The sequence below is a fragment of the Bisbaumannia pacifica genome (assembly GCF_007989625.1).
In the GTDB taxonomy this organism is placed as follows: Bacteria; Pseudomonadota; Gammaproteobacteria; order Pseudomonadales; family Halomonadaceae; genus Bisbaumannia; species Bisbaumannia pacifica.
Window position 1 is genome coordinate 115344 of sequence record NZ_BJUK01000002.1, and the last position, 44735, is coordinate 160078.

Here is a 44735-nt window from a genome sequence, read left to right on the forward strand (position 1 = left end):
GACCTTCCCGGTGGCGGTCAGCGACCCCGAGCGCTGCCCCCGTTACCTGGGTCGGCTGATCCAGGGCGTCGACGTCAGCGCGCCGACTCCGCTATGGATGGTCGAGCGGCTACGGCGTAGCGGCGTGCGCAGTATCGATGCGGTGGTGGATATCACCAACTACGTGATGCTCGAGCTGGGCCAGCCCCTGCACGCCTTCGATCGCGCCAACCTTCACGAGGGCATCCAGGTGCGTCTGGCCCGTGAGGGCGAGCGCCTGATGCTGCTGGATGGTCAGGAGATCACCCTGCGCGGCGAGACCCTGGTGATTGCCGACGGTCGCGGCCCCCTGGCCATCGCCGGCGTGATGGGCGGCGAGCACTCCGGCGTGAATGCCGAGACCCGGGATATCTTCCTGGAGTCGGCTTTCTTCACCCAACTGGCGGTGGCCGGTCAGGCGCGCTCCTATGGGCTGCACACCGATGCCTCCCACCGCTTCGAGCGGGGCGTCGATCCGACCTTGGCGCGGCGTGCCATGGAGCGGGCGACCCAGCTGTTGCTGGAGATCGTCGGCGGCGAGCCGGGGCCGGTGGTGGAGGCGGTCAGCGAGATCCATCTGCCCGCCGAGCGCCGCGTGACCCTGCGCCGGTCACGCCTGACCCAGGCCCTGGGCCTCGAGCTCGACGATGCCGAGGTGGCGGAGATCCTGACCCGGCTGGGCCTGGCGGTGACTGCCGTCGAATCGGGCTGGGAAGCCGAGGTGCCGGCCTGGCGCTTCGATATCTCCATCGAGGAGGACCTGATCGAGGAGGTGGCGCGGATCTACGGCTACAACCGCCTGCCGGTACGCCGTCCGGCGGCACGCCTGGGACTGCGTCCCGATGGCGAGAGCCGTCAGCCGCTGGCGCGCCTGCGGCGGCAACTGGTGGCCCGCGGCTACCAGGAAGCCATCACCTACAGCTTCGTGGCACCGGAGCTACAGGCGGCCCTGCTGCCCGAGGCGGTCTCGCCGCGCCTGGCCAACCCCATCTCCAGCGATATGGCGGTGATGCGGGCGAGCCTCTTCCCGGGGCTGATCAAGGCCTTCGAGCATAACCTCAACCGTCAGCAGGGCCGGGTGCGGCTGTTCGAGAGCGGCCTGGTGTTCCGTGGCGAGCTGGACGACCTGCACCAGATCCCCATGCTGGGCGGCCTGGTCAGCGGCAGTCGCGAGCCGGAGGGCTGGTGCGGGGCCAAGGAGAAGGTCGATTTCTTCGACCTCAAGGGTGACCTGGAGAGCCTGCTGGCCCTGGGCGGCGAGCCCGAGGCCTGGCGCTTCGAGCCGGCTACTCACAGCGCCCTGCACCCGGGCCAGAGCGCACGGATCCTGCATCGTGGCGAGGAGGCCGGCTGGATCGGCACCCTGCACCCCGCGGTCAAGGCGAGCCTGGGGCTCAAGGCGGATGCGGTGCTTTTCGAGGTGCGTCTCGATGCCCTGACCCACGGCAAGCTGCCGGCCTTCGCGCCGCTCTCCCGCTATCCGGAGGTGCGCCGCGACCTGGCCTTCCTGGTGGCCGACGACCTGCCGATTCAGGCGCTGCTCGACTGCCTGCGCGAGCAGGCCGGCGACTGGCTCCAGGAGCTGCGCCTGTTCGATGTCTATCAGGGCAAGGGCGTCGAGCCGGGGCACAAGAGTGTCGCCCTGGGCTTGACCTGGCAGCATCCTTCGCGCACGCTGAATGATGATGAAATCAATCAGTTAGTCGATGCGATCGTGGCCGAGTCCGGGTCGCGCTTCGGCGCCAGGCTGCGAGGCTGACGCCGGTGGACACGGAACGCGGGTGCGACGTCCAGCACGAGGGAGTGACCATGGGGGCATTGACCAAGGCGGAGCTTGCCGAACACCTGCATGTGGAGCTGGGGCTTTCCAAGCGGGAGGCCAAGGCGATGGTGGAGACCTTCTTCGAGGAGATCCGAGGCTGCCTGCGCGAGAATGAGCAGGTCAAGCTGTCCGGCTTCGGTAACTTCGATCTGCGCGATAAGCGGGAGCGCCCCGGTCGCAATCCCAAGACCGGGGAAGAGATTCCCATCTCGGCGCGGCGGGTGGTGACCTTCCGCCCGGGGCAGAAGCTCAAGAGTCGCGTCGGCGGCTTCGAGGGTACCCCGGACGTCTGAGGTTCCTGTCACGACGCAGAAGGCCCTGGCAAGCGATTGCCGGGGCCTTCTGCTGTGGGGGCTCGTGGTGGCGGGGTTAGACGAGGCCGCCACCCTCCATCAGATAGGTGATGATCACCTTGAACAGGTAGCCCATGATGCCGGCGCCGAGTACCACGAAGAGCATCAGGGTGCCGAACTTGCCGGCCTTGGAGCGGCGCGACAGGTCCCAGATGATAAAGGTCATGAAGAGGATCAGGCTGCCGATCATGATCGGCGTGATCCAGGCCTCGAAGGTCTCCAGCATAGTGCCTCCCGGCGAGAAATAAGTCGTATTCTATCGCGCCCTCGATCCGCCTTCAGCGCCACACCCGCGACGCAATGCCGCAGGCCGACAGTGGCTTTCCTTGATCTACTCACTGGACACTGACTCACGCCCTTCGGTGGATTCGGTCGGGGCGGCGGCTATGGTAATATCCGAGCAAATTCCTCAAGCAAACCAAGCCCATGCCCACGCTCAAGATCTACGTTGGAACCATGTATGGCGGCGCCCTGGACGTCGCCGAGCAAGTCAAGCCGCTATTCGAAGAGGCCGGCTATCGGGTCACTATCCTGGAACAGGCGACCCTGGACGATCTGGTCGATGACCGGCCCGACCTGGCGCTGTTCTGTCTGTCCACCACCGGCAGTGGCGACTTCCCCGGCAATATCGTGCCCCTGGTGCGGGAGCTGGAGGAGCGCAGCCCCGGGCTGGTCGACCTGCGCTATGGATTGATCGCCCTCGGTGACAGCTCCTATGGGGATACCTTCTGCGGCGCGGGACGTCACCTGGATGCGCTCCTCGAGGGCCTCGGTGCCCAGCGCCTCGGCGAGCGCCTGGAGGTGGATGCCATGGAGACCTTTATGGCCGATGACGCGGCCCTGCCCTGGGCCGAGGCGTGGATCGCCGAGCAGCAGTTGCAGGTGGCCTGATGACGGCCAATCCCGAGCGGCTGAGTATCCTGGTGGGGCTGCTGGCGGTGATGCTGGGAACCCTGCCCCGTTACCTCTACGGGGGGCACCGCTCCCAGTTGCTGTTACTCTCCCTGGCGGCGGTGGCGGTGGCCCTGGTGGCGGCGAGCCATTGGCGTCTGCTCGCAGCCGAGGCGCGTGGCGAGGTGCCCGCCCTGCTGCGTCGCCTGGGCATTGGTCTGGGCGTTGGGCTGGCGCTGATGGGCGCCTGGTACGTCCTGAGCCAGGGCTGGGTCGCCTGGCCGCGGCTGCTCTCCCATGGCCTGACCCTGGGGCTGCTACTGCATGTGATGGGGCTCTGGTGGAAGCGCGAGAGCGCCTGACCCAAAAAAGCGCCAGGAGCCCTGTCTGGCTCCTGGCGCTTTTTTATATCCGGCTTTCTTCCTTCTAGCCCAGTGTATAGCAGGGCACATAGTCCCCGCTGAGCTTCATCCGACCCTGGCCGACGAAGGAGGTCAGCAATTCGTCGAGGCGGCGCATCAGTTCCGGCTCAGCGCTGAGGCGGAAGGGCCCCTTGGCCTCGATGGCCCTTACTCCCTTGTCCTTGACGTTACCGGCGACGATGCCGGAGAAGGCGCGGCGCAGATTGGCGGCCAGTTCATGCACCGGCAGCTCGCGGTTGAGTGCCAGGGCCGCCATGGCGTCGTGGCTCGGCTCGAAGGGGGCCTGGAAATCGCGATCGATGGTCAGGCGCCAGTTGTAGTAGAAGGCGTCCTGCTGCTGACGACGGAATTCGGTGACCTCGTCGATGCCGCGGCGCATGGCCCGGGCCACGCCGACCGGATCGTCGATCAGGATCTGGTAGCGACTGCGGGCCTCCTCGCCCAGGGTGTAGGCGAGGAACTCATCGATGCGGGCAAAGTAGTCGGCGCTGTTCGCCGGGCCGGTGAAGACCACCGGGAAGGGAATGTCGCGGTTGTCGGGGTGGAGGAGGATGCCCAGCAGATAGAGGATCTCCTCCGCGGTGCCGACCCCGCCGGGAAATACCAGGATGCCGTGACCCACCCGCACGAAGGCCTCGAGGCGCTTCTCGATATCGGGCATGATCACCAGTTCGTTGACGATGGGGTTGGGCGATTCGGCGGCGATAATGCCCGGCTCCGAGATCCCCAGGTAGCGGCCCTGGGTGCGGCGCTGCTTGGCGTGGGCCACGTTGGCGCCCTTCATGGGGCCCTTCATGGCGCCGGGGCCGCAGCCGGTGCAGATGTCCATGTCGCGCAGGCCCAGGTGATAGCCCACGTCCTTGGTGTATTCGTACTCCTCGCGGGAGATGGAGTGGCCGCCCCAGCAGACCACCAGGCTGGGGTCGCGACCCGGCTTGAGGGCGCCGGCCTTGCGCAGGATATGAAAGACCGCGTTGGTGGTGCCCTCGCCGGTGGAGAGGTCGAAGCGTTGCTGGGTTTGGATCTCGTTGTAGACGTAGACCACGTCGCGCAGCACCGCGGAGAGCAGCTCGCGGATGCCGCGAATCATCTTGCCGTCGACGAAGGCCTCGGCCGGGGCATTGCTGAGCCGCAGGCGGATGCCGCGATCCTCCTGGAGCACCTCGATATCGAAATCGTGGTAGGTCTCCATCACGGCGCGGCCGTCGTCGGTGGGGTTGCCGCAGTTGAGTACCGCCAGGGCGCAGCAGCGCAGCAGGTCGTGGAGGCCGGCGGCGGAGGTGTCGCGCAGCCGATTGACCTCGGCCTGGGAGAGTACCTCCAGGCTGCCCTCGGGGGAGATGGTGGCGGAAATTTTATCGGGCATGGCGGCTTCCTTGTCGAAGGGCGGTACTTGGGTGATGCCGCCCCAGGGAATAAAGGCAGTGAGACCGAATCAGGATACCATGAGCCTCGTCGCCTGCGCAGCGCTGTGCCGGGCCATGACTTCTGGTAGAATCGGCGGCTGCTGTCGTGCTTTTTTCCTCGGTTAAGCGGCCTTGCCTCATGTTCAATGCGCTCTATTTTCGTACCTTCATGACCCTGGTTGAGACCGGCAGTTTCACCCAGACCGCGCGTCGCCTGGAGATGACTCAGCCCGGGGTCAGTCAGCATATTCGCAAGCTGGAACAGTACCTGCAGAAACCCCTGCTCAATCGGCATGGGCGACGCTTTACCCTGACCGAGGCGGGCCGGCGCACCTACGACTATGCGGTCAGGCTGTTCGCCGAGCACGAGTATTTCTGTCACTCCCTGGATGACGAATCCCTGGATTCCGGAGAGTGTCGCCTGGCCTCGCCGGGCAGCGTGGGCCTGATGTTCTACCCCTTTATCCTCGGCTATCAGCAGATGCATACCGGGCTGACGGTCAACTACAGCTTCGCCTTCAACAGCGAGATCGTCGCCGATGTGCTGGCCGGGCGCCACGACCTGGGGATCATTACCGAGCCGGTCCGCCATCCGGAACTCAACTGTGATCTCTGGCACCAGGAGCCCCTGTGCCTGGTCGTGCCGGCGGACTTTACCGGGACCGGCTGGACCGACCTGCTGGCCCTGGGCTTCGTCAACTATTCGGACGGCCTGCAGCACGCCACCCAGCTGTTGCGCGCCAATTTCCCGGATGAATTCCGCTCCATGAGTCGCTGCCCTCGCCAGGGCTATACCAATGAGGTCTCCATGGTGATGGACGCGGTGGCCCGGGGGCTGGGCTTCAGCGTGGTCTCCCGATTGGTGCTGGAGACCTCGCCCTGGCAGCGTCAGGTCAAGGAGTTGAGCCTGCCCCAGGTGGTCCACGAGACCCTCTACCTGGTGACTCACTCCAGCACCGAATTGCCGCGTCGCTATCGGCGCCTATTGGATGAGTTCAGGGACCAGCGCCGTCACGACCTCTACGGCTATTCCGAGACGGCCGAGTAAGCGACCCGCTTTCTCCCCATCCTCGATGGCCGCTAACAAACAAAAAGGGCCTCGCCGATTGGCGAGGCCCTTTGCGTAGGCCGATAACCCTCAGTCGCGATAGTTATCGATGCTCGGGCAGGAGCAGATCAGGTGGCGGTCGCCATGGACATTGTCGACCCGATTGGCCGCCGGCCAGTACTTGCCCGCCTTTACCGCCTCGGAGGGGAAGGCGCCCAGCTCGCGGGAGTAGGGGCGATCCCAGCCGGCATCCATCAGGTCCGCCTGGGTGTGCGGGGCATGCACCAGGGGGTTGTTGTCAGCCGGCCACTCGCCGGACTCGACCCGGGCGATCTCCTCGCGGATGCCGATCATGGCATCGCAGAAGCGGTCGATCTCGTAGAGGGATTCCGACTCGGTGGGCTCCACCATCAGGGTCCCCGGCACCGGGAACGACATGGTGGGAGCGTGGAAGCCATAGTCCATCAGGCGCTTGGCGATATCTTCCTCGCTGATCCCGGAGGCCTCCTTGAGGGGGCGGATATCGATGATGCACTCGTGGGCCACGGTACCATTGCGGCCGCGATAGAGGACCGGGTAATGCTCGCCCAGGCGCGCCGCGATGTAGTTGGCATTGAGGATCGCCAGCTCGGTGGCCTGACGCAGGCCGCGGGCGCCCATCATCTTGATATAGGCCCAGGAGATCGGCAGGATCGAGGCGCTGCCGAAGGCCGCCGCCGAGACCGCGCCGCAGTCTGCCTCGACGCCGGGCAGCGGGGTCACCACATGGTTGGAGACATAGGGTGCCAGGTGCGCCTTGACGCCGATGGGACCCATACCGGGGCCGCCGCCACCGTGGGGGATGCAGAAGGTCTTGTGCAGGTTGAGGTGGGAAACGTCGCCACCGAAGTCGCCGGGGCGGGCCAGGCCCACCTGGGCATTCATGTTGGCGCCGTCGATATAGACCTGGCCGCCATGGCGGTGAACGATCTCGCAGGCCTCACGCACGCCCTCCTCGAAGACCCCATGGGTGGAGGGGTAGGTGAGCATGATCGCCGAGAGGGCCTCACTATGCTGCTCGGCCTTGGCGCGCAGGTCGTCCAGGTCGATATTGCCGTCGGCGTCGCACTCCACCACCACCACCTTCATATGCGCCATGGCCGCGGAGGCGGGGTTGGTGCCGTGGGCGGAGCTGGGGATCAGACAGACGTCGCGATGCCCCTGGCCCTGGGCCGCCTGGTAGCGGCGAATGGCCACCAGGCCGGCGTATTCGCCCTGGGCACCGGAGTTGGGCTGCATGGAGATATGCTCGTAGCCGGTGATCTCCACCAGGAAGGCGGCCAGCTCGTCGATCATCTGCAGGTAGCCGGCGGTCTGATCCTTGGGCGCGAAGGGGTGGATATTGGCGAATTCCGGCCAGGTGATCGGCGCCATCTCGCTGGTGGCGTTGAGCTTCATGGTGCAGGAGCCCAGCGGAATCATCGCGTGAGTCAGCGACAGGTCCTTGTTTTCCAGGCGCTTGAGGTAGCGCAGCATCTCGGTCTCGCTGCGATAGCGGCGGAAGTTGGGATGGCTCAGGAAGTCACTGTCGCGACGGCAGGCGGCGGGGATGCCGCTGATGCCGCCGTCGGCGATGGCCTCGTCCAGGGCGCTCACCGAGAAGCCGTGCTCCTCACCCATCAGCACGTCGAAGAGCACGTCCAGGTCGTGGGCGGTGGTGGTCTCGTCGAGGCTGACGCCCACGTCGCCGTCGGCGAAGTAGCGCAGGTTGACCTCGTGGGTCATGGCGCGGCCGTGGATCTTGCCGGCGTCGACGCCGGTTAGGCGCAGGGTGTCGAACCAGCTGTCATGGGCCAGGGCGATGCCCTTGCGGGTCAGCGCCTCGGCGAGGATGGTGGTCAGGCGGTGGATGCGGGTGGCGATGGTACGCAGCCCCTCGGCGCCATGGTAGACCGCATAGAAGCCGGCGATATTGGCCAGCAGCGCCTGGGCGGTACAGATGTTGGAGGTGGCCTTCTCGCGGCGGATATGCTGCTCGCGGGTCTGCATGGCCATGCGCAGCGCCTGGTTGCCGCGGGCGTCCTTGGAGACGCCGATGATGCGGCCGGGAATCGAGCGTTTGAGCTTGTCGGTGGTGGCGAAGTAGGCGGCGTGGGGGCCGCCGAAGCCCATGGGCACGCCGAAGCGCTGGGTGTTGCCGACGACGATATCCGCGCCCAGGGCGCCGGGCTCGGCCAGCAGCACCAGGCTCATCAGGTCGGCGGCCACGCAGGTCATGATGTTCTTGGCGCGGGCGGCGGCCAGCAGCGGCGTCAGGTCGTGAATCTCGCCGCTCTGTCCCGGGTACTGCAGCAGGGCACCGAAGACGTCGTGGTCGGCGACTTCCGCCGCCGGGGCGACGATCAGCTCGAAGTCGAAGTAGTAGGCGCGGGTGCGCACCACGTCCAGAGTCTGGGGCAGGACGTCGTCGGCGACGAAGAAGGCGTTGGACTTGACCTTCTTGTTGGCCCGCTTGCACAGCGCCATGGCCTCGGCGGCAGCGGTGGCCTCGTCGAGCAGGGAGGCGTTGGCCAGCTCCATGCCGGTCAGGTCCATCACCATCTGCTGGAAGTTGAGCAGGCCCTCCAGGCGCCCCTGGGCGATCTCCGGCTGATAGGGGGTGTAGGCGGTGTACCAGCCCGGGTTCTCCAGCACGTTGCGCTGGATGACCGCCGGCAGGTGGGTGTTGTAATAGCCCTGGCCGATGTAGGTCTTGTGGACCTTGTTCTGACGCGCCAGGCGCTTGAGGTAGTCGAGGGCCTCGGCTTCGCTGCGGGGCGGGTCGAGATCGAGTTCGCGATCCAGGCGGATCGCCGCCGGTACGGTCTTCTCGATCAGGCTATCGATGCCGTCGACCCCCAGGGTCTCGAGCATCCGGGCGGTATCCGCGGCCCGCGGGCCATTGTGACGTTGGATAAAGGCATCGTGGCCGGCCAGTTCGGCCAGGCGGCGAGTGTCATGAGCCATGGAACACCTGTAGGCAAGTGGGGCGCGGCCCCGGGTCAGCGAAGGAGGGCAGGCCGGGTGAGGGGACACCCGGCGCTGGCGGATATCACTCGGCGTCGGCGAGCTTGGCGTAGGCCTCGGCGTCCAGCAGGCCTTCCAGGGCGGCGGCGTCGGCCAGCTTGAGTTTGGCGATCCAGCCGCCCTCGTAGGGTGCCTCGTTGACGGTCTCCGGGGCGTCTTCCAGGGCCTCGTTGGCCTCGATCACTTCGCCGGCCAGGGGCGCATAGAGGTCGGACGCGGCCTTCACCGATTCGATGACGCCGAACTCTTCGCCGGCGTCCAGGCTGCGGCCCACCTCGGGCAGCTCGACGAAGACCACGTCGCCCAGGGCTTCCTGGGCATGGTCGGTGATGCCGAGGGTGACGGTGCCGTCGCCATTGTCCAGCACCCATTCATGACTTTCGGTGTAGCGCAGGTTGGCGGGGATATTGCTCATCGCAGATTTTCCTATACGAAAAGGTTTTCAGGTGGGGCGAATCCTAACCCCTGGCGGCCGATTTGGCCACGCCGACGACGGGTCGGGACGCGGTGGATCCCATTCAGGGTGGTCGCCGCGCCCCGGGCTGTCCAGTGGACGACACCTGAGCCCCGCTTGCTAGGCTTGTGATCTCGCCCATGGCTGGGTAATGTAGCCCATGTTTCCTATTGGAAACAAATTTCCCGTTAACGGCCCGTCGACACGACCCTGACCGGGCGCGGGGCGGCGGCGAGACCTTCTGCTATTCTACCTTAGACGCAGCGTGACAAAAATTTCCTATAGTGGACTGGAGGAAAGGCGGACGAATCCGCTATGTTACGCACACTCGACCGACTCCCTGCCTGATCCGGGGACGGTGAGTCGCCAGGACGCACGCGTTACCTCGCGTGCCCAACAAGAATAGCCAAAGGGGAAAGGTTCCATGGAAGCCTTAACGAATCTGTTTTCTGCGATCAACGGCGTGGTCTGGGGGCCACTGATGCTGATCCTGCTGCTGGGGGTGGGGATCTACCTGCAGGCGGGACTCAAGCTGATGCCGATCCGCAAGCTGGGCACCGGCTTCAAGCTGATGTTCCAGGGTCGCGCCGCCAAGGGTGAGGAGAAGGAGGGGGAAATCTCGCCCTTCGACGCCCTGATGACCGCGCTCTCCGCCACCATCGGTACCGGCAACATCGCCGGCGTGGCCACCGCCATCGCCCTCGGTGGCCCGGGGGCGGTGTTCTGGATGTGGATCACCGCCCTGGTGGGGATGGCCACCAAGTTCTCCGAGGCGGTCCTCGCCGTGCGCTACCGGGAGGTGGACAGCGAAGGCAACCATATCGGCGGGCCGATGTTCTACATCAAGAATGGCCTGGGCAAGAAGTGGGCCTGGCTGGGCGGTGCCTTCGCCTTCTTCGGCGCCGTGGCGGCCTTCGGCATCGGCAACACCGTGCAGTCCAACTCCGTGGCGGATGCCCTCGACTCCACCTTCGGGCTGCCCCACTGGATCACCGGCGTGGTGATCATGGTGCTGGCCGGAGCGGTGATCCTCGGCGGCATCAAGCGGATCGCCAAGGTCGCCGGCAAGCTGGTCCCCATCATGGGGATTCTCTATATCCTCGCGGGCCTGGTGGTCCTGGCGATCAACGCCGGCCAACTCGGCGATGCCTTCTCGATGATCTTCTACTATGCCTTCAACCCCCATGCCGCCATGGGTGGCTTCGCCGGCGCCGCGGTGATGGCGGCGATCCGCTTCGGTGTGGCCCGCGGGATCTTCTCCAACGAGGCGGGCCTGGGCAGCGCGCCCATCGCCCACGCCGCCGCCCAGACCAAGAATCCGGTGCGCCAGGGGCTGATCGCCATGCTGGGTACCTTTATCGACACCATCATGGTCTGCACCATCACCGCCCTGGTGATTCTCACCTCCACGGTGTGGGTCGAGGGCGAGGCGGGCGCCTCCTTGACCGCGCTCTCCTTCGACGCGGCGCTGCCCGGCATGGGTAACCAGATCGTCTCCCTGGCGCTGGCGGTGTTCGCCTTCACCACCATCCTCGGCTGGTCCTTCTATGGCGAGAAGTGCTTCCAGTTCCTGTTCGGCACTCGCTCCATCATGCTCTACCGGGTGCTGTTCGTGCTGGCCATTCCGCTCGGTGCCATGGCCCAGCTGGGCTTTATCTGGCTGATGGCGGATACCTTCAACGCCATGATGGCCATTCCCAACCTGATCGCCCTGGCGCTGCTGTCGCCGATGGTCTTCAAGCTGACCAAGGACTATTTCGACGGCAAGGAGGTCCTGCCCGGGGAGGATCTGACCAAGTAAGCGGTCGGCGGGCGGCGTCGCGCCGCCCGTCCCGGCCTGATCCCAACCTCAGACGGAAATTCCCATGAGCCAACTCGAGAAAACCCCGCTGTACGACCTGCACGTGGAACTGGGTGCTAAGCTGGTGCCCTTCGCCGGCTACGAGATGCCGGTGCAGTACCCCCTGGGGGTCAAGAAGGAACACGAGCATACCCGCACCGCCTGCGGGCTGTTCGATGTCTCCCATATGGGGCAGCTGATCCTGCGTGGGCCGGATCCGGCGGCGGCGCTCGAGGCTCTGGTGCCCGCCGATATCGTCGGCCTGCCGAAAGGGATGCAGCGCTATGCGCTCTTCACCAATCCCGAAGGCGGCATCCTCGATGATCTGATGGTGGTCAATGGCGGCGATCATCTCTATCTGGTGGTCAATGCCGCCTGCAAGGCGCAGGATATCGCCCACCTGGAGGCCCATCTGACGGCGGGACATCGCCTCGAGCTGCTCGACCGCGGCCTGCTGGCCCTGCAGGGCCCCCAGGCCGCCGAGGTGATGCGTCGCCTCTGCCCCGAGGCCTGCGAGCTGGTCTTTATGCAGCACGCGCGCGTCACCATCGATGGCGTCGAGGCCTGGGTGAGTCGCAGCGGCTATACCGGCGAGGATGGCTTCGAGATCTCGGTGGCCGCCGCCGACAGCGAGACCCTGGCGCGCCGCCTGCTGGCCGAGGCCGAGGTGGAAGCGATCGGCCTGGGGGCGCGGGATTCCCTGCGCCTGGAGGCGGGCCTGTGCCTCTATGGGCATGATATCGATACCGCGACCACGCCGGTGGAGGCGGGACTGATCTGGGCCATCGGCAAGCCGCGCCGCCTGGGTGGCGAGCGCGCCGGCGGCTTCCCCGGGGCCGAGCTGATCCTGCAGCAGGTGCAGGACAAGGACCATCGCCGCAAGCGGGTGGGCCTGCTCGGCGAGGGGCGTGCCCCGGTCCGCGAGGGGGCCGAGCTGTATAACGCCGAGGGCGAGCGCATCGGCGTGGTCACCTCCGGCGGTTTCGGCCCCAGCGTTGGCAAGCCGGTGGCCATGGGCTATGTCAGCATCGAGGCGAGTGCCCCGGAGACCCAGGTCTTCGCCGAGGTGCGTGGCAAGCGCCTGCCGATGACGGTAAGCAAGATGCCCTTCGTGACGCCGGGGTACTATCGCGGCTGATCGTAGTTATACCGTTATCTTGCCGTCCCCAAGGTGGATGGCAACGCCGAAGGCCGGACGCGATGCGTCCGGCCTTCGGCGTTGATGGGGTTAGCGTTGACGCGGTTGGATACGACGAAAGGTCAGATTGAGCCGCAGCCCGGGAGGGTGATTTCGCCCCTTGCGGGGCAGCAGGGCGTGCTGAAGCATGTCCTGGCAGCCGGGCCCCATCACCAGCAGGCTGTCGTGGGGCAGCCAAGCATTGAAGGCCGCGGTGCGTCGATCCTTCCAGCGAAAGCGCAGTGGCCGCTCCGCCCCCAGGCTCAGGGCGGCGATCAGCGGCGCCTCGCCCAGTTCCGGTTCATCGTCGCTGTGCCAGCCCATGCGCGCCTCGCCGTCATCATAACGATTGAGCAGGACGCTATTGAACGAAGCGGCCTGGCCACGCCCTGCCAGGCAGGCTTCGATTTCGGCCTTGACCTCCAGCAGGGCCGGATGCCAGGGCAGGGGCGAGAAGTCACGCCCGGAATAGCGGTAGCGGGCCTGTGGGTCGCCCATCCAGGCCTGGTGGCGGGGAATCGGGTGTTCACGACCATAGAGTCTCAGGGTGGGGCGTTCCCAGGGGATCTCGGCGGCCAGGCGGTGCAACAAGCGGGTCGCCGCGGGGTCTCCCAGGAGGCCATCGAGGCGCCATAACGGGGGCGAGTCGAGCAGGGTGTGCCAGGCGGTCGAGGGCATCGGCATCGGTCATCGTCGGCCAGGGATGCCCCTAGTGTGCCAGAAGGCGTGGATCAGGGCAGCGCGGGCAGCCAGTGCAGGCTGAGCAGGCCGATACCCAGTCCCAGCAGGGCGCCGCCGAGTACATCGGAGAGGTAGTGCAGCCCCAGGCCCACCCGGGAGGCGGCGATCAGCAGCGCCAGGGGGGCCACCACCAGCAGCAGCCAGGGCTGGGTCGCCGCGCTGAGCAGCGTGAAGAGCACCGCATGCAGGGTGTGGCCGCTGGGGAAGCTGTAGCGATCCCGCGGTGGCTCCCGGCAGGGGATGACGCGGAAGCTGATGGAGGGCCGCTCGCGACACAGCCGCGTCTTGATCAGTCGATAGAGGGCGACCGCCACCAGGGCGGTGAGCGAGAAGTGTAGCGTGAGTCGCCAGCCCAGGGGGCCATGCAGCAAGGGTTGCAGGGCGATCAGCGCCGCCCAGGCGGGCCAGTCGCCCAGGCGGCTGGCCAGGCGCAGCAGGCTGAGCGGCAGCGGTGCGGCAGCGACCGCCACCGCCAGGCGGTGGCAGAGGGTCCACTCCAGCAGGTCCAGGCGGCGAAACAGGGCGGGGGTGCGGGGCGTGAGCATCCAGGGACCTCCTAGCGGACCGATGTCGGTAAGCGATGTGCGGGGGCCGGGCGGGCGCGTCGTACCCCCTCGAGAACGGCCAGGAAGTCCTCGGCGACCCGTGACCAGCTCTGCTCGGCCACCGTCAAGCGCGCCGCGCGGCCCAGTTGCCCCCAGCGGGCCGGGCTCTGGCATAGACGACAGGCGGCGGCGATAAAGGCCTCATCATTCGCCGCCGGCACGCCGACGCCGTTATGTCCCTCCTCGATCAGCAGCGCCGCCGCGGCGGTGTCGAAGGCCACCACCGGCAGGCCGCTGGCCATGGCCTCCGGCACCACATTGCCGTAGGTCTCCGAGAGCGAGGGAAAGAGCAGCAGATCGGCACTGGCATAGTGACGGGGCAGGTCATCCGGGGCCACGAAGCCGCAGAAGTGGGCCTCGGGCAGCTGCTCGGCGAGGGCTCGACGCTGGGGGCCATCGCCGACGATGACCTGCACCAGGTCCGGACGCAGGGCCTGCATGGCGCGCACGCTGCGCACCAACAGGCTCAGGTTCTTCTCCTTGGCCAGTCGGCCCACATGCAGGACCACCGGCTGATGGGGCTGGGCGCCCCAGGCCAGGCGCAGGGCCGGATCGCGCCGATCCGGCGAGAAACGTCGCGTATCGACGCCGCGCCCCATGACCGCGAGCCTGGCGAATCCCTGCGCCTCCAGTCGTCCGGCCTGATCCGGCGTCGGCACCAGGGTGGCGCCGGTCCGGTTATGGAAACGGCGCAGCCCGGCGCGTACCAGGGGCTTGAGCAGGCCCAGTCCGTAGGCGCCGGCGTAGTGATCGAAGTCGGTGTGGAAGCCGCTGGCGGTGGGGATGTCCAGGCGGCTGGCCGCCGAGAGGGCGGCCCAGCCCAGGGGCCCCTCGGTGGCCAGGTAGACCACCTCGGGACGTTGCTGGCGCCAGAACCTCAGCACGGCACGCCGTGCCGGCCAGCCCAGGCGCACCTGGCGATAGCCGGGCAGGGCCAGGCCCGCCACCTGTAGTTCCGCCTGCATGCCCGGAAAGCGGCCTGGGGTCTCGGGTCGCGGGCGAATCAGCTGCAGCTCATGGCCCTGAGCGAGCAGCTCATCGCTCAGCCGGCCCAGGGTATGGGCCACGCCATTGATCTCCGGGGCCCAGGTCTCGCTGACCAGACAGATACGCATCGCCTCTCCCGTGATTGTCATTCGTTAGGCGTAGCCTGAGCCTTCGCGGTGACAGGAGCGGGACGGTGCCGTGACAGCGGGATGACAAGGCTCCTAGCGCAGCACCCGGCGTGGGTCCATGGGGCGGCCCCCCTGGCGCATATCGAACAGCAGGTCGTAGCGCCCGGTCTCGCCGTGACGCCCCACCCGGCACAGGGGGGTGCCACGACTGATCCGGCGACCCGCCTCGACCTCCAGGCGGTCGCACTGGGCGTAGACGCTCTGCAGGTTATCGGCATGGTGGACGATCACTACCTGGCCGAGCTGGCGCATGCTGCCGGCGAAGCGTACCTCGCCATCGGCCACGGCCGTGGCGCGGGCGCCGCTGCCGGTGGCCAGCAGCATGGGTTGCAGGGTACCGCGACTATCGGTGCCATAGTGGCGAATCACCCGGTACTCCGCCAGCGGCCAGGGCCAGTCGCGTGCCGAGGCGGGAGGCGCGCTAGTGGCGGGACGATTGGGCGCCGCGGGGCGTGGGGTGGGACGACTCGCGGTGGTGCTGGTACGCGGCGTCCCGGCCCCGCTGAGCGGTACCCGTATCACCTGGCCGACCCGCAGGCGATCGGGCCGCTGGCCGGGGTTGCCGGCCTGGATACGGCCGCTGGTGGTGCCGAAATGCCGCGCCACCGAGGAGTAGGTGTCGCCGGGGCGAATCTGATAGCGGTAAGGGCCGCCGGAGGGGGCGCGCTCGTTGGCGGTGGGGACCAGGATCCGCTGACCCACCGCCAGGCGCCGGGCATCCACGCCGGGGTTGAAGCGTTGCAGGCGGGCCAGGGGAATATCGGCGCGCCGGGCGATGGCGCCCAGGGTATCGCCGCGCTGGATGGTGACCCAGTTGCCGGCAATGGGCGCCTGACTCAGGCGTCGGCCATCGCTTACCTGGCCGGCACAGCCGGCGAGCAGCAGGGTCAACAGGGTCAGCAGCAGCGCCAGGCGTCGAGGCGTCGATCCTTGTCTTGCCATAGGGCATTGAGCCATGACTGGAAGCGTTCCTTGTAGTCCGGGTCCTCGTGATAATCGCCCCCCGGCATCCATTCGGGGACCTCGAGGCGTCGCGCGTGAAGACGAATCGTCCCCTCGCGGCCGCAGAGGAAGTCCCAGAAGGTCGGGTTCGGCCTGGCATAGTCCAGGGTCACGTCGAGAATACCACTGAGCTGCTCGCCGAGCAGGCCCAGCACCTGGGCGGTGCCGCCGGCCCGCGGGCGCAGCAGATGGCGATAGGGGCTCTGTTGGGCGTCATGCTTGGCCGGGGTGAAACGGGTGCCCTCGACGAAGTTGTAGATGGCGATCGGCAGCTCGCGAACTCGCTCGCACATGCGCTCGGTGGCCTCGCGATCGCGACGTGCCAGGTGCGGATGGCGCTCGCGCTGCTCGCGGCTCAGGCGACGCATAAAGGGGAACTCCAGGGCCCACCAGGCGAGGCCGACGATGGGCACCCAGATCAGCTGGCGCTTGAGGAAGAAGCGCGGCATGGGGATACGCCGATGCAGGGCCAGCTGCAGCATAAAGATATCGGTCCAGCTGCGGTGGTTGGAGAGCACCAACCAGCGCTGATCCTGGCGCAGTCCCTCGGGGACCTCGGCCTGGAGCCGGGGCCTGAGCCAGAGACGCATCCACCAGAGGTTGAGGCCGATCCAGTTCAGGGCGATGGCATTCAGGCCCTGAAGCACCTTCAGGCGCAGGCGGTGGCCGGGGGTGATTACCTTGAGCAGGGTCAGCAGCAGTAGGGGAAGCCCCCAGAGCAGGGTGGTCAGGGTCAGCAGGAGCAGGCTGACGCTCCCCTTGAGTATTGGCATGCGCGCTCCTCGATGCGCTGAAACAACCGTGCCAATGCTACTGTAAGCCGCCCCGGCTGCCCAGCCTGGAAACGCGGGGCGAAGGGGTAGCCCCGAGCCTCTAGCGATCGCTTTATCGCCTAGGGCTGGCGTAGTTCGGGAAGGTCCTCGAACAGCGCCAGCGCCTCGGGATTGGCCAGGGCCTCGCGATTGGTCACCTCGCGCCCCTCGATGACATCCCGCACCGCCAGCTCCACTAGCTTGCCGGAGCGAGTGCGCGGCAGGTCCGTCACCTGGAGGATCTTGGCCGGCACATGGCGTGGCGTGGCGTGGGTGCGGATGGTCTCGCGGATGCGCCGGCACAGGGCCTCGTCCAGGACCAGGCCATCGCGCAGCCGCACGAAGAGCACCACCCTGACGTCGTCCTGCCACTGCTGGCCGATACACAGCGACTCCAGCACCTCCTCGACCTTCTCCACCTGGCGGTAAATCTCGGCGGTACCGATGCGCACGCCCCCGGGATTGAGCACCGTGTCCGCCCGGCCGTGGATGATCACGCCGTCCTCGGCGGTCAGCTCGGCGTAGTCGCCATGGGCCCAGACGCCGGGGAAGCGCTCGAAGTAGGCGGCCCGGTAACGGCGGCCGTCCGGGTCATTCCAGAAGCCGAGAGGCATGGCGGGGAAGGGGCGAGTGCAGACCAGCTCGCCCTTCTCGCCGCTGACCGGCTGGCCGGCATCGTCGTAGACCGCCACCGCCATGCCCAGGCCGCGGCATTGTAGCTGGCCGCGGTAGACCGGCCGGATGGGACAGCCCAGGGCGAAGCAGGAGACGATATCGGTGCCCCCGGAGATGGAGGCCAGCAGCAGGTCGGTCTTGATCTCCCGGTAGACGTAGTCGAAGGCCTCGTGGGGCAGCGCCGAGCCGGTGGAGAGCAGGCTCTTCAGGGTCGAGAGGTCATGGTCGCGGCCCGGCCTGAGCCCGGCCTTGTCACAGGCGGTGAGATAGCGGGCGCTGGTGCCGAAGCAGGTCACCCCCTCCCGCTCGGCCAGGCGCCAGAGGCTGGACCGGTCCGGCGCGAAGGGCGAGCCGTCGTAGAGCACCAGGCGGGCGCCCGTGGCGAGCCCAGAGACCAGCCAGTTCCACATCATCCAGCCGCAGGTGGTGTAGTAGAAGAGGACGTCTTCCTCGCCCAGGTCGCAGTGCAGGCGGTGTTCCTTGAGGTGCTGCAGCAGGGTGCCGCCGGCGCCATGCAGGATGCACTTGGGCTGGCCGGTGGTGCCGGAGGAGTAGAGCACATAGAGGGGGTGATCGAAGGGCAGGAGGGTAAAGGGCGGATCGCTGGCCTGGTTATCCAGGGCTTTGGACCAGGCCATGGCGCCGGGGATGGCACCGAGCTCGGGGGCCGCCTGGGGATCGAGAAACGGGAAGACGATCAGCCGCTCCAGCCCGGGTAACTGCCCGGCCAGCTCTGTCAGTTTGTCGTGCAGGGGGATCGCCTTGCCGTTCCAGTAATAGCCGTCGGCGGCGATCAGCACCCGGGGGGCGATCTGGCCGAAACGGTCGAGCACCCCCTGAACGCCGAAGTCCGGCGAGCAGGAGGACCAGATGGCGCCCAGGCTGGCGCTGGCCAGCATGGCGATCAGGGCATGCTCGCTGTTGGGCACCAGGCCGGCGACCCGGTCACCGGCGGTGACGCCGAGTTCGCCGAGGGTCCGGGTCAGCCGGGCGACCCGGCGATAGAGCTCGGCATGGCTCAGCGGCTCGCGGCGGCCGCGCTCGTCGCAGGCCACCAGGGCGATGGTATCGTCCTGGCGGCGCAGCAGGTTGGCGGCCATATTGAGCCGGGCCTCGGGGAACCAGCGGGCGCCGGGCATCGCCTCGGGGCGCTCCAGGACCCGCTCGCTGGGCTCGCCGATCACCCCCAGCGCCCATACCCTGCGCCAGAAGGCCTCAGGGTTGACCAGGCTCCAGGCGTGCAGGTCGGCGTACTCGTCCATGGCGATGCCGCTCTCCTGCGCCACCTCGTTCATCAGGCGGGCGAGCCGAGTGGCCTGGCGACGCCGTGGGCTGGGTTGCCAGAGGGGCGTGGTCATGGCGGCCTCCCTTGTGGGTGTCACGTTATAGAGGGCTTTGCCTATAACCCTAGCAGGGCGGCCCGGTCTCTCATCCTGCTATCACGTCCTGCCGCCATTGTTATGCCATGCCCCGTAGCGGCTCGGCGAGGATCTCGCGTAGCGCCTGGGCCGCCACCGAGAGCTCCTGGCCGGCGGGGCAGAGCACCCCCACCGGACGCGAGATAACCGGCGCCTCCAGGGGCAGGCAGCGGGCACCCAGCTCGTGCATCTGCTGGCGACACAGGGCCGGCACCGCGCTGACCCCCAGGCCGCTGGCCACCATGCGCCCCACCGTCACCAGCTGATGGCTCTCGAAGGTCACGGCCAGCTCGATGCCCTGGGCGGCCAGCTCCGACTCCAGCAGCAAACGCACCATGGAGGGGCGCTGCAGGGTGATCAGGTCATAGGCCAGCAGGTCGGCCCAGCGCAGGGTGCCGGCCTCGGCCAGCGGCGAGTCCGCGGGGACCACCGCGACGAAGCGATCCTCGAACAGCGGGGTAAAGGTCAGGCCGCGCTCGGCCTCGGGGGCGAAGGCGATGCCCAGCTCCACCTGGCCGCGGCGCACCATCTCGATCACTTGCTCGTTGATGACGTCATGCACCGTCACGGTGATACGCGGGTGGTGGCGGCGGAAGGCCATCAGCGCCGCCGGCAGCAGATTGCAGGCGAAGGCGGGCATGGCGGCCACCGCCACCCGACCGAGTTGCAGGGTAAAGCGCTGGCGCAACAGCTCCTCGGTGTTGTCCCACTCCGCCAGCAACCGCTTGGCCAGGGGCACCAGGGACTCCCCCTCAGGGGTCAGGCGCACGCTGCGGGTGCTGCGGATCAGCAGCGGCCCGCCGAGGCTCTCCTCCAGCCCCTTGATGGCCAGGCTCAACGCCGGCTGGGAGAGGTGCAGGCGCTCGCAGGCCTGGGTAAAGCTCAGGGTCTGGGCCACCGCCAGGAAGGCCCGCAGCTGCTTGACGGTCATCGCCTTCGGCTCCGTGATTTATATGGCTAGTAAATCAATTCATAAAAAAAACAAACTTAACAAATATATTGTCCGGGGCAACACTGGGGCACATCTCCGACACCAAGACGAGGCAGAGCAATGGCCGGATTCGATAAGCGGGTCTACTCCTATGAAGACGCCATGGCGGGCATCGAGAGCGGCATGACCGTGATCGCCGGCGGCTTCGGGCTGTGTGGCATCCCCGAGAACCTGATCGATGAGATCAAGCGTCGCGGCGTGCGCGATCTTACCGTGGTCTCCAACAACTGTGGCGTCGATGGTTTCGGCCTCGGCGTGTTGCTGGAAGACCGCCAGATCAAGAAGATCCTCGCCTCCTACGTGGGCGAGAACGCGCTGTTCGAGCGCCAGATGCTCGACGGCGAGATCGAGGTGGTGCTGACGCCTCAGGGCACCCTGGCCGAGAAGATGCGCGCCGGCGGCGCCGGCATCCCCGCCTTCTATACCGCCACCGGCTACGGTACCCCGGTGGGCGAGGGCAAGGAGGTGCGCGAGTTCAATGGGCGCCCGCATATCCTTGAAGAGGCCATCACCGGCGACTTCGCCATCGTCAAGGGCTGGAAGGCCGACCGCTACGGCAACGTGGTCTATCGCCATACCGCCCAGAACTTCAATCCGGTGGCCGCCACCGCCGGACGCATCACCGTGGTCGAGGTGGAGGAGATCGTCGAGCCCGGCGAGCTGGATCCCAGCCAGATCCATACGCCCGGCATCTACGTGGATCGCATTATCCAGGGCAGCTTCGAGAAGCGCATCGAGAAGCGCACCGTCCGCGACTGAGACTGCGATCCGGCGTCGACAGCGACTCCGAGTGTCCGGCATCGCCGGGCTTCTCCCCCAGACAAGAGGCAACACAGCATGGCACTGACCCGCGAACAGATGGCGCAGCGCGTGGCGCGCGAACTCCAGGACGGCTTCTACGTCAACCTCGGTATCGGCATTCCCACCCTGGTGGCCAACTATGTGCCCGAGGGCATGGACGTGATGCTGCAGTCCGAGAACGGCCTGCTGGGCATGGGCCGCTTTCCCACCGAGGAGGAAGTGGACCCGGACATGATCAACGCCGGCAAGCAGACGGTGACCGCCCGTCCCGGGGCGGCGATCTTCTCCTCGGCGGAATCCTTCGCCATGATCCGTGGCGGTCACGTGGACCTCACCGTGCTGGGGGCCTTCGAGGTGGATCAGCAGGGCAATATCGCCTCCTGGATGGTGCCCGGCAAGCTGATCAAGGGCATGGGCGGCGCCATGGACCTGGTGGCCGGGGCGGATAACATCATCGTCACCATGACCCACGCCTCCAAGCATGGCGAATCCAAGCTGCTCTCCGAGTGCACCCTGCCGCTGACCGGCGCCGGCTGCATCAAGCGCGTGCTCACCGACCTGGCCTACCTGGAGATCGAGGACGGCGCCTTTATCCTCAAGGAACGCGCCCCAGGGGTCAGCGTCGAGGAGATCGCCGAGAAGACCGCCGGTCGCCTGATCGTCCCGGACGAGGTGCCGGAGATGACCTTCGACTAGGCGCGCCTCTCGCATCGGCCTCAGCGTCGAGGAGATCGCCGAGAAGACCGCCGGCGCATCATCGTCCAGGAGGAAGTACCGGAGATGACCTTCGAGTCAGGCGGTCTTCGAGCCAGACGACGCCTCCTAACAAGCAACGCCCGGGCCTGCCCGGGCGTTTATCGTTGGCCCAGGGGTTATTGAACGTCTGATGACGAAAAACTGACCAAGTCGTGACGGTGTCCCTGCGGCTCCCGCCGGGCGCTCCCTGTGCAGGCGCTTTGCACAGCGTTATCCACAGAAACTGTGCATAACCGCGGCCTCGCCGTTGAACTAGGCCAGCTCGCGACGGCTGGCGTGGGTATCGCCAGGCTTAAGCCAGCTCGCAACGAGTGGCGTGGGTATCGCGGGCAGCCGGTCGGGCCCCTCCCGCATATTGATTCTACCGCCAGGCTTAGGCCAGCTCGCAACGGGTGGCGTGGGTATCGCGGGCAGCCGGTCGGGCCCCTCCCGCACATTGATTCTACCGCCAGGCTTAGGCCAGCTCGCAACGGGTATGACTGGGCAGCAGCAATTCGGCGGCGCGTTCCTGGCCCCCGACCAGGCAGCGCTGGACCAGGGCCAGGCCGCCCAGGGGAATGCGGTGCTCGTCACCGTCGGCGAAGGCCAGGCGGCGGGAGCCGGTGGCGTAGAAGCGATACTGGAGCAGCGCCGAGACCGGGAAGATGCCGTGGTGGCGGTCGGCATCGCCGTCGAGGCCGGCCTGCTGAAGCTCGTCGTCCAGCCGTTCGATGGGGCTACCCAGGCGATCGCAATCGAAGCCCACATGGTGTAGGCGTGGCCCCATCACCGCCAGCCAGGCGGCGATGGGATGGGCGGCCAGCAGACGCCGGTAGCCGTCCCAACTGGGCATCGGCCAGGGGCGCCCGCGACACAGCAGGTTCTGGCCGCGGCAGTCCTCTCGGTGCGCCTGGTCGATCAGGGCCTGGAGCTCGGCGCGCGGCTCGCGGGTCAGGGTGCCCAGCTGCAGTTCGCCCAGGGCCAGCCAGGGGCCGTCATCGGGCGGCGCCAGCAGGGTGACCAGCAGGCCCCGGTCGGCCATGGCATAGTGTTCGCAGCGGCGATAGCCGAAATGACTCAGGGTGGGCAACAGGGCGGCCGCCGAGAAGTTGCCGTGGTTAAGGGTCAGCAGGGCCAGGTACTCCGGCGACTGTTCCAGGGGCCACAGGCGAAGCGCGCCGATCTCGGGATGCTGGTGCACATAGTCGAGCCACAGCTGTTGTAGGAATTCGTCCCGTTGCATTGCCTGGTCGCTCCTCACCCTGGATATGGCTCGAGTATAGGTGGGCGGCGATCTTAAGCTTTCAACGAGGGGAGAACGCGGGCCCCGGCGCTTGGCGCGGTCCTTCGGCGGTGGGACAGGGCCTCTCGGCTCGCGGGCTAGCGGTCGGTCGCTCGCATCAGCGTCATGGCCTCCTGGCGCATCTCGGCCTCCTCGTCGGTGGCCAGGACCCAGAGCCTCGGCCCGTGACCGCGGTCCAGGCGTGGCCCATGCGCGGCATTGCGCTCGGGATCCAGCGCCACGCCCAGCCAGGCCAGCGCCTCGCAGACCCGCTGGCGAATCGGCGCGGCATGCTCGCCGATGCCGGCGGTAAACACCAGGGTGTCGAGGCCGCCGAGGACCGCCACCAGGGCGCCGATCTCGCGGACCAGGCGATGCACGAAGAGATCCACCGCTTCCTGGCAGGCCGCATCCTGGCGGCTCAGCAGGTCGCGCATATCGTCGGAGTGGCCGGAGACCCCCAGCAGGCCGCTGTCGTGGTAGAGCAACCGCTCGATTCGCCCGATATCCCAGCCGCGCTGCTGCTGGAGGTAGAGCACGACCCCCGGGTCCAGGGCGCCGCAGCGCCGGCCCATCATCAGTCCGTCCAGGGCGGTAAAGCCCATGGTGGTGGCCAGGCTACGGCCTCGGTGCATGGCACACAGGCTGGCGCCCTGGCCCAGGTGGGCGACGATGGCACGGCCGCCGGCCTTATCGCCGTCGAGCTCGGCCAGGCGCCGAGCGATATAGGCATAGGAGAGGCCGTGGAAGCCGTAGCGCAGGATGCCCTCCTCGCTGAGCGCCCGGGGCAGGGCGAACAGCTGATGGAGCCTCGGCTGGTCGTGATGGAAGGCGGTATCGAAGCAGCCGATCTGAAGTGGCCCGGGCAGGCGCTCGCGGCAGGCGCGCACCACCGCCAGGGCCTGGGGCTGATGCAGCGGCGCCAGGGGCGAGAGGGCGTCGAGGCGGGCCAGGGTCGCCTCGTCCAGGATCACCGGAGCGGCGAAGTCGCGCCCCCCATGGACGATCCGGTGGACGATGGCGTCGAGGCCCGTGAGTTCCTCACTCGCCGCCAGCCAGTCGAGCAGTGCCGCGGCCGCGGCGGGGGTGTCCGGCGCCGCGAGGGCCGCGGGGGGCGAGAGGCCGGCGGGGGCCTGGGAGAGGCGCAGCCGCGGCGTCGCACCGATGCGCTCGATCAGCCCGCGCAGGCGGCGCGCCTCGCCCTCATAGAGCGCGAACTTGAGGGTCGAGGAGCCGCCGTTGAGGATCAGGTGCCGTGGTGCCGTCATCGCCAGTCTCCCGGGTAGGCCATGGATCGCTCACTCATCGTCCGCCGCGTCCTGGCGCTGATAATAGCGGGCCAGCAGCAGGGCCAGGGCCGCCGAGGCCAGGCGTGATTGGCAGTCGTCGGAGCGGCTGGTCAGCATGATCGGCACCCGGGCCCCGATCACCAGTCCCGCCGCCTGAGCGCCGGCCAGATGAATCAACAACTTGGCGATCATATTGGCGGCCTCCAGGTCTGGCGCCACCAGCACATGGGCCTGCCCCGCCACCTCGGAGTGCAGGTGCTTGCTGTGGGCGGCGGCCAGCGACACGGCATTGTCGATGGCCAGGGGACCGTCGAGCAGGCCGCCCTCGACCTGGCCGCGCTCGGCCATCTTGCACAGGGCGGCGGCCTCCAGGGTCGAGGGGATGGTGGGACGCACCGTCTCCACCGCGGAGAGCAGGGCCACCCGGGGGCGATCGATGCCCATGGCGCGGGCCAGGTCGATGGCGTTCTGGACGATATCGCGCTTGGCGGTCAGATCCGGGGCGATATGCAGGGCGCCGTCGGTGATCAGCAGCGGCAGGCCATAGCTGGGCACGTCGAGCGCGTAGACATGACTCATCTGGCGTTCGGTGCGCAGTCCGGCCCGGCGGGCAAGGGTCGCCGACATCAACTCGTCGGTATGCAGGGCGCCCTTCATCAGCGCCTCCACCGTGCCCTCGGCGGCCAGGCTCACGGCGCGCTCGGCGGAGGCGTGGCTGTGGGGGGTGTCGATCAGCTCGATGCCCTCCAGGTCCCAGTCGATGGCCTCGGCGGCGGCGACGATGCGTCGCCGCGGACCCACCAGCACCGGCTGGATCAGCCCCTCGCGCCAGGCGGCCAGTGCGCCACCGAGGGAGGCCTCGTCGCAGGGATGGACCACGGCGGTGCGCAGGGCCGGCAGGCCATGGGCATTGACGATCAGGCGGCGGTGACGCTCACCGGGACGGGGCTGGGCTTCCATGGCACTGACTCCCTAGAGTGACAATCGAGAGTCTCACTCTAGGCCATGGCGGGCGAGGGAGTAAGGGGAGTGACTTGATCCAGGTCATCGGAGTGGGTGGCGTCGCAATAAAAAACGGCCCCGAGGGGCCGTTGGCGAGAGGCGCCGGCGCTTACTGGGCGGAGGTTTCCGGCAGCAGGGCCTGGTCGCGCACGTACTGGTCGAATTCGGTGAAGCCGCCGATATGGGTCTGGCCGACGAAGATCTGCGGCACGGTTTCCACCGGCTTGCCGATGGTCTTCTCCATGTCGGCCTTGGTGATGCCCTCTTCGTGGATATCGATGTAGCGGAAGCCCTCGATGGCCTTGGCCTCGCTGAGGCGCTCGGCGAGCTCCTTGGCACGCACGCAGAAGGGGCAACCGGGACGACCGAAGATGGCAACGAACATGATTCTCTCCTCTAGAAAAACCGGGGGTATCGAAAAATCTGGCGCCATTGTCTCCGATCGCCCCCCGCTTGGCCAATAGGGCCTGGCTACATCGGCCATTGGGCCGGCTTATCGGCGCTTAGGCTCCCGGCTGGATCAATCGCCCTGGCCCGGCTCATAGCGATCCTCGTCGGCCAGGCGTAGCAGCTCGCCCAGGGCGTCATGGATGGCCGGGGCGGTCACCAGCAGATTCTCCCCATAGAGCTCTTCGTGCAGGCCGCTGGGGCAGGGGTAGAGGTGGCCGGCGCTGGCGCCGGCCTCGCGGGCGATCAGCAGGCCGGCGGCGAAGTCCCAGGGCGAGACGCTCTCGTAGTAGGCGTCCAGGCGGCCGCAGGCCACGTCACACAGATCCAGGGCCGCCGAGCCGTTGCGCCGCACATCGCGGCAGCGGTCGAGCACCGCCGCCAGACGCCGCAACAGGGGCGCGCGGCTGTCGCGACGATAGGGGAAGCCGGTGGCGACCAGGCTGCTAGCGAGCCGGTCCGCGCGGCTGGCGCGGATCCGCTGCCCGTTGAGGAAGGCCCCCTGGCCGCGCATGGCGGTAAAGGTCTGGCCCAGGAAGGGGGCATGCACCACCCCCAATTGCGCCTTGCCGTGTTCCATCCAGGCGATGGAGACCGCCACATGGGCCAGGCCGTGGGCGAAGTTGACGGTGCCGTCGATGGGATCCACCACCCACAGTGGCCCCGACTGCTGCATGGCCTCGCGATCCGGGGCGAGCTCCTCGGTGAGTCGTGCCTCGTCGGGGAAGTCCCGATCCAGGCCATCGCGAATCGCTTCGTCCACGGCGAGGTCCACATCGGTGACCAGTTCCTGGCCCGCCTTCATGCGGGTGGAGAAGCCGTGATCGCGGCGCGCGGCGACGATCATCTCGCCGGCGGCTTCGGCCAGGGCCTGGGCGCGGGCGAGGCGTTGGGAGAGGTCCATGCTGACTCCTTGAGTAAACGGGCTTGCTTGCCAAGCCTAGCATCGCCGCTGGAATCATGGGGGGATTGCCGTGCCCGGCGATGGCCTGCCTCTAGGCCTTAGAGCGAAAAGGGGACTCACTGCGATAGGTGTGACCTCGACGGAGGCGCCGTTATACTGGCCGCTCGATATGCCGGAGAGATGCCATGCAGGCCCTGAGCGCCGACGACTACGCCCGTTTGCAGCAGCTGGCGCAGCGCTATTCGCAGCGTTTTGCCGCCGAGATCCACCGCTCGCCCCACTACAACGACCGCTTGCGGGTCGACCTGCTCTGTTTCCAGCCCTTCGCCGGGGAGTGGTGCGGGGCCCTGCTGACGCCGGTCTCGCTCTCCCTGGTGCTGGTGTCGCCGACGCCGGGGGGCTTCGATGCCGAGGCGCCGCCTCGCCTGGTCGACCTGCCCGGCGGCGGCTACCCCTTCGAGCCGGTCGATCTGGGCGAGGGGGACGGGTTGTGGTGCTGTGAGCTGCTCGATGACCTGAGAGACCTGGACTCCTCCGCCGAGGCCAGTCGCCTGGCCCAGCATCTGCTGGCGCGGGTCATGACCCCGGCGGAATAGGCCGCGAGCTGGCGGGAAGTTATCGCCGTACGGGACGCTTCTGCAGCTTGCGCTGCAGCGTCCGGCGGTGCATCCCCAGGGCCCGGGCGGTGGCGGAGATATTGCCGTCATGCTCCTGGAGCACCTTCTGGATATGCTCCCAGGTGACCCGGTTGATGGAGGGCGGGTTGTCGGCCAGCTCGGCGTCCGGGTCGCCTCCCTGCTTGTCGAAGGCGGCGAGGATCTCGTCGGCGTCGGCGGGCTTGCACAGGTAGTTGACGGCCCCCAGCTTGATCGCCTCCACGGCGGTGGCGATGCTCGAGTAGCCGGTCAGCACCACCACCCGGCAGGCGGGCGCCACCTCGAGCAGCTCGGGTAGCAGCTTGAGGCCGGAGTCGTGCTCCAGCTTCAGGTCCAGGGTGGCCAGGGCCGGTGGCGCCTGGCGCGCCTTGGCCAGGGACTCTTCGGCATCGTGGGCCACCAGCACCTCATAGCCACGGCGGCTCATGGCACGCTCCATCACATGACAGAACATCTCGTCGTCGTCGATGATCAGCAGTCGTTCGGGGCTCTCGCTCATGGGCTCCTCTCTCGTCGGGGGTCAGGCGTCACCGGGCGCCTGGCGGGGCAGCTTCACCTCGGTCAGGGTGCCACCCTCCTCGTGATTGTACAGGCTGACTCCGCCACCGAAGCGGTTGATGGTGGAGTGGGTCAGGAACAGGCCGATCCCCATGCCCTTGGACTTGGTGGAGACGAAGGTGTCTCCCAACTGGTCGGCGATGGACATCGCCACCCCGGGGCCGTGATCGCGAATGTCGATGATCACCTCCTCGGCGTTCCAGTCGAGGCTGATGGAGATATCCTGGGGATTGGCGTCGGCGGCGTTGTTGAGCAGGTTGAGCAGCGCCTGCTCCAGGGTGGTGTCCACCGCCATATTCGGTGTGCCGCGCCGGTCGGCGATCTCGAAGCGGTGGCTGACATCGGGACGCAGCACCAGCCAGCGCTGGATCACCCCACGCAGCCAGGCCTCGGCGGAGGCGAGCTCGGGTTCCGCCAGGCGTCGTCGATCGGCATTGGCCACCAGCGCCTGGAGGCGCGTCTTGCAGGTGTCGACCTGCTGGCGGAGCAGGTCGATATCCGCCTCCAGGTGGGGGTGTCCCGCGGCGTCCTGGCGCATCTCCTTGAGCAGTACCGCCATGGTCGAGAGCGGCGTGCCGAGCTCATGGGCGGTGCCCGCCGCCTGGGTGGCCACCGCCAGGACCTGCTCGTTGCGCAGGGCCGCCTCCCGGGTGCGCGACAGGGTCTGGTCCCGGCGCCGCAGGGCATGAGCCATCTTGAAGATAAAGAAGGTCACCAGGCTGGCCGAGAGCCCGAAGTTGATCCACATCCCCAGCACATGCAGGTTGACGTCGCCGATCAGGGCGCCCGGCCCCAGGGCGCCGTGGCTGAGCTGGGGCACCGGCTCGTAGAACACCATCAGGAAGGTGTAGCCGGCCATGGCGCCGCTGGCGGTGATCCAGGCGTAGAGCCAGGGCAGGGTGGCGGCGGCGATGGTCACCGGCACCAGGTAGTAGGTGATAAAGGGATTGGTGGAGCCGCCGGTAAAGTAGAAGAGCAGGGTCAGGCCGGTGATATCCGCCAGCAGATGGCCGAGGTACTCGGTATCGGTGACCGCCCGGGGGCGGCTGAGTCGCCACCAGGTGGCGATATTGATCAGTCCCATGGCGATGATCACCGCCACCACCGGCAGGGTGCTGAGCTCGAAGCCCAGCACCTCGATGCCGAAGATGATCATGCCCAGGAAACCGGTCCAGGTGATGCCGCGCACGAAGGTCAGGCGCACCAGGTTGCGGTTGGGGGTCGATAGCGGCAGGGGCAGGGCGGCTTGCATGGGGGCTCCATCCGGTCGGTGCGCTTATGATACCGCATTGCCGGAGCGCTCGGCGTGGCCCGCGAGCCTTGGGCCGGGGCAGGTTGTCGCACCCGCGCCGGGGGAGATCGGCGCGGGTGGGGGCAAGCCGAGTCCTGGCATTACTCCTGAGCGCTGGCCCTGCGCCATGGCGGCGGCCTCTTGGCGATGATCAGGATGCCGATCGCCACGATCAGTCCGGGAGAAATCAGTTCCATGGAGCAGTCAGAGATAGGCGGGGTTCCACTCCATGGGTGAGTTCCTTGTGGGTAACGATGGCGTTACCATAGCACTCCAGTTACCCCATTCGTCGATTCGACCAGGATAAGGAAAGGTTTCAATGCCCCTGCTGGACAGTTTTCGCGTCGATCATACCCGCATGCAGGCTCCGGCGGTGCGCATCGCCAAGACCATGCAGACCCCCTCCGGCGATCCCATCACCGTCTACGACCTGCGTTTCTGTGTGCCCAACGAGGAGCTGCTCTCCGAGAAGGGGATCCACACCCTGGAGCACCTCTTCGCCGGTTTTATGCGTGACCACCTCAACGGCGATAACGTGGAGATCATCGATATCTCGCCGATGGGCTGCCGCACCGGCTTCTACATGAGCCTGATCGGTACCCCCGAGGAGGCCCGGGTCGCCGAGGCCTGGAAGGCCGCCATGCAGGACGTGCTCCAGGTGCCCGGCATGGACCAGATTCCCGAGCTCAACGAGTACCAGTGCGGTACCTACACCATGCACTCCCTGGACGAGGCCAAGGCCATCGCCGAGCAGATCCTCGCCCGCGGCGTCAGCGTCAACAGCAATGACGAGCTCTACCTCAGCGAAGCATTTCTCGACCAGGCCACCGCCAAGCCCGCCGACTGAGGGGCCCTTGCCTGGCGGCCGTGTCGTAGGAATCGGTCGCCCCGGCCTCTGTTTGCGCCGCCCACCCGGGCGGCGTTTTGCTGTCGAGCCGGCGGTTGCGGTCCTGGCGACAAGCCGGGGCCGGGCAAGCTACAATGCGCGCCAACCGACACCCATCGCCCCGCTCGCTGCCCTTGGCGAGCCCCGGGGCGAATACAGATAGGCGACAGCGGATAATGCAAGACCAACAGCTGGCCCACGAAGCCGGGCTACGACGCACTTTCGCAATCATCTCGCATCCGGATGCGGGCAAGACCACCATCACCGAGAAGATGCTGCTGTTCGGAAACGCCATCCAGATGGCCGGCTCGGTGAAGAGCAAGCGCGCCGACCGCCACGCCACCTCCGACTGGATGAAGATGGAGCAGGAGCGGGGCATCTCGGTGACCACCTCGGTGATGCAGTTTCCCTATGGCGGGCGCATCGTCAACCTGCTCGATACCCCGGGCCACGAGGATTTCTCCGAGGACACCTATCGCACCCTGACCGCGGTGGATTCCGCGCTGATGGTGATCGACGGCGCCAAGGGCGTCGAGGATCGCACCATCAAGCTGATGGAGGTGTGTCGCCTGCGCACCACGCCGATCCTCACCTTTATCAACAAGATGGATCGGGATATCCGCGACCCCATCGAGGTGATGGATGAGGTCGAGACGGTGCTCAATATCCAGTGTGCGCCCATGACCTGGCCGATCGGCATGGGGCGTCACTTCAAGGGCGTCTACCACCTCTACAACGACACCATCCATCTCTATACCCAGGGTCAGGGCAATCGCATTCCCGAGGACAAGCGCATCGAGGGGCTCGATAATCCCGAAGTGGACGCCGTGCTCGGCGAGGATCAGGCCGAGGAGCTGCGCATGGAGGTGGAGCTGGTGCGCGGCGCCTCCCACGAGTTCGATCTCGATGCCTACCGTCGCGGCGAGCTGACCCCGGTCTATTTCGGCACCGCCATGGGCAACTTCGGCGTGCGCGAGATGCTCGACGGCTTCGTCGAGTATGCCCCGGCGCCCCAGCCCCGGGAGACCGATGCGCGCACGGTGGAGGCCGAGGACGGTCGCTTTACCGGCTTCGTGTTCAAGATCCAGGCCAACATGGATCCCAAGCACCGCGACCGCATCGCCTTCCTGCGGGTCTGCTCGGGCAAGTACGAGAAGAACATGAAGATGCGCCATGTGCGGATCGGCAAGGACGTGAAGATCGCCGATGCCCTGACCTTTATGGCCTCGGACCGGGCCCAGGTGGAAGAGGCCTGGCCCGGCGATATCATCGGCCTGCACAACCACGGCACCATCCAGATCGGCGATACCTTCACCCTCGGCGAGGACATGCGCTTCACCGGCATTCCCCACTTCGCCCCGGAGCTCTTCAAGCGCGTGCAGCTCAAGGACCCGCTGAAGATGAAGGCCCTGCAGAAGGGCCTGCAGCAGCTCTCCGAGGAAGGCGCCACCCAGCTGTTCATGCCGCTGGACAACAACGAGCTGATCCTCGGCGCCGTGGGTAGCCTGCAGTTCGACGTGGTGGCCCACCGCCTCAAGGAGGAGTACAAGGTCGACTGCGTCTACGAGGCGGTGAACGTCCAGACCGCCCGCTGGGTCTATAGCGACGATGCCAAGAAGCTCGAGGAGTTCAAGCGCAAGGCCAGCGCCAACCTGGCCATCGATGGTGGCGGTTACCTGACCTATATCGCCCCCACCCGGGTCAATCTGCAGATGACCCAGGAGCGCTGGCCGGAGATCCGCTTCCAGCCCACGCGGGAACACTAAGCGAACCGCTAAGCCCCGAGGGGCAAGCGCCCGGGAGCGCCAACCTTGCTCCTTGGTGCTTGCCCCTTGTAGCTTGTACTTATGCTAATCGACGCCCACTGCCATCTGGATTTCCCCGACTTCGATGCCGACCGCGAGGCGGTGCTGGCGCGGGCGCATAAGGCCGGGGTGGGGCATCTGGTGGTGCCGGGGACCACTCGGGCTCGCTGGCCGGACGTGCTGGCGCTGGGACGTCGTGACGACATCAGCGTCTGCCTGGGGCTGCACCCCTACTTTCTCGACGCGCATGGCGACGATGACCCGGAGGCCCTGGACGCGGCCCTGGTCGAGGCCTTAGCCGAGCCGAGTGACGGGCCGCGCATCGTGGCGCTGGGGGAGTGTGGCGTGGATGGTCGTTTTAGCGACACCCTGGCGGCTCAGTGGCGGCTCTTCGAGGCCCAGGTGCGCCTGGCCAAGGCGCATCGCTTGCCCCTAGTGATTCACTGTGTGCGGATCAATGACCTGATGGCCAAGCGGCTGCGCCAGCTGGCGCCTCCTCAAGGGGGGCTGATCCATGCCTTCGCCGGCTCCCCCGAGCAGGCCCGGTGCTTTATCGATCTGGGCTTCGTGGTGGGACTGGGCGGCGCCCTGACCCATGACCGCGCCAAGCGCTTGCATCGCGCCGTGGCGAGCCTGCCGGACGATGGCTATGTGCTGGAAACCGACAGCCCCGATATGCCCCTGGCGGGGCATCGCGGCGAGCGCAACGAGCCGGCCCGGGTCGCCGAGGTGTGTCGGGCGGTGGCCAGATTGCGCGGGCAGTCGCCGACGCGGGTGGCGGCGGATAGCAGCGCCACCGCGCGACGCCTCTTCGGCCTCGAGGCGCCGCGCTGATGTGGCAGCCGGCGCGGCTCAGCCCTTGTCGGCGAGTGCCTCGGGGTCGAGGCGCTCGATGGGGTAGGGCAGCTTGAGGCGCTTGAGGGGCTGCCCTGCCACCGACAGGGGGCCCAGGTCTTCCTTGGTGCTGAGCACCGCCAGCACTTCCGGCTGACCATAGGCGTCCAGCTCGGCACTGAGCACGTCCCCCAGGGACTTGCCGGCGGCGTCCTCCACCGCGCTCCCCGGGGCCGGCAGCCGGTCGCCCTCCAACTGGGCGCGCACCAGGCGCTTCTTCACCTGGCCGCGGAAGTGCGCCCGCGCTACCACCTCCTGACCGGTGTAGCAACCCTTCTTGAAGCTGATACCGCCCAGCGCCTCCCAGTTGATCATCTGCGGCAGATAGGCATCGGCCTGCTCGGCGCCTAGCCAGGCCAGCCCCGCCTGGATATCGTGCAGGCGCCAGATGGCGTTGCCCACCGGCTGGGCCTGGGCGCCCAGGGTCCGCCAGGTGTCGGCCAGGGCGGCCTCGGGGAGCGCCAGCAGCAGCCGGGGGCGCGGCCCCGGGTGGCGCAGCACCAGGGTCTCTTCATGGGCTACCTGGTGCCAGATGGCCGGCGGCACCATATCCAGGCGGGCTTCGGCCAGGGCCGGGGCTTCCTGGCCGATCAGCCCCAGCAGGGCAATGTCGTCCCGCGGCGTCAGGCTGGCCTGGTAGAAGGGGGCGAACTTGCCCAGGTGCTCCGCCAGGGGCGTGACCAGGTCCCGGGAGAGGATCAGCCAGTAGGTCTGCTCCCCGCGGCGCAGCAGTTGTGCATTGGCCAGCACCCGCCCCTTGACCGAGCAGAAGCAGGTGAGGGGGGCGAAGTCGCCATCGGCCAGGTCGACCTGAGCGCTGGTCTGTCCCTGCAGGAAGCGAGCCGCGTCGCTGCCCTGGATCTCCAGGACGCCCAGGTGAGCCAGCGGGGCGATCACGGTGGCATCCAGGGCGCGACGGGCCGGTTCCGGGGTGGGGAAATCGAGGTGTTCGTCATCCACGACCCGAACCCTGTCCAAAACACTCCAATCAATCATCGGGATCTCCTTGGCGGTGGTGCATCGACTCGATAGGGCCATGATACCGCAGGCGCCCCCCCGGGGCCGATCCTCGTGGCGACCCGATTGGCGAGAGGGTGGCGGTCGATGGGGCTCAAGGCGAGGCGATGGGCATGCTAAACTGCCAGGCTCTTTTCGTTGGCGTAACCGAGGTAGGGCCATGGCTCACTATTCCCTGGAATTCGAGGGCGTCGAAGGCGTCGAACTGATCAACCGCATCACCACCGCCCTGATGATGATGGATGGCGTCGAGAGCGTCGAAGTGGGGCGTCATGGCGCCGAGGTAGAAGGGCGCGTCAGCCGCCAGGCACTGCTCGGCGAGCTCAAGAAGCTCGGGGTCCGGGCCAAGTAGCGTTCCGATCGATCTTATACCGTTATCTTTCGGGGTGTTCCCCAGGCGTCCGATGGAGGCAAGCGCATGAGCAAGTCCTTTCGACTGGCATCCAAGTTTCGGCCCGCCGGCGACCAGCCCAGGGCCATCGAGGGCCTGGTCCAGGGCCTGGAGGCGGGGCTTGCCCATCAGACGCTGCTGGGGGTCACCGGCTCGGGCAAGACCTTCACCATGGCCAATGTGGTGGAGCGGCTGCAGCGACCGACCATCGTCATGGCCCCCAACAAGACCCTGGCGGCGCAGCTCTACGGCGAGTTCAAGGCGTTCTTTCCCGATAACGCCGTCGAATACTTCGTCTCCTACTACGACTACTACCAGCCCGAGGCCTATGTGCCCGCCTCGGACACCTTTATCGAGAAGGACGCCTCGATCAATGACCATATCGAGCAGATGCGTCTCTCCGCCACCAAGGCGCTGCTGGAGCGGCGCGATGCGCTGATCGTGGTCTCGGTGTCGGCCATCTACGGCCTGGGCGATCCCGACCAGTACCTCAAGATGCGCCTGCACTTCACTCGCGGCGAGCTGATCCATCAGCGCGATTTCCTGCGCCGCCTGGCGGAGCTGCAGTACACCCGCAACGACATGGACTTCAAACGCGGCACCTATCGGGTGCGCGGCGACGTCATCGATATCTTCCCGGCGGACGCCGAGGACGAGGCGGTGCGCGTCGAGCTCTTCGATGACGAGATCGATTCCATTCGCCTCTTCGATCCGCTGACCGGGGAGGTACGCGGCCAGGTGCCGCGGATGACCATCTACCCCAAGAGTCACTATGTGACGCCCCGGGAGACCATCCTCGAGGCCACCGAGTCGATCAAGGCGGAGCTGGTCGAGCGCCTCGACTGGCTGCGCAAGCACGACAAGCTGGTGGAGGCCCAGCGGCTGGAGCAGCGCACCCACTATGACCTGGAGATGATGCTGGAGCTGGGGTATTGCAACGGCATCGAGAACTACTCCCGCTACCTCTCCGGGCGGGCCCCGGGCGAGCCGCCGCCCACCTTCTTCGACTACTTGCCGGACGATGCCCTGCTGTTTATCGACGAGAGTCACGTCAGCGTTCCCCAGGTGGGGGGCATGTACAAGGGTGACCGCTCCCGCAAGGAGACCCTGGTGGAGTACGGCTTCCGCCTGCCCTCGGCCCTGGATAACCGGCCCATGAAGTTCGAGGAGTGGGAGGCGATCTGTCCCCAGACCATCTTCGTCTCCGCCACGCCGGGCAACTACGAGGCGGAACATGCCGGCCAGGTGGTGGAACAGGTGGTGCGTCCCACCGGCCTGGTGGACCCGCAGATCGAGGTGCGGCCGGCCTCCACCCAGGTGGATGACCTGCTCTCGGAGATCCATCTCCGCACCGCGGTGGGGGAGCGGGTGCTGGTGACCACCCTGACCAAGCGCATGGCGGAAGACCTCACCGACTACCTGGACGAGCACGGCGTGCGGGTGCGCTACCTGCACTCGGATATCGATACCGTGGAGCGGGTCGAGATCATCCGCGACCTGCGCCTCGGCGAGTTCGATGTGCTGGTGGGGATCAACCTGCTGCGCGAGGGCCTGGATATTCCCGAGGTCTCCCTGGTGGCCATCCTCGACGCGGACAAGGAGGGCTTCCTGCGCGCCGAACGATCGCTGATCCAGACCATCGGCCGGGCGGCGCGCAACGCCAACGGCAAGGCGCTGCTATACGGCGATCGCATCACCGATTCCATGCGCCGCGCCATGGAGGAGACCGAGCGGCGCCGCGCCAAGCAGCTGGCCCACAACGAGGAGCACGGCATCACGCCGCAGACGGTGACCCGTTCGGTGGCGGACATCCTCGAGGCGGCCCAGGCCCCGGGCAAGAAGGGCAGCCGCCGGCGTGGCGAGCGCAAGGTGGCCGAACCGCAGGGGGCCTATGATCCCGCCGCGCTGTCTCCCGAGGCGTTGCACAAGGAGCTGGCCCGGGTCGAGGACGCCATGTTCGAGGCGGCCCAGAACCTTGAGTTCGAGGAGGCGGCGCGCCTGCGCGACCGCTTGCACGAACTCAAGGAGCGCCAGCTGGCCTTGGGGGCCGTCTAAGGGCCCAGGGTATCACTGATTTATACCGTTATCTCCTTTTATAAGATCCCGCCCGGTGCGACCTTGGGGGTAGGGCGTACCGCAGCCAGGGGCGATCGGGTATACTCTTCGCCGCCTAATGGCCCGCGCCTCGATGGGCCATGGGCACGACCCGACTAGCCAAGGAGTTCCTCCTAATGACCGTGATCCGCCAGGATGACCTGATCCAGAGCGTGGCCGACGCCCTCCAGTACATCTCCTATTACCACCCCAAGGACTTCATCGATGCCATGCATGAAGCCTACCAGCGGGAGGAGAATCCGGCGGCCAAGGATGCTATCGCCCAGATCCTGATCAACTCGCGGATGTGCGCCCTGGGCCATCGCCCGATCTGCCAGGACACCGGCATCGTCACCGTCTTCGTTCACGTGGGCATGAACGTCCAGTGGGACGCCGAGATGAGCCTCGATGACATGGTCAACGAGGGGGTGCGTCGCGCCTACCAGCTCCCCGATAACGTGCTGCGCGCCTCGGTGCTGGCCGACCCGGACGGGGCTCGCAAGAACACCGGTGACAATACGCCGGCGATCATCCACCACAAGCTCGTCCCCGGCGATCGCGTCGAGGTGCATGTGGCCGCCAAGGGCGGCGGCAGCGAGGCCAAGTCCAAGTTCGCCATGCTCAACCCCTCCGATAACGTCGTCGACTGGGTGCTGGAGCAGCTGCCCAAGATGGGCGCCGGCTGGTGCCCGCCCGGCATGCTGGGCATCGGCATCGGCGGTACCGCCGAGAAGGCCATGGAGATCGCCAAGGAGGCGCTGCTCGATCCCATCGATATCCAGGAGCTGCAGGCCCGCGGCGCCTCCACTCGCGCCGAGGAGCTGCGTCTCGAGCTGTTCGACAAGGTCAACCAGAGCGGCATCGGCGCCCAGGGCCTGGGCGGGCTGACCACGGTGCTGGATATCAAGGTCAAGGACTACCCGACCCACGCCGCCAACAAGCCGGTGGCGATCATCCCCAACTGCGCCGCCACCCGTCACGCCCATTTCACCCTCGACGGCTCCGGCCCCGCGGCCCTGCCGGCCCCCAAGCTGGAGGACTGGCCGGAGATCACCCGCGAGGCCGGCGACAACGTCAAGCGCGTCAACCTGGACGCGATAACCCCGGAAGAGGTGCAGAGCTGGCAGCCTGGCGACACCCTGTTGCTCAACGGCAAGCTGCTCACCGGTCGCGATGCCGCCCACAAGCGCATGGTCGACATGATCGGCAAGGGCGAGTCCCTGCCGGTGGACCTGAAAGGGCGCTTTATCTACTACGTGGGCCCGGTGGATCCGGTGGGCGACGAGGTGGTTGGCCCGGCCGGTCCCACCACGGCGACGCGCATGGACAAGTTCACCCGCACCATGCTCGAGGAGACCGGCCTGCTGGGCATGGTCGGCAAGGCCGAGCGCGGCCCGGCGGCCATCGAGGCGATCCGCGATAACCGGGCAGTCTATCTGATGGCCGTGGGCGGCGCCGCCTACCTGGTGGCCCAGGCCATCAAGCAGTCCCGCGTGGTGGGCTTCGAGGACCTGGGCATGGAGGCCATCTACGAGTTCGAGGTGGAGGACATGCCGGTGACCGTGGCGGTGGACAGCCAGGGGACCTCGGTGCACCAGACCGGCCCCGCCAAGTGGAAGGAGATCATCGCCGAGAAGGTCTCCTGAGGCGAACCCCGCCGTACATTCTGATAGTCTTGGGTGGCCCCGTGGGCCCGGCGAGCCTCGCCGGGCCCACGGGGCCACCGCCGTCTTGCAGAAGGAGCCTGCCATGACCGCCTGGTTGCTGGGCCTGGGAATCTTCCTGGTACACCTGCTGGGTTTGCTGTCGGCACTGCTCGCGCTGATGTCCAGTCGCACCTCCCAGGGCGCCGTGGCCTGGATCATCAGCCTGATCACCTTTCCCTACGTGGCGCTGCCCGCCTACTGGGTCTTCGGTCGCCCGCGATTCTACGGCTATGTCTCCGCCCGGGGCGAACGCGATACCGTGCTGCGCCGGGTGCTGGTCGACTATCGTCGGCGCCTTGAGCCCTACCGGGCCGACCCGGGGCATGGCGATATCCGCGCCGTGGAGCAGTTGGCCATGATGCCCCTGACCAGCGGCAATCGCACCCGGCTGCTGATCGATGGCGAGGCCACCTTCGAAAGCCTCTTCGCCGGCATCGAGGCCGCCGAGGAGTACCTGCTGGTGCAGTTCTTTATCGTCCGTGACGACCCCCTGGGCTATGATTTCAAGCGCCGCCTCGAGCGGGCCGCCGAGCGTGGTGTACGGGTCTATTTCCTCTATGACGAGATCGGCAGTCACAAGCTCGGGGACGGCTACCTCAAGGACCTGGCGGAGGCGGGGGTGCATGTCACCGCCTTCAACTCCTCGCGGGGGGTGCGTCACCGCTTCCAGCTCAATTTCCGCAATCACCGCAAGGTGATGGTGGTCGACGGTCAACGGGGCTGGTTGGGGGGGCACAATGTCGGCGTGGAGTACCTGGGCAAGAGTGCGCGTCATGGGCCCTGGCGGGATACGCATCTGCAGTTGGAGGGGCCCAGCGTCCTGGGCCTCCAGGAGGCCTTCTGGGAGGACTGGCACTGGGCCACCGGCGAGGTCTTGAGCCTAGAGTGGCGGCCGCGCAGCACCTGCGAGGAGTGCCAGAACGTGGTGATCGTGCCCTCCGGCCCCGCCGACCGCCAGGATACCGCCAGCCTGCTGGTGCAGCAGGCCATTCACAGTGCCGAGGAGCGGCTCTGGGTGACCAGCCCCTATTTCGTGCCGGATCAGGGGGTGCAGGACGCCCTGCGCCTGGCCGCCATGCGTGGGGTGGACGTACGCATCATGATCCCCGAGCGTCCCGATCACCTGCTGGTCTTCCTGTCGGCCTTCTCCTTCCTGCCGGACATGCTCAAGGCGGGGGTCAAGGTCTACCGCTACCAGCCGGGCTTCCTGCACCAGAAGGTGATGCTGATCGATGACCATAGTGCCAGCGTCGGCACCATCAACCTGGACAACCGCTCCTTCCGGCTCAATTTCGAGATCACCGCCTTCGTCCCCGATCGCCGTTTCGCCGCCGAGGTGCGATTGATGCTGGAGCAGGACTTCGCCGCCTGTCGGCGTATCGACTATGCGGAGATCGAGGGGCGGGCCCTGTGGCGCAAGTTGCTCTCCCGTGCCGCCTATCTAATGTCGCCGATCCAGTGACAAGCGCACTCCGCGGCGGCCGGTTTACGAAAAGCCGACCCGGCCCCTTGGCCTGGTATCGACTTACCGCTAAATTACCCGCTTCGGTGCGGCCCTGGGAGGCTGCCGGGCGTCATCCGCCGGCTTCCCGGGCCGCCGTTTGTCCTGTCGTCCATCGGGAGTCGTGGTGAACCTCGAAACCAAATGGCTGGAAGACTTCGTCGCCCTGGCCAATACCCGCAGTTTTTCGGGCTCGGCGCGGCAGCGCCATGTGACCCAGCCCGCCTTCAGCCGGCGGATTCGTTCCCTGGAGCAGGCGGTGGGGGTGACCCTGGTCGACCGCTCTACCACCCCGGTGGGCCTGACCCCCGAAGGCCAGCTCTTCCTGGTCACGGCGCGCCACCTGGTGGAGCAGCTCAATGAGTGCCTGGGCCACCTGCGTGGCGTCTCCATGGCCAATGAGGCCCTGGACATCGTCGCCGCCCACTCCCTGGCGTTGACCTTCTATCCGCAGTGGATCTCGCGGCTGCAGCAGGGCACCGGCGAGCTGCCCACCCGGCTGGTGGCCATGAACATGGGCGAGGCGATCCATGTGCTGCGGGAGGGTAACTGCGACCTGATGCTGGGCTACTACGACCCCTATGCCACCATGCAGCTCGACGCCAAGGTCTTCCCTTCCTTCTCCATCGGCCAGGTCAAGATGATTCCGGTCTGTCTGCCCGATGGCGACGGCGAGCCGCGCTTCCCGCTGGAGGGGGAGGCATCGATTCCCTATCTCTCCTACACCCAGGGCGCCTTCCTGGGGCGCAGCGTGCGGATGCTGCTCAAGAACGATCCGCTGCGCCTGCGACTGCGCACCGTCTACGAGACGGCCATGGCGGAAGGCCTCAAGGGCATGGTGATGCAGGGCGTGGGCATGGCCTGGATTCCCGATTTCTGCATCCGTGAGGAGCTGGCCAGTGGCCGGCTGGTGCGCGCCGGAGACACCGCCTGGGACGTGCCCCTCGAGATTCGCCTGTATCGCTGCTCCCTGGTACACAAGCCGGGCGTCGAGAAGCTATGGCGGCAGATGATGAAGCTGCCGCGCGACTTCCTGCAGGGGTAGGTCGGATAAGTGAGTCCGGGCGAGCGCATCCGACATCGGCGTCGGATGCGCCTGTGGCTTACCCGATCCACTCCCCCGCGGTAATTCAGGGGGTACCGAAGTCGGCGGGTAGGCCCAGGAAGTTCTGGATAATAAAGAAGTGATCCTCGAAGAGGCTCTCCGGCTCCAGGTCGGCCAGGGCCACCCAGCGGGCCTGCTCACCCCCCTTGGCGGGCTTGAGCTGGGGCAGTTGCTGCTCGGGGCGCAGGGCGAAGTAGAAGGCCTCGGCCAGGGTGCGGCCCCGCCAGCTACGGTGGGGCTCGTCGAAGAGGCGCTGGCCGCGCAGCGAACCCTTGAGTACCGGCTCCGGAACCTTGAGGCGCACCCGCTCGCGAAGCTCCCGTAGGCAGGCGTCCAGTAGCCGCTCGTGGGGATTGATAAAGCCCCCCGGCAGGGCCAGCAGCCCCTTGCCCGGCGCCGCGCCGCGGCGCACCAGCAACACATGACCCGATTGCACCACCACCGCATTGACGGTGACGAAGATGGGCGGGTAGGGCGCCTGTTCCCAGGCCTTGCGGTACTGATTGAGCAGGTGCTGCTCCTCGAGCAGGCGCTGGAAGGCCTCCGAGCGTTCCACGAACCCCACCAGGGTGTGATGAATGCTGGGGGGCAGGTCGTGGTGGGCGCCGGTGGAGAGGTAGTCCGCGGCCGAGGAGGGCGAGCGGAACAGGCGCTCGCGGATCTGGGTGGCGGCGATTCCCTCCACCAGGGGCACGCTCACCGATTCCCATTGGGGAAACAGCGTCAGGTAGTAGCTCGACTGACCGCGACTGGCGCCGATCAACCCGATGCGTGGCAGCCTGCCGTGGCTCGGGCTGGCGATATCCCGCACCTTGCGTTGCACGTCACGCACCCAGACATCGTCGTTGTAGAGGGCATCGAGCAGAGGCGCGACCTCCAGGCGGGCATTCTCCTCCGGGTCGAAGCAGCTACGCAGCAGATCGTGACGCTCCTCGAAGCGCCAGGGATTGCGCAGCGAGCGTGCCTGCCAGGCCGAGCCCACCAGCACGATGACCTGACGAGCCCGTTTGAGGGCCTCGTGGATCACCGCCAGATGACCGAGGTGGGGAGGCTGGAAACGGCCGATAAAGACCAGGCAATCAAAATCGTACCCGGAGGGGGTAGGGGACATGGAGAACTCCGCCAGGATCGGTGGCGCCTATTATGGAGAGCCCCCCGGCGGCCGGCAACCGGTGCCCCGTGAGCACGGCGTTCGGCATCCGAGGTGGCCTTACGGTATGCTGGCCACCTTGGCCAAGATGAAAGGAGCGCGGTGTGATCAAGGAAACGGTGATCTTCTGGTGGCGGATCGTGCATGACGCCATTCGCCTGTGGCTGGAGCGTAATGCCTTCAGTTATGCCGGCTCCCTGGCCTTCTATACGCTCTTCTCCCTGGCGCCCACGGTGATCATCGCGGTCACCGTCATCGGCGTGGTGCTGGGCGAGGAGGCCGCCCAGGGGCAGATCGTCGCCCAGCTCCAGGGCACCATGGGGCATGATGCCGCCGCCGCCATCGAACAGGCGGTGGCTCAGTCGCGGATCGAGGAGTCGGGGCTCCTGCCCACCCTGCTGGGTGTTGGCGCCCTGCTAGTGGGTGCCACCACCGTCTTCGCCCAGATGCAGTTCTCCCTCAATACCCTCTGGGGGGTGACCGCCAGGCCCAGCAGCAACAGTCTCTTTGTCTTTCTCAAGAATCGGGTGTTGTCGCTGACCATCGTGCTGGCTATCGGCTTTATCCTGCTGGTCTCGCTGGCCTTCGGCGTCATGGTGAAGAGCCTGCTCGGGCATGCCGAGAACCTGGTCCCGGCGGTGGGAATGCTGGCCGGCAGCGCCGAGTTCCTGATCTCCCTGGCGATGATCGCGGCGCTCTTCGCCACCATCTTCAAGGTCCTGCCGGACGTGGTGCTGAGCTGGCGGGATGTGTTGGTCGGCGCCCTGGTTACGGCACTGCTCTTCGCCCTGGGGCGCTATGGCATCGCCAGCTACCTGGCCTATACCGCCACCGCCTCGACCTACGGTGCCGCCGGCTCCGTGGTGGTCATCCTGCTGTGGGTGTATTACTCATCGCTGATTCTTTTGTATGGCGCGGCCTTTACCAAGTGCCACCTGCTGGCCCGCCACAAGACCATCACCCCACGCAATACCGCCGTGGTGGTCAAGCATGAATTGATGGAATGATCGCGCCGGTGTCGATAATCGCCGTGGCAGGTAACTACGCATTGCTGGAATGATCGCGTCAGTGACCCATAACCGCCGTGGTAGGTAATCACGACTTGCCGGAGTCAGGGCCTCCCCGTAAACCACCGAGGCCGCGCCCAATGGGCGCGGCCTCGGCGTTGAGGGTGCCGGCCGGAAGCCTTAGGCGGCTCGGGGGCGGTCGGGGCGAAAGCGTTCCTCGGCCAGGCGGTCGGCGACCTGCTCGGGGCGCTCGCCTTCCCGACTGGCGCGTTCGAAGATCGTCGCCAGGGTCGTGCCGATGCGCTCCACCTGAGCGATAACCGCCTGGCGGTCGTAGTCGCTACGGCGCTGCCAGGCTACCTCGATCACGCCGCCGGCATTGGTCACGTAGTCCGGTGCATAGAGAATGCCGCGCCGATGCAGGGCCTCGCCGGCGGCGGGCGTCGCCAGCTGATTGTTCGCGGCCCCGGCCACCACCTTCGCCTTGAGGCGTCGGCAGGCGGCCTCATCGATGGCGCCACCGAGCGCGCAGGGGGCGAAGACATCGACATCGGCATCCAGAATCGCCTCCGGGGGCAGCGTCGCGGCGCCGAGCTCCTCGGCCAGGTGGGCCACGGCGGTGGCGTCGATATCGCTGATCACCAGCTCGGCACCGGCCGCCTTGAGCTGGCGTGCCAGGTGGGCGCCGACGCTGCCGACGCCCTGGATCGCGACGCGCACACCGTCGAGATCGTCCCGTCCCAGACGGTGGCGCACCGCGGCCTGCAGACCGTGGAAGACGCCCCGCGCGGTAAAGGGCGAGGGGTCGCCGGACTCGTCCTCGCTGCGGCGCAGGCCGGTGACATAAGTGGTCTCCTCGGCGATCCACTGCATGTCCGCCTCGCCGGTGCCGGAATCCTCGGCGGTGATATAGCGTCCGCCCAGGCGCTCCACCAGTCGACCCATGGCACGCATCAGCGCCGGGGTCTTGTCGCGCCTGGGGTCGGCGATGATGACTGCCTTTCCTCCGCCCAGGGGCAGGCCGGCCAGGGCCGACTTGTAGCTCATGCCCCGGGAGAGCCGCAGCACATCGCTGAGGGCCTCGCCGTCGCTGGCATAGGGGAAAACGCGTAGCCCGCCCAGGGCGGGGCCCAGGTGGGTGTTGTGAATGGCGATGATCGCCTTGAGGCCGCTGGCCTCGTCACAGCCATAGACCACCTGTTCGTGGTGGTCGAAGTCGGGATGATCGAACATGGCAGGGTCCCTTCGTGGGGTGACTCATTGTTATGCGCACACCAGGGGTAGTGGCGTCGCTTGAACGGGCTTATGGCCCTGTGCCCAGATTAGCCAAAGGCGATGCCGCTGCCTAGCGGCTCGCCGGGTTTTCGACGCTTGGGGTTGGCGTCCCCTCGAGAAACGCCATGGGTTGGCCCTGAGGACGGCCGACTAGCGCCTCGTCGCGCATGACCGTCCGGCCGCGGATCACCGTGGTGATCGGCCAGCCGGTCACCGACTGGCCGTGGTAGGGCGTCCAGCCGCTGACGCTGGCGATCCACGCATCGGAGATGGTGCGCCGGGCGCTCAGATCCACCAGGGTCAGGTCGGCGTCGTAACCCAGCGCGATGCGTCCCTTGCCCTCGATGCTGAATAGCCGGGCCGGCCCGGCACTGGTCAGGTCCGCCAGCCGCGGCAGGCTGAGCCGGCCCTGGTGCACGTGCTCCAGCATGATGGGGACCAGGGTCTGTACGCCGGTCATGCCGCTGGGCGAGTCCGGGTAGGGCCTGGCCTTCTCCTCGCGGGTGTGGGGGGCGTGGTCGCTGCCGATCACATCCACCACGCCATCGCGAATCGCCCGCCACAGCGCCTGGCGATGCCCGTCGTCGCGCACCGGCGGGTTCATCTGGGCGAGGCTGCCCAGGCGTCGGTAGCACTCCGGCGCGCACAGCGTCAGGTGGTGGGGGGTCACCTCGACGCTGACCCGGCGCTTGTGGTGGGCCAGGTAGGCCATCTCGTCGGCGGTGGAGACATGCAGCACGTGCAGCCTGCGCCAGCTTTCGGCGGCCATCGCCACGATGCGCCGGGTGGCCATCAGCGCGCTTCGTGGATCGCGCCAGCGGGGATGATCGCAGACGTCGCCGCTGGCCTCCACCAGGACGCGGCGTTCGCGCAGCCGTGCCTCGTCCTCGGCGTGAACGGCCAGACGGCGCCGGCCATGACGCAGGATACGCCGCAGCACGGTGTCGTCATCGGCCAGCAAGTCGCCGAAGGAGCTGCCCATGAACACCTTGACCCCGGCGCAGCCGGGCAGCCGTTCCAGCTCGGCGAGGCGTTCGGCGTTGA

General features: G+C 67.2%; 41 protein-coding genes (1 of these 41 only partly in view). 19 read left to right on the forward strand and 22 right to left on the reverse strand.

Going from position 1 to position 44735, the window contains the following annotated elements; translation table 11 throughout:
* Both pheT and ihfA read left to right on the forward strand, forming a co-directional pair.
* Positions 1-1777 carry the 3' portion of a phenylalanine--tRNA ligase subunit beta gene (pheT, locus tag HPA02_RS01260; protein ID WP_146801082.1) on the forward strand. Its footprint begins 605 nt before the window's first position, so the window shows 1777 of its 2382 coding nt (coding positions 606-2382); its start codon lies off the left edge, out of view; its stop codon occupies positions 1775-1777.
* Positions 1778-1827: 50 nt separating this feature from the next.
* The gene (gene ihfA, locus HPA02_RS01265) at positions 1828-2133 is read left to right on the forward strand and encodes an integration host factor subunit alpha (protein WP_146801084.1); all 306 of its coding nucleotides are present in this window, start codon (positions 1828-1830) and stop codon (positions 2131-2133) included.
* Positions 2134-2209: 76 nt separating this feature from the next.
* On the opposite strand, the gene HPA02_RS01275 is transcribed toward ihfA, so the two are convergent.
* Positions 2210-2419, reverse strand: a complete 210-nt coding sequence (locus HPA02_RS01275; RefSeq protein ID WP_146801086.1) for a DUF2788 domain-containing protein — start codon at positions 2417-2419, stop codon at positions 2210-2212.
* A 200-nt stretch (positions 2420-2619) separates the two neighbouring features.
* On the opposite strand from HPA02_RS01275, the gene HPA02_RS01280 reads away from it, so the two are divergent.
* Together HPA02_RS01280 and HPA02_RS01285 are read left to right on the forward strand one after the other, a co-directional pair.
* Positions 2620-3084, forward strand: coding sequence for a flavodoxin domain-containing protein (locus HPA02_RS01280; protein ID WP_146801088.1), 465 nt, complete (start codon positions 2620-2622; stop codon positions 3082-3084).
* Positions 3084-3446 (forward strand): hypothetical protein, encoded by a 363-nt coding sequence (locus HPA02_RS01285; protein ID WP_146801090.1) that lies wholly within the window; start codon positions 3084-3086, stop codon positions 3444-3446. The genes HPA02_RS01280 and HPA02_RS01285 overlap by 1 nt, the downstream gene beginning before the upstream one ends.
* 64 nt (positions 3447-3510) lie before the next feature.
* Here the strand turns inward: HPA02_RS01285 and ppnN are convergent, their stop codons facing one another.
* Positions 3511-4872 (reverse strand): nucleotide 5'-monophosphate nucleosidase PpnN, encoded by a 1362-nt coding sequence (gene ppnN, locus HPA02_RS01290; RefSeq protein ID WP_146801092.1) that lies wholly within the window; start codon positions 4870-4872, stop codon positions 3511-3513.
* 179 nt (positions 4873-5051) lie between these two features.
* On the opposite strand from ppnN, the gene HPA02_RS01295 reads away from it, so the two are divergent.
* On the forward strand, positions 5052-5960 hold the full coding sequence (locus HPA02_RS01295) for a LysR family transcriptional regulator (RefSeq protein ID WP_146801094.1): 909 nt from the start codon (positions 5052-5054) through the stop codon (positions 5958-5960).
* A gap of 90 nt (positions 5961-6050) precedes the next feature.
* On the opposite strand, the gene gcvP is transcribed toward HPA02_RS01295, so the two are convergent.
* Both gcvP and gcvH read right to left on the reverse strand, forming a co-directional pair.
* Positions 6051-8945, reverse strand: a complete 2895-nt coding sequence (gene gcvP, locus HPA02_RS01300; protein ID WP_146801096.1) for an aminomethyl-transferring glycine dehydrogenase — start codon at positions 8943-8945, stop codon at positions 6051-6053.
* Positions 8946-9030: 85 nt separating this feature from the next.
* Complete coding sequence (gene gcvH, locus HPA02_RS01305; protein WP_146801098.1) at positions 9031-9420, reverse strand: glycine cleavage system protein GcvH; 390 nt, start codon at positions 9418-9420, stop codon at positions 9031-9033.
* A gap of 463 nt (positions 9421-9883) precedes the next feature.
* Between gcvH and HPA02_RS01310 the strand changes: the two genes are divergently transcribed.
* The gene (locus HPA02_RS01310; protein WP_146801100.1) at positions 9884-11260 is read left to right on the forward strand and encodes an alanine/glycine:cation symporter family protein; all 1377 of its coding nucleotides are present in this window, start codon (positions 9884-9886) and stop codon (positions 11258-11260) included.
* 64 nt (positions 11261-11324) lie between these two features.
* Complete coding sequence (gene gcvT, locus HPA02_RS01315; RefSeq protein ID WP_146801102.1) at positions 11325-12437, forward strand: glycine cleavage system aminomethyltransferase GcvT; 1113 nt, start codon at positions 11325-11327, stop codon at positions 12435-12437.
* A gap of 90 nt (positions 12438-12527) precedes the next feature.
* On the opposite strand, the gene HPA02_RS01320 is transcribed toward gcvT, so the two are convergent.
* From HPA02_RS01320 to HPA02_RS01350, 7 genes are all read right to left on the reverse strand, one after another.
* The gene (locus HPA02_RS01320; protein WP_232341078.1) at positions 12528-13160 is read right to left on the reverse strand and encodes an alpha-ketoglutarate-dependent dioxygenase AlkB family protein; all 633 of its coding nucleotides are present in this window, start codon (positions 13158-13160) and stop codon (positions 12528-12530) included.
* 47 nt (positions 13161-13207) lie between these two features.
* The gene (locus HPA02_RS01325) at positions 13208-13762 is read right to left on the reverse strand and encodes a phosphatase PAP2 family protein (protein WP_146801104.1); all 555 of its coding nucleotides are present in this window, start codon (positions 13760-13762) and stop codon (positions 13208-13210) included.
* 11 nt (positions 13763-13773) lie between these two features.
* Complete coding sequence (locus tag HPA02_RS01330; RefSeq protein WP_146801106.1) at positions 13774-14937, reverse strand: glycosyltransferase family 4 protein; 1164 nt, start codon at positions 14935-14937, stop codon at positions 13774-13776.
* Between the two features lie 93 nt (positions 14938-15030).
* Positions 15031-15939 carry a M23 family metallopeptidase gene (locus tag HPA02_RS01335; RefSeq protein ID WP_146801108.1) on the reverse strand — a complete coding sequence of 303 codons (909 nt, stop codon included), beginning with the start codon at positions 15937-15939 and terminating at the stop codon, positions 15031-15033.
* Positions 15894-16772, reverse strand: a complete 879-nt coding sequence (gene yihG, locus HPA02_RS01340; protein ID WP_146801110.1) for a 1-acylglycerol-3-phosphate O-acyltransferase, YihG family — start codon at positions 16770-16772, stop codon at positions 15894-15896. The genes HPA02_RS01335 and yihG overlap by 46 nt, the downstream gene beginning before the upstream one ends.
* 119 nt (positions 16773-16891) lie before the next feature.
* Entirely contained in the window at positions 16892-18844 is a 1953-nt protein-coding gene (locus HPA02_RS01345) for an acetoacetate--CoA ligase (protein WP_146801111.1), read from the reverse strand.
* Positions 18845-18944: 100 nt separating this feature from the next.
* Positions 18945-19835: a LysR family transcriptional regulator gene (locus HPA02_RS01350; protein WP_146801113.1), complete on the reverse strand. Its 891-nt coding sequence runs from the start codon at positions 19833-19835 to the stop codon at positions 18945-18947.
* Between the two features lie 120 nt (positions 19836-19955).
* On the opposite strand from HPA02_RS01350, the gene HPA02_RS01355 reads away from it, so the two are divergent.
* Both HPA02_RS01355 and HPA02_RS01360 read left to right on the forward strand, forming a co-directional pair.
* Positions 19956-20654, forward strand: a complete 699-nt coding sequence (locus HPA02_RS01355) for a CoA transferase subunit A (protein WP_146801115.1) — start codon at positions 19956-19958, stop codon at positions 20652-20654.
* 78 nt (positions 20655-20732) lie between these two features.
* Complete coding sequence (locus HPA02_RS01360) at positions 20733-21392, forward strand: CoA transferase subunit B (RefSeq protein ID WP_146801117.1); 660 nt, start codon at positions 20733-20735, stop codon at positions 21390-21392.
* A 514-nt stretch (positions 21393-21906) separates the two neighbouring features.
* Here HPA02_RS01360 and HPA02_RS01365 read toward each other — a convergent pair.
* The 5 genes from HPA02_RS01365 to HPA02_RS01385 form a co-directional block, all read right to left on the reverse strand.
* Positions 21907-22674: a VOC family protein gene (locus HPA02_RS01365; protein ID WP_146801119.1), complete on the reverse strand. Its 768-nt coding sequence runs from the start codon at positions 22672-22674 to the stop codon at positions 21907-21909.
* A gap of 137 nt (positions 22675-22811) precedes the next feature.
* On the reverse strand, positions 22812-23981 hold the full coding sequence (locus HPA02_RS01370) for an acetate/propionate family kinase (protein WP_146801121.1): 1170 nt from the start codon (positions 23979-23981) through the stop codon (positions 22812-22814).
* A gap of 30 nt (positions 23982-24011) precedes the next feature.
* Positions 24012-24962, reverse strand: a complete 951-nt coding sequence (locus HPA02_RS01375; protein ID WP_146801123.1) for a bifunctional enoyl-CoA hydratase/phosphate acetyltransferase — start codon at positions 24960-24962, stop codon at positions 24012-24014.
* A 151-nt stretch (positions 24963-25113) separates the two neighbouring features.
* Positions 25114-25389, reverse strand: a complete 276-nt coding sequence (locus tag HPA02_RS01380) for a GrxA family glutaredoxin (protein ID WP_146801125.1) — start codon at positions 25387-25389, stop codon at positions 25114-25116.
* A 135-nt stretch (positions 25390-25524) separates the two neighbouring features.
* Positions 25525-26355, reverse strand: a complete 831-nt coding sequence (locus tag HPA02_RS01385; protein WP_146801128.1) for an inositol monophosphatase family protein — start codon at positions 26353-26355, stop codon at positions 25525-25527.
* Between the two features lie 185 nt (positions 26356-26540).
* Between HPA02_RS01385 and hybE the strand changes: the two genes are divergently transcribed.
* Positions 26541-26951, forward strand: a complete 411-nt coding sequence (hybE, locus tag HPA02_RS01390) for a [NiFe]-hydrogenase assembly chaperone HybE (protein WP_146801130.1) — start codon at positions 26541-26543, stop codon at positions 26949-26951.
* 19 nt (positions 26952-26970) lie between these two features.
* Here the strand turns inward: hybE and HPA02_RS01395 are convergent, their stop codons facing one another.
* Both HPA02_RS01395 and HPA02_RS01400 read right to left on the reverse strand, forming a co-directional pair.
* Positions 26971-27510: a response regulator transcription factor gene (locus HPA02_RS01395; protein WP_146801132.1), complete on the reverse strand. Its 540-nt coding sequence runs from the start codon at positions 27508-27510 to the stop codon at positions 26971-26973.
* A 21-nt stretch (positions 27511-27531) separates the two neighbouring features.
* The gene (locus HPA02_RS01400) at positions 27532-28821 is read right to left on the reverse strand and encodes an ATP-binding protein (RefSeq protein WP_146801134.1); all 1290 of its coding nucleotides are present in this window, start codon (positions 28819-28821) and stop codon (positions 27532-27534) included.
* A gap of 358 nt (positions 28822-29179) precedes the next feature.
* Here HPA02_RS01400 and luxS point away from each other — a divergent pair, with 358 nt between their 5' ends.
* The 3 genes from luxS (at position 29180) to HPA02_RS01415 (ending at position 32385) form a co-directional block, all read left to right on the forward strand.
* Positions 29180-29707, forward strand: a complete 528-nt coding sequence (gene luxS, locus HPA02_RS01405; protein WP_146801136.1) for an S-ribosylhomocysteine lyase — start codon at positions 29180-29182, stop codon at positions 29705-29707.
* Between the two features lie 215 nt (positions 29708-29922).
* Complete coding sequence (locus tag HPA02_RS01410) at positions 29923-31512, forward strand: peptide chain release factor 3 (RefSeq protein WP_146801138.1); 1590 nt, start codon at positions 29923-29925, stop codon at positions 31510-31512.
* Between the two features lie 81 nt (positions 31513-31593).
* Positions 31594-32385 (forward strand): TatD family hydrolase, encoded by a 792-nt coding sequence (locus tag HPA02_RS01415; RefSeq protein WP_146801140.1) that lies wholly within the window; start codon positions 31594-31596, stop codon positions 32383-32385.
* A gap of 18 nt (positions 32386-32403) precedes the next feature.
* Here the strand turns inward: HPA02_RS01415 and ygfZ are convergent, their stop codons facing one another.
* The gene (gene ygfZ / locus HPA02_RS01420; protein ID WP_307725123.1) at positions 32404-33405 is read right to left on the reverse strand and encodes a CAF17-like 4Fe-4S cluster assembly/insertion protein YgfZ; all 1002 of its coding nucleotides are present in this window, start codon (positions 33403-33405) and stop codon (positions 32404-32406) included.
* Between the two features lie 217 nt (positions 33406-33622).
* On the opposite strand from ygfZ, the gene HPA02_RS01425 reads away from it, so the two are divergent.
* The 5 genes from HPA02_RS01425 (at position 33623) to HPA02_RS01445 (ending at position 40199) form a co-directional block, all read left to right on the forward strand.
* Complete coding sequence (locus HPA02_RS01425; protein ID WP_146801144.1) at positions 33623-33814, forward strand: hypothetical protein; 192 nt, start codon at positions 33623-33625, stop codon at positions 33812-33814.
* 66 nt (positions 33815-33880) lie between these two features.
* Positions 33881-35908, forward strand: coding sequence for an excinuclease ABC subunit UvrB (gene uvrB, locus HPA02_RS01430; protein WP_146801146.1), 2028 nt, complete (start codon positions 33881-33883; stop codon positions 35906-35908).
* A gap of 176 nt (positions 35909-36084) precedes the next feature.
* Positions 36085-37593, forward strand: coding sequence for a fumarate hydratase (locus HPA02_RS01435; protein WP_146801148.1), 1509 nt, complete (start codon positions 36085-36087; stop codon positions 37591-37593).
* A gap of 103 nt (positions 37594-37696) precedes the next feature.
* Complete coding sequence (gene cls / locus HPA02_RS01440; protein WP_146801150.1) at positions 37697-39115, forward strand: cardiolipin synthase; 1419 nt, start codon at positions 37697-37699, stop codon at positions 39113-39115.
* Positions 39116-39281: 166 nt separating this feature from the next.
* Positions 39282-40199, forward strand: a complete 918-nt coding sequence (locus HPA02_RS01445; protein ID WP_146801152.1) for a LysR substrate-binding domain-containing protein — start codon at positions 39282-39284, stop codon at positions 40197-40199.
* A gap of 85 nt (positions 40200-40284) precedes the next feature.
* Here the strand turns inward: HPA02_RS01445 and HPA02_RS01450 are convergent, their stop codons facing one another.
* The gene (locus HPA02_RS01450) at positions 40285-41370 is read right to left on the reverse strand and encodes a bifunctional nicotinamide-nucleotide adenylyltransferase/Nudix hydroxylase (RefSeq protein WP_146801154.1); all 1086 of its coding nucleotides are present in this window, start codon (positions 41368-41370) and stop codon (positions 40285-40287) included.
* A gap of 143 nt (positions 41371-41513) precedes the next feature.
* On the opposite strand from HPA02_RS01450, the gene HPA02_RS01455 reads away from it, so the two are divergent.
* Complete coding sequence (locus HPA02_RS01455; protein ID WP_146801156.1) at positions 41514-42416, forward strand: YihY/virulence factor BrkB family protein; 903 nt, start codon at positions 41514-41516, stop codon at positions 42414-42416.
* Between the two features lie 180 nt (positions 42417-42596).
* On the opposite strand, the gene HPA02_RS01460 is transcribed toward HPA02_RS01455, so the two are convergent.
* Positions 42597-43649, reverse strand: coding sequence for a Glu/Leu/Phe/Val family dehydrogenase (locus HPA02_RS01460; RefSeq protein WP_146801158.1), 1053 nt, complete (start codon positions 43647-43649; stop codon positions 42597-42599).
* A 112-nt stretch (positions 43650-43761) separates the two neighbouring features.
* Positions 43762-44735: dihydroorotase (locus HPA02_RS01465; protein ID WP_146801160.1), on the reverse strand; the 974-nt coding region annotated here is incomplete at its 5' end.

Bases quoted from the DNA above. Each gene is read 5' to 3' on its own strand.
- ihfA (WP_146801084.1), top strand. From the start codon at position 1,828: ATGGGGGCATTGACCAAGGCGGAGCTTGCCGAACACCTGCATGTGGAG.
- HPA02_RS01275 (WP_146801086.1), bottom strand. From the start codon at position 2,419: ATGCTGGAGACCTTCGAGGCCTGGATCACGCCGATCATGATCGGCAGC.
- HPA02_RS01280 (WP_146801088.1), top strand. From the start codon at position 2,620: ATGCCCACGCTCAAGATCTACGTTGGAACCATGTATGGCGGCGCCCTG.
- HPA02_RS01285 (WP_146801090.1), top strand. From the start codon at position 3,084: ATGACGGCCAATCCCGAGCGGCTGAGTATCCTGGTGGGGCTGCTGGCG.
- ppnN (WP_146801092.1), bottom strand. From the start codon at position 4,872: ATGCCCGATAAAATTTCCGCCACCATCTCCCCCGAGGGCAGCCTGGAG.
- HPA02_RS01295 (WP_146801094.1), top strand. From the start codon at position 5,052: ATGTTCAATGCGCTCTATTTTCGTACCTTCATGACCCTGGTTGAGACC.
- gcvP (WP_146801096.1), bottom strand. From the start codon at position 8,945: ATGGCTCATGACACTCGCCGCCTGGCCGAACTGGCCGGCCACGATGCC.
- gcvH (WP_146801098.1), bottom strand. From the start codon at position 9,420: ATGAGCAATATCCCCGCCAACCTGCGCTACACCGAAAGTCATGAATGG.
- HPA02_RS01310 (WP_146801100.1), top strand. From the start codon at position 9,884: ATGGAAGCCTTAACGAATCTGTTTTCTGCGATCAACGGCGTGGTCTGG.
- gcvT (WP_146801102.1), top strand. From the start codon at position 11,325: ATGAGCCAACTCGAGAAAACCCCGCTGTACGACCTGCACGTGGAACTG.
- HPA02_RS01320 (WP_232341078.1), bottom strand. From the start codon at position 13,160: ATGCCGATGCCCTCGACCGCCTGGCACACCCTGCTCGACTCGCCCCCG.
- HPA02_RS01325 (WP_146801104.1), bottom strand. From the start codon at position 13,762: ATGCTCACGCCCCGCACCCCCGCCCTGTTTCGCCGCCTGGACCTGCTG.
- HPA02_RS01330 (WP_146801106.1), bottom strand. From the start codon at position 14,937: ATGCGTATCTGTCTGGTCAGCGAGACCTGGGCCCCGGAGATCAATGGC.
- HPA02_RS01335 (WP_146801108.1), bottom strand. From the start codon at position 15,939: ATGGCAAGACAAGGATCGACGCCTCGACGCCTGGCGCTGCTGCTGACC.
- yihG (WP_146801110.1), bottom strand. From the start codon at position 16,772: ATGCCAATACTCAAGGGGAGCGTCAGCCTGCTCCTGCTGACCCTGACC.
- HPA02_RS01345 (WP_146801111.1), bottom strand. From the start codon at position 18,844: ATGACCACGCCCCTCTGGCAACCCAGCCCACGGCGTCGCCAGGCCACT.
- HPA02_RS01350 (WP_146801113.1), bottom strand. From the start codon at position 19,835: ATGACCGTCAAGCAGCTGCGGGCCTTCCTGGCGGTGGCCCAGACCCTG.
- HPA02_RS01355 (WP_146801115.1), top strand. From the start codon at position 19,956: ATGGCCGGATTCGATAAGCGGGTCTACTCCTATGAAGACGCCATGGCG.
- HPA02_RS01360 (WP_146801117.1), top strand. From the start codon at position 20,733: ATGGCACTGACCCGCGAACAGATGGCGCAGCGCGTGGCGCGCGAACTC.
- HPA02_RS01365 (WP_146801119.1), bottom strand. From the start codon at position 22,674: ATGCAACGGGACGAATTCCTACAACAGCTGTGGCTCGACTATGTGCAC.
- HPA02_RS01370 (WP_146801121.1), bottom strand. From the start codon at position 23,981: ATGACGGCACCACGGCACCTGATCCTCAACGGCGGCTCCTCGACCCTC.
- HPA02_RS01375 (WP_146801123.1), bottom strand. From the start codon at position 24,962: ATGGAAGCCCAGCCCCGTCCCGGTGAGCGTCACCGCCGCCTGATCGTC.
- HPA02_RS01380 (WP_146801125.1), bottom strand. From the start codon at position 25,389: ATGTTCGTTGCCATCTTCGGTCGTCCCGGTTGCCCCTTCTGCGTGCGT.
- HPA02_RS01385 (WP_146801128.1), bottom strand. From the start codon at position 26,355: ATGGACCTCTCCCAACGCCTCGCCCGCGCCCAGGCCCTGGCCGAAGCC.
- hybE (WP_146801130.1), top strand. From the start codon at position 26,541: ATGCAGGCCCTGAGCGCCGACGACTACGCCCGTTTGCAGCAGCTGGCG.
- HPA02_RS01395 (WP_146801132.1), bottom strand. From the start codon at position 27,510: ATGAGCGAGAGCCCCGAACGACTGCTGATCATCGACGACGACGAGATG.
- HPA02_RS01400 (WP_146801134.1), bottom strand. From the start codon at position 28,821: ATGCAAGCCGCCCTGCCCCTGCCGCTATCGACCCCCAACCGCAACCTG.
- luxS (WP_146801136.1), top strand. From the start codon at position 29,180: ATGCCCCTGCTGGACAGTTTTCGCGTCGATCATACCCGCATGCAGGCT.
- HPA02_RS01410 (WP_146801138.1), top strand. From the start codon at position 29,923: ATGCAAGACCAACAGCTGGCCCACGAAGCCGGGCTACGACGCACTTTC.
- HPA02_RS01415 (WP_146801140.1), top strand. From the start codon at position 31,594: ATGCTAATCGACGCCCACTGCCATCTGGATTTCCCCGACTTCGATGCC.
- HPA02_RS01425 (WP_146801144.1), top strand. From the start codon at position 33,623: ATGGCTCACTATTCCCTGGAATTCGAGGGCGTCGAAGGCGTCGAACTG.
- uvrB (WP_146801146.1), top strand. From the start codon at position 33,881: ATGAGCAAGTCCTTTCGACTGGCATCCAAGTTTCGGCCCGCCGGCGAC.
- HPA02_RS01435 (WP_146801148.1), top strand. From the start codon at position 36,085: ATGACCGTGATCCGCCAGGATGACCTGATCCAGAGCGTGGCCGACGCC.
- cls (WP_146801150.1), top strand. From the start codon at position 37,697: ATGACCGCCTGGTTGCTGGGCCTGGGAATCTTCCTGGTACACCTGCTG.
- HPA02_RS01450 (WP_146801154.1), bottom strand. From the start codon at position 41,370: ATGTCCCCTACCCCCTCCGGGTACGATTTTGATTGCCTGGTCTTTATC.
- HPA02_RS01460 (WP_146801158.1), bottom strand. From the start codon at position 43,649: ATGTTCGATCATCCCGACTTCGACCACCACGAACAGGTGGTCTATGGC.